Source organism: Streptomyces sp. Ru71 (assembly GCF_002920535.1).
Classification (GTDB): Bacteria; Actinomycetota; Actinomycetes; order Streptomycetales; family Streptomycetaceae; genus Streptomyces.
Map to the genome: position 1 here is coordinate 1 of NZ_PQSS01000060.1, position 45,224 is coordinate 45,224.

The 45,224-nt window shown below is 68.8% G+C and carries 37 protein-coding genes and 1 pseudogene; 24 read left to right on the forward strand and 14 right to left on the reverse strand.

What is annotated here, in order from left to right; genetic code table 11:
• Positions 1-351: 351 nt before the first annotated feature.
• From C3489_RS27710 to C3489_RS27785, 15 genes and pseudogenes are all read left to right on the forward strand, one after another.
• A complete protein-coding gene (locus C3489_RS27710) occupies positions 352-1,464 on the forward strand; it encodes a C40 family peptidase (protein WP_103784812.1) in 1,113 nt (370 codons plus the stop codon).
• Complete coding sequence (locus tag C3489_RS27715) at positions 1,461-2,117, forward strand: hypothetical protein (RefSeq protein ID WP_103784813.1); 657 nt, start codon at positions 1,461-1,463, stop codon at positions 2,115-2,117. Before C3489_RS27710 ends, C3489_RS27715 begins: the two co-directional genes overlap by 4 nt.
• Positions 2,093-4,723 carry an ATP/GTP-binding protein gene (locus C3489_RS27720; protein ID WP_103784814.1) on the forward strand — a complete coding sequence of 877 codons (2,631 nt, stop codon included), beginning with the start codon at positions 2,093-2,095 and terminating at the stop codon, positions 4,721-4,723. The genes C3489_RS27715 and C3489_RS27720 overlap by 25 nt, the downstream gene beginning before the upstream one ends.
• Positions 4,714-5,628 (forward strand): annotated as a pseudogene (locus C3489_RS27725) (replication-relaxation family protein); the annotation flags it as partial. The gene C3489_RS27720 and the pseudogene C3489_RS27725, both read left to right, overlap by 10 nt.
• A 285-nt stretch (positions 5,629-5,913) precedes the next feature.
• Positions 5,914-6,534: a hypothetical protein gene (locus tag C3489_RS38410; RefSeq protein ID WP_146075356.1), complete on the forward strand. Its 621-nt coding sequence runs from the start codon at positions 5,914-5,916 to the stop codon at positions 6,532-6,534.
• Between the two features lie 881 nt (positions 6,535-7,415).
• A complete protein-coding gene (locus C3489_RS27740; RefSeq protein ID WP_103784816.1) occupies positions 7,416-8,132 on the forward strand; it encodes an SAF domain-containing protein in 717 nt (238 codons plus the stop codon).
• Positions 8,132-8,956: a hypothetical protein gene (locus C3489_RS27745; RefSeq protein ID WP_103784817.1), complete on the forward strand. Its 825-nt coding sequence runs from the start codon at positions 8,132-8,134 to the stop codon at positions 8,954-8,956. The genes C3489_RS27740 and C3489_RS27745 overlap by 1 nt, the downstream gene beginning before the upstream one ends.
• Positions 8,943-10,454: a CpaF family protein gene (locus tag C3489_RS27750; protein WP_258054977.1), complete on the forward strand. Its 1,512-nt coding sequence runs from the start codon at positions 8,943-8,945 to the stop codon at positions 10,452-10,454. Before C3489_RS27745 ends, C3489_RS27750 begins: the two co-directional genes overlap by 14 nt.
• Positions 10,451-11,401, forward strand: coding sequence for a type II secretion system F family protein (locus tag C3489_RS27755; RefSeq protein WP_103784818.1), 951 nt, complete (start codon positions 10,451-10,453; stop codon positions 11,399-11,401). The genes C3489_RS27750 and C3489_RS27755 overlap by 4 nt, the downstream gene beginning before the upstream one ends.
• A complete protein-coding gene (locus C3489_RS27760; protein ID WP_103784819.1) occupies positions 11,398-12,282 on the forward strand; it encodes a type II secretion system F family protein in 885 nt (294 codons plus the stop codon). Before C3489_RS27755 ends, C3489_RS27760 begins: the two co-directional genes overlap by 4 nt.
• Positions 12,283-12,326: 44 nt before the next feature.
• Complete coding sequence (locus tag C3489_RS27765; RefSeq protein ID WP_103784820.1) at positions 12,327-12,542, forward strand: hypothetical protein; 216 nt, start codon at positions 12,327-12,329, stop codon at positions 12,540-12,542.
• Entirely contained in the window at positions 12,542-12,967 is a 426-nt protein-coding gene (locus C3489_RS27770; RefSeq protein WP_181139879.1) for a TadE/TadG family type IV pilus assembly protein, read from the forward strand. The genes C3489_RS27765 and C3489_RS27770 overlap by 1 nt, the downstream gene beginning before the upstream one ends.
• Before the next feature lie 35 nt (positions 12,968-13,002).
• Positions 13,003-13,425, forward strand: a complete 423-nt coding sequence (locus C3489_RS27775; RefSeq protein ID WP_103784821.1) for a TadE/TadG family type IV pilus assembly protein — start codon at positions 13,003-13,005, stop codon at positions 13,423-13,425.
• On the forward strand, positions 13,425-13,868 hold the full coding sequence (locus C3489_RS27780) for a pilus assembly protein TadG-related protein (protein ID WP_103784822.1): 444 nt from the start codon (positions 13,425-13,427) through the stop codon (positions 13,866-13,868). Before C3489_RS27775 ends, C3489_RS27780 begins: the two co-directional genes overlap by 1 nt.
• Positions 13,869-13,880: 12 nt before the next feature.
• Positions 13,881-17,321, forward strand: a complete 3,441-nt coding sequence (locus tag C3489_RS27785) for a LysM peptidoglycan-binding domain-containing protein (RefSeq protein WP_103784823.1) — start codon at positions 13,881-13,883, stop codon at positions 17,319-17,321.
• A 30-nt stretch (positions 17,322-17,351) separates the two neighbouring features.
• Here the strand turns inward: C3489_RS27785 and C3489_RS27790 are convergent, their stop codons facing one another.
• From C3489_RS27790 to C3489_RS27850, 13 genes are all read right to left on the reverse strand, one after another.
• Entirely contained in the window at positions 17,352-17,909 is a 558-nt protein-coding gene (locus tag C3489_RS27790; RefSeq protein ID WP_146075357.1) for a hypothetical protein, read from the reverse strand.
• Complete coding sequence (locus C3489_RS39580; RefSeq protein ID WP_258054978.1) at positions 17,906-19,762, reverse strand: DUF2637 domain-containing protein; 1,857 nt, start codon at positions 19,760-19,762, stop codon at positions 17,906-17,908. The genes C3489_RS27790 and C3489_RS39580 overlap by 4 nt, the downstream gene beginning before the upstream one ends.
• Positions 19,763-20,520: 758 nt before the next feature.
• Positions 20,521-22,920, reverse strand: coding sequence for a SpoIIE family protein phosphatase (locus C3489_RS27800; protein WP_103784825.1), 2,400 nt, complete (start codon positions 22,918-22,920; stop codon positions 20,521-20,523).
• Between the two features lie 476 nt (positions 22,921-23,396).
• A complete protein-coding gene (locus tag C3489_RS27805; protein WP_258054979.1) occupies positions 23,397-24,818 on the reverse strand; it encodes a cytosine permease in 1,422 nt (473 codons plus the stop codon).
• A gap of 14 nt (positions 24,819-24,832) precedes the next feature.
• Positions 24,833-25,996 (reverse strand): XdhC family protein, encoded by a 1,164-nt coding sequence (locus C3489_RS27810; protein ID WP_103784826.1) that lies wholly within the window; start codon positions 25,994-25,996, stop codon positions 24,833-24,835.
• Between the two features lie 33 nt (positions 25,997-26,029).
• On the reverse strand, positions 26,030-26,917 hold the full coding sequence (locus tag C3489_RS27815; RefSeq protein ID WP_103784827.1) for a fumarylacetoacetate hydrolase family protein: 888 nt from the start codon (positions 26,915-26,917) through the stop codon (positions 26,030-26,032).
• Between the two features lie 12 nt (positions 26,918-26,929).
• The gene (locus tag C3489_RS27820; RefSeq protein ID WP_103784828.1) at positions 26,930-27,328 is read right to left on the reverse strand and encodes a RidA family protein; all 399 of its coding nucleotides are present in this window, start codon (positions 27,326-27,328) and stop codon (positions 26,930-26,932) included.
• A 10-nt stretch (positions 27,329-27,338) separates the two neighbouring features.
• Positions 27,339-27,878, reverse strand: a complete 540-nt coding sequence (locus C3489_RS27825) for a cupin domain-containing protein (protein WP_107499754.1) — start codon at positions 27,876-27,878, stop codon at positions 27,339-27,341.
• Positions 27,871-28,233: a hypothetical protein gene (locus C3489_RS27830; protein WP_103784829.1), complete on the reverse strand. Its 363-nt coding sequence runs from the start codon at positions 28,231-28,233 to the stop codon at positions 27,871-27,873. Before C3489_RS27830 ends, C3489_RS27825 begins: the two co-directional genes overlap by 8 nt.
• 32 nt (positions 28,234-28,265) lie before the next feature.
• Complete coding sequence (locus C3489_RS27835) at positions 28,266-29,882, reverse strand: FAD-dependent monooxygenase (protein ID WP_103784830.1); 1,617 nt, start codon at positions 29,880-29,882, stop codon at positions 28,266-28,268.
• 7 nt (positions 29,883-29,889) lie between these two features.
• Positions 29,890-30,618 (reverse strand): SDR family NAD(P)-dependent oxidoreductase, encoded by a 729-nt coding sequence (locus C3489_RS27840; protein ID WP_103784831.1) that lies wholly within the window; start codon positions 30,616-30,618, stop codon positions 29,890-29,892.
• Between the two features lie 27 nt (positions 30,619-30,645).
• Positions 30,646-32,247: an NAD(P)/FAD-dependent oxidoreductase gene (locus tag C3489_RS27845; protein ID WP_103784832.1), complete on the reverse strand. Its 1,602-nt coding sequence runs from the start codon at positions 32,245-32,247 to the stop codon at positions 30,646-30,648.
• Between the two features lie 34 nt (positions 32,248-32,281).
• Complete coding sequence (locus tag C3489_RS27850; protein WP_103784833.1) at positions 32,282-33,340, reverse strand: Ldh family oxidoreductase; 1,059 nt, start codon at positions 33,338-33,340, stop codon at positions 32,282-32,284.
• A 292-nt stretch (positions 33,341-33,632) separates the two neighbouring features.
• On the opposite strand from C3489_RS27850, the gene C3489_RS27855 reads away from it, so the two are divergent.
• On the forward strand, positions 33,633-34,070 hold the full coding sequence (locus C3489_RS27855; protein WP_103784834.1) for an ATP-binding protein: 438 nt from the start codon (positions 33,633-33,635) through the stop codon (positions 34,068-34,070).
• Positions 34,071-34,085: 15 nt separating this feature from the next.
• Here C3489_RS27855 and C3489_RS27860 read toward each other — a convergent pair whose 3' ends face one another.
• Positions 34,086-35,069 carry an AraC family transcriptional regulator gene (locus C3489_RS27860; protein WP_103784835.1) on the reverse strand — a complete coding sequence of 328 codons (984 nt, stop codon included), beginning with the start codon at positions 35,067-35,069 and terminating at the stop codon, positions 34,086-34,088.
• Between the two features lie 116 nt (positions 35,070-35,185).
• On the opposite strand from C3489_RS27860, the gene C3489_RS27865 reads away from it, so the two are divergent.
• The 8 genes from C3489_RS27865 (at position 35,186) to C3489_RS27900 (ending at position 44,420) form a co-directional block, all read left to right on the forward strand.
• The gene (locus C3489_RS27865) at positions 35,186-35,974 is read left to right on the forward strand and encodes an SDR family oxidoreductase (protein WP_103784836.1); all 789 of its coding nucleotides are present in this window, start codon (positions 35,186-35,188) and stop codon (positions 35,972-35,974) included.
• A 71-nt stretch (positions 35,975-36,045) separates the two neighbouring features.
• Entirely contained in the window at positions 36,046-37,269 is a 1,224-nt protein-coding gene (locus C3489_RS27870) for a styrene monooxygenase/indole monooxygenase family protein (protein ID WP_103784837.1), read from the forward strand.
• Positions 37,270-37,294: 25 nt separating this feature from the next.
• Positions 37,295-39,016, forward strand: a complete 1,722-nt coding sequence (locus C3489_RS27875) for a styrene monooxygenase/indole monooxygenase family protein (RefSeq protein ID WP_103784838.1) — start codon at positions 37,295-37,297, stop codon at positions 39,014-39,016.
• 39 nt (positions 39,017-39,055) lie between these two features.
• Positions 39,056-39,904, forward strand: a complete 849-nt coding sequence (locus C3489_RS27880) for a xanthine dehydrogenase family protein subunit M (protein WP_181139880.1) — start codon at positions 39,056-39,058, stop codon at positions 39,902-39,904.
• Positions 39,901-40,458, forward strand: coding sequence for a (2Fe-2S)-binding protein (locus tag C3489_RS27885; protein ID WP_181139881.1), 558 nt, complete (start codon positions 39,901-39,903; stop codon positions 40,456-40,458). The genes C3489_RS27880 and C3489_RS27885 overlap by 4 nt, the downstream gene beginning before the upstream one ends.
• Entirely contained in the window at positions 40,455-42,905 is a 2,451-nt protein-coding gene (locus tag C3489_RS27890) for a xanthine dehydrogenase family protein molybdopterin-binding subunit (protein ID WP_258054980.1), read from the forward strand. The genes C3489_RS27885 and C3489_RS27890 overlap by 4 nt, the downstream gene beginning before the upstream one ends.
• Positions 42,905-43,330, forward strand: coding sequence for an SRPBCC domain-containing protein (locus tag C3489_RS27895; protein WP_103784840.1), 426 nt, complete (start codon positions 42,905-42,907; stop codon positions 43,328-43,330). The genes C3489_RS27890 and C3489_RS27895 overlap by 1 nt, the downstream gene beginning before the upstream one ends.
• A gap of 163 nt (positions 43,331-43,493) precedes the next feature.
• Entirely contained in the window at positions 43,494-44,420 is a 927-nt protein-coding gene (locus C3489_RS27900; RefSeq protein ID WP_103784841.1) for an amidohydrolase family protein, read from the forward strand.
• Positions 44,421-45,224 lie beyond the last annotated feature (804 nt).

The window sequence follows — 45,224 nt, forward strand, 5'->3', positions numbered from 1 at the left end:
CCTGCCCCGCCGGCAGGCAGCCCTGCCGGGATTTGCCCCCGCGCGGCCCGCTCCGTCGGCGGGTGGTCCCACGGCAGCTCCACCCCCGGCCCCGCCCCCAACCCCGACTCCGGCCCCGCGCCGGGTCGGCCCGGCGCCACTGCCTGGCCATGATCGCGGCGGCCCGGTGCTTCCCGGAGGCGGGAGCGCGCGAAACAGAGCGCGCGAGGAAGCACAGGCCCGGATGCAGGAGTTGATGCGGCGAACCGCGCCCGATGCGGAGCGTCGGCGCCAGGAGCGGACCCGGCGGCGGGACGAGGACGGTGAGGACGAGTGACGCTGCCGGGACGCCGTGCGAGGCGGTGGGGATGCATGGTCGCGCTGCTGATGTTCGCGGCCGTGTGCTGTGCCGCACCAGTAGGGAATGCGATCAGCGCGTACGTCGCGCTGAAGACTGGCGCACAGGACGACGGCGGAATCGCCGAAGGCGGTAACGCCGCGGACATCCCTGCCCGGATGCTCAGCGCCTACAAGAAGGCCGCTCAGCAAGTCGGGAAGTACGTGCCGAAGTGCCAGGGCATGGGATGGCCGATCCTCGCCGGTATCGCCAAGGTCGAATCCAACCATGCTGTCGGTAGGAACATCGCCGACAACGGTGACATCCGCCCGAAGATCTACGGGGTACTGCTCAACGGCTCCGGCCAGGGCGGCAACACCACCGTCTTCCCCGACACGGATGGCGGCGAGTGGGATGGCACCGCGAGCGGGGAGCGCGCCGTCGGCCCCTTCCAGTTCCTGCCCTCCACCTGGGAGTCAGTCGGCAAGGACGCGGGCGACGATGGTGTCGCCGACCCGCACAACGCCGACGATGCCGCCCTCGGCGCCGCCATCTATCTGTGCGGAGGCGGCCGTGACCTGACGAAACGATCGCAGCTCAAGGCCGCGATCCTGCAGTACAACCACTCCGGCGAGTACCTGGCGAACGTGCTGGGGTGGATCGACCAGTACACGGCGGCTGCCAAGGGCCCCGATCTGCAGAACCTGTCCGGGAAGGTCCGAACCGTCATCGAGGCCGCGCTTTCCCAGCGGGGTGTGCCCTACTCGTGGGGCGGCGGCACCGCCCAGGGACCGTCGTACGGGGTCTGCTGCTCGCCCAGTGGCAAGAGCGGCGCGAGCATCAAGGGCTTCGACTGCTCCGGTCTGACCACCTACGCTTACGCCCAGGCTGGCATCAGCCTGCCGCGCACCGCGGCCGCGCAAGCCGGTCGTGGCAGGCGCATCCCCGCCAGCCTCGGCACCGGCGCCCTCAAGCCGGGCGACCTCGTCTTCTACGCCTACGCGCCCGGACGCGATTCCACGATCTATCACGTCGGCATTTACGCCGGCGGCGGTCAAATGATCAATGCGGCCCGCCCTGGCACCGCCGTCCGGCTGGACTCGGTGAACGCCATGTCCGGCTATGCGGGGGGAGCGCGGCTGCTGTGACCACGACTGCGCGCTCTCCGCGTCTGCTGGTGCTCAGCACCGTCATCCTCGCCCTCATCGGGGGCGTCGCCCTGCTGGGCATGCCGCACGGCCAGCAGCAGCCGGTCCCGGCAACGGCGTCGGCCGGCCCCGCAGCCACGGATCCGTCAACGGCTGCCGTGCCTCCCGCCAGCCAGCCGACCGGCCCCAGGCCGCCTTCCCCGCCATCCACTACATCCGCTGCGTCGACGCCGTCGGCCCCCGAGCCTGCGCTTGCGCCGCATGGCGAGGGACCGGCCGGCGACCGGGCCATCCAGCGCTCCCTTGAGGAGTCCTGGCCCGCCGACCTCCCAGCCGGCGACCAGAGGGAGCTCCTCACCGCGGGCCGCGCGCTGCTGCGCGCGGACGCCACCGGCGTCGGCCGTGGGAAGTGGCCCAACCTGTTCCCCGCTTCGGACCAGGCGGTGGCTCCGGCATTCGCCACCGCCCGCTTTCGGATCCAGGCTGCGATCGCCCGCCGGGACGGCAGCCCGGACAAGGCGGTGGTCCATCTGGTGTGGGCCGGCATGGACCGGGGCGGCACCTTCACCGACCTGCGCATCAGCGACTGGCACTTCACCCGAGGGACTTCGAAGAAGGGAGCAGCGACGTGGACTCCGCAGCCCCGTATCTGACCCAGGGAGCCGATCACATGGCTGCTGGTCAGGTACTCGGCCTGGTCATAGGCCTGGTTGACGCCGCCGACTGGCTCTACGGCCACTGGTACCTGCTCGCGCTGGCCACCGCCGGGTGCTGGGGCCTGAGCGAGTGGATCGTACGCCGGCTCGCAGCCAAGGCTTCCACTCAGCGAATGGCCCTGGAGCTCGTCCCCACCCGGCACTTCGACCCGAGCCTGGAGGAGATCTTCAGGCGCGGTGTCCAGTTGGCCCGCGCGTCCACAGCCATGCCCTGGTGGGCGCCCCGCCGGGCGAAGAGCGTACAGATCCGGCTGCGCGCGGACGGCAGTGCGCCCCTGCGCTACCGGATCGAGGGACCGGCGGGCGGCGAGCGACTGCTGTCCATCACGCCGTTCGGGCCGGACGTGACCGTGAAGCGGGCACGACCGATCACCGACAGGCCGCGAGCGCATACCGTGCGAGCCGAGTTCATGCTGCGGGGCAAGCTCATCTCTCCGCTGCGTGAGGTGCCGCTGAAACCCGATCCACTGCAGCCGCTGGTCGATGCCGTGGCCGACCTGCGTGCCGAGCTCGGCGACCTCGCCGAGATCCGGCTCGATATCCAGCGGGCCCCGAAGTGGGCGCTTCGGGCACGCCGCCTGCAGCTGATGGGTGCCGCGCGCCGGTCGGAGCGCCGGGAGGCCCAGCGGGCGGCGCGCTGGCTGCGGCAGGACGCCTCCGGCTTGGAGGACTCTTTGGGCTGGCAGCTGCAGCAGTTACTCACGGACAAGCCCGCATCCGGTGCCGGGCGGCGGCTGGTGATGCCGCCTGTGCCTCGGCGAGTGGAGCCAGCCGAGGCACTAGGGAAGCTCTCCGAGGACGACCACCTGGTGCGCGTGCAGCTGCTGGTGATGTGCGCATCGAACACCGAGGGCCGTGCCCAGGCCCGGCTCGCCCAACTGCAAGCCGCCCTTGACGTGTTCGGCGGCCGCTCACGGTGGGCGATGTGCGGCTGGCGCCTGGGGCCGTGGCGGATCGGCGCCGACCACTGGCCCACCCGGAAAGGCTTCGAGCGCCGCTGGAACCTGGGGCACTGCCAACCGCCCCGCGCAAACTGGCTCAGGCTTGAGGAACTGACGGGCCTAATCAAACCCCCGACCCAGCACTGCCGCCTGCCGGTCCTCGCCGGTGACCTGCCGACCTTCGCCTTCGGCGATCCCGGGTTGCTGCTGCAGGGCATCTACCGGGCCCCGGACGGCCGCGAGCGGCTGGTCGCCACCTACGCCGAGGAGACCCTGTTCGAAGTGGGAGTCGGCAAGGCCGGCGGCGGCAAGACGGAGCGCGCCCTGGCGCAGGCGATCGGCTGGGCGCATGCGGGCGGCGGGCTGGTCTTCGTCGACCCGCACCGCGACTCGTGGCCGCGGGCCCTGCCGTTCCTGGCCCACGACCACCTGATGCCGAGGATCGCGCTGGTCGACCTCAACGGGCTGGGTTCCAATCCGCGGGTGAGTTCGTGGAATCCGCTCGGCATGCATCACGGGCAGGCGGCGCACGAGGTCGTCGAGGCGATCGCCGACGCCTACGCCTCCGTACTCGCCTGGGAGGATGCGACCGCTCCGCGTGCGCTGACCATCCTCACCGCCGCGCTCACCGTACTGGTCGCCATCAACGAGGCGGCCTGCCAGGCCGGACAGCCCGAGGACCAGGCCACGATCTTCCACGTTCGGGCTCTGCTCACCGACGCAGGCTTCCGCACAGCAGCACTCGCCACGGTGGCGGACCGGCTGGACGAGGAGACCCGCGCGTGGTGGCAGTCGGTGTTCCCCACGCTTCCGCCCGACGCATTCGCCGTCATCCTCAACCCGATCGCCCGCCTGGCCGCCAACCCCATCACCCGTGCCTTCCTCGGCCAACCGGTCGGCGTCTACAACATCCGTGCGGCAATGGACTCCCGAATGATCGTGTGGGTGTGTCCGGGTGGCAACGGACCCACCGACCGCCTGCTGACCGCGCTGCTCGCCCGCGATCTGCTGCGGGCCGCCCGTTCACGGCGCGACACCCCGGAGGAAAAGCGGATGCCGTTCCGCCCGTACTTCGACGAGCTGATCACACTAACCGGTGCAGCCCCGGAGACCATCGCGTCGATGTTCGAGGACCTGCGCAAGTACAAGTGCCACGTCCACGGCATGACCCAGCTGTTGTCCCGGCTTCCCACGCCGGTGCGTTTGTCCCTGGTGCAGAACGCGTCAACCATAGCCACCACCGCCGGGGCGAAATCCGCGGTCGCACCCATCACCGCCGAATGGGGCGACGACCCCAGCCCCCACCGGGTCGCCACCATGGAACGCTTCGAACACTACGTCTCCATGAACGTCCACGGCCGCCGCGTCGGGCCCGTCCATCTGCGCGGACCCCACCTCGACGACGTCTTCGCCGCCCAGTCCCGCCCCCAGCAGGCCGGTGCGCTGGAGCGGGCCGCTCAGGCCAACGCCCAAGCTCTCCCCCTGGAAACACTCACCGACCGCGCCGCCAAGCAGCTCGGCCGGGTCACCGCCTTCCTCACAGCGCACGCCCCCGCCGGCGCCAGCGCTGTCCGCCTGTCAAAGGACAACGAATGGAACTGACCACCGCACCAACCGCCGAGCGTGCCCTGGCCGGCTTCACACCCAGCCCCGTCGAGCCCCTCAAGCATCAACTCCTGGCCGCACTCGCCCAGCACCGCATGGCCTCGACCAACCAACTGCATGTGCTGCTACCTCCCAACCGCTCCCGGCAGTCGGTCTCTGAACGGCTGAACGATCTGCTCGGCGAGCGCCTGGTCGACTTCGTCGTGCTGCCGCAGTCCCATCGCATCCGGGTCTGGTATCTCACACCGAAAGGCGCCCGCCTCACCCGGGACTGGCCCGCGCTGCGGGGCCGGCCACCGTATCCGATCACCTCCGCGACGACCGCCTCACTCAAGACCCCTCACACCCTCACGGTCCTACGCACCCACCTGGCTTTCGTCGCCGACGTCCGCCAGCGCGGTGACGAGCATGGCCACCTGGACTGGACTCCCGAGGTGTTCCCATCGATCGGCGACGGAGAGCGGGTCGTCGCCGACGCGGTTATGCACTACACACTCATCGACGGCCAACAACGACGCAAACTGCGGGCATTCGTCGAGGTTGACCGGGCCACCATGAGCAGCGAGCGCATGGCCGCGAAGCTCATCGAGTACGCAAGGCTGTGGACGTACGAGCCGCAGACCGTCGGTCGGCGCCGGCAGGCAGCCGGGCCCGGCGGGCTGCGCTGGTACCCCGGTTTTTCCTCGGGTCCTGTTCGTACTGACCGGCGCAGCGCGTCAGGCGATGAACAACCGGATCGGCAACCTCAAGGCCATGGCCGCCCATCACCCGCTCGTGGCCGACATCACCCGTGACGAACGGCTGGGAGCGGCCCTCCTAGAAGACCTCGAACGCCATGGTGCTACAGGCGAGGTCTGGGTGCCGCTGGCGGGGGCGAAAAGCGGCGCTCGTGGACAGAGCTGCGACAACCGATAGGTTCAACGGTGAACCACCTCGCCGCACGGCGTTCCATTTCGGCCAGCATGCACGAGTGCACACGACTGGAAATCGACATTCGGCTAGAGAAGTGGTCGGGTGCGTCCAGAGATGCCCAGAGCAAGTGACTTATCCTGCTGGGAAGTTGGCTGCCATATGCGTAATCTGGCGACTACACATAGCGCATCAGTGCACCTCGCCCTGGGTGCCGCCTCGAAGGGGAACGTGTTCGGCAGGCGACCCCACTGCGAAGCGCTGAACGGGGAGGAAACGTGACACGTCAGGTACGCCGGACTGCCCATCGTGCCGTTCGCGTTCGAAATCTCTTCGCCGCCTCCATGCTGCTGGGTGCAGCGGCCGTCACCGCCGCCTGTGATTCCGCAGCTGGCGATGGCCAGGCTTCCGCACAGAAGTCGTCCCCTGTCTCACCTGCGCCGACACCCAGCCCGGCAACGTCTTCCTCAATTCCGGAAAGCGCAGAGAAGGCGGCCGTGTTGGCAGCCTATGCGCACATGTGGGCGGAGCAGACGAAGGCTTACAAGAAGGCGGATGCCACAGGTACTGATCTGGAGAAGTACGCAACGCTCGACGCCCTTGGCCAGTTCCGCAACGATCTGGCGCGGATGAGGCAAGCCGGCACCGTGGCTCGCGGCGAGCTGACACACAGCGGCACCAAAGTGACCAGCATCGACCTCAAGGCGAAGACGCCGAAGGCGTCCCTGTCTGACTGCATGGACATCTCCAAGTGGCAGACCTACAGCGTGAAGAAGAAGCAAGTGCTTCCCCTTCCCAGCAATCAGCCGTTGCGGTACGTCGCCACGGCTGAGGCTGAACGGTGGAACGGACAGTGGCTCGTGACCGTGTTCACCACTCACGGGAATGAGAAATGCTGACGCGAGCCGCGGCAGCCGCCATGCTGCTGCTCACGGCAGCGGCTTCTACAGGGTTCGCGGCGGGCGGCCCTGGCGCGGGCAGTGCGGGCATTTGTGATGGCGCCCCTCTGACGGTCACGGTTTGTGCTGAGCAAGGGGGCAGCCCCAGCGCTGGCGGCTCTCCAAGCGACGGGGCGGGCTCGGCTGGCAGCAGCACACATGCCGACGCCTCGGACGCTCAACAGTGCACCTACACGAAGCTCGATCCTCAGCCACCCGCGGACAACGTCGCCTGGGGCACGCACCAACCCGGTGACGGTCAGGGCGCCCTCTACGGGGTGAACTGCCCCGACACCGGCAGGGTCGGTGTCGTGTGGATGGCGAACGGCAACGCTCCGGCCGCTCCACGCATTGATCCCGCCGTCCTTGCTCAGCGTGCTGTGGACTCGATGACGCTCCTCGGCCCGGACATCGCGAGCCCACGCGCCGCCGGTCGGTACACAGTCGGTGTGCCGATGTGGATGTGGGCCAACCAGAGCGCGACCACGTACGGGCCAAACTCGGCATCAGCGTCAGCGGGGGGCGTAACGGTTACTGCAACAGCGAAGGTTTCAAAGATCGTTTGGCAGATGGGTGACGGCGCCACGGTGACGTGCACGGGCCCCGGCACGCCCTACAAAGGTTCCGTGGGCATGGCCGAGTCACCGACGTGCGGCCACGTCTATTCCAAGAGCTCAGCCCGCGCATCGGGCGGCAAGTATCGGGTTACTGCCACCTCGACCTGGACGGTGAGCTGGGAGGGCGGCGGAGAGGCCGGTCAACTCAGCGAGGTCCGGCAATCCAATGTGCAGGTGGCGGTCGGGGAAGTGCAGGTCGTCGGGTAGCCGCCGGAAGGAAGAAGAGTGAGCAAGACCAAGGAACGCACGGGCGCGGCGACCGCGAACAGCGTGCCCCCACAGGGTGGGGTAGCAGGTCCGGTTGCTCCGCCTCGAGTGTCCGCCCGCAGGCGCCGACCGGGTGTCATTGCCCTGTCACTGGCGCTGATTGCGGCCGGTGGGGCGGGTGTCGCGGTTCTCCTCCTGCAGGTGAGCAACCGCACGCAGGTGGTGACCGTGGTGCGCGACGTTCAGGTCGGACAGGTCCTCACCGAGCAGGACCTGGGCAAGGCGTCCATGGCTTTGGATCCGGCTGTGCGGGTCGTGCGAGCCGATGATCTGGAGTCGGTAGTGGGCAAGCGGGCCGCAGTGGAGCTGAAGCCCGGCTCTCTGTTGTCGCCATCGCAAGTGACCAAGGATGCGCTGGTCAAGTCAGGGGAACAGCTGGTGCCGATCGGGCTGAAGCCCGAGCAGGTGCCCGCGACCGCCCTGATTCCGGGCCAGAAGGTCCAGCTGGTGCACGTGCCCGGGCAGGGGACGGGCGACACGGGCCAGGCAGGTAAGCCGTCTGGCAGCCCGCAGGAGACCATCGCCGGGCGTGTGGTGAAGGCCTCCCCGGCGGCGCCAGGCACCGGTGTCGTGGTCGTCGACGTGGCCACCGCAGCGACCGACGGCCCGACGGCGGCGGCGTGGATGTCGGCCGGCACCCTGCGTCTGGTCCTCGACGCTCCGGACGGCAGCTGATGGGTGTGATCGCGCTGGCCGGGTGCCGCGGAGCGCCCGGTGTGACCACCAGTGCTCTGGCTCTGCTGCTGGCCTGGCCGCTGGAGTCGGGGCGCAAGATGATCCTGGCCGAATGCGATCCGGACGGCGGTGCCGTGCTGCACGGTCTGTTGCAGGGATCGCTCGGTGACCGGTACGGGCTGCGCAACCTTTCCATCGCGGCGCGGAAGAACGAGTTCAGCGACGCGTTCTGGCGGCAGTTGATCGACTTGAGCAGCGAGGACGGCACGAAGGAATCGCCACGCGACCGGCTGCTGCTGCCCGGAATTGCCGATCCCGCCGAGGCGGCGGGGCTGGGGTCGGTGTGGAAGGCGCTGGCGTTGATGTTCCGAGGCATTGAGGCGGACTACGGCCACGATGTCCTGATCGACCTCGGCCGTAGCGGAGGCGTGGGCCCGTCGGCTGTGCTTGCCGAGCAGGCGGATGCGGTGTTTGTCGTGGTCCGGAACACGCTGCGTTGTCTGCACGCTGCGCAGGCCCGCGTCCGGGTTCTGCAGGAGCATGTCGGTGAGGTTGGCCTGGTGATGATCGAGGAAGGCCCCTACGCCGCTGGCGAAGTGCAGCGGGTCCTTCAAGTCCCTGTGGTGGCCACCTTGCCGTGCGTGCCCAAGGACGCCGCGGTGCTGTCCGACGGCATGGAGCAGCCGCGGCACTTCACCAGGTCGGCCCTGATGAAGGCGGCGCGTACGGCCAGCTCTTCTCTCGTGCAGAGAGCAGCCCTGCGCCGCTCCAGCCTGGCACCGCTCCCGTCGGCTTCAGGGGAGGTGACGCATGCTGCGCGGTAGGCCCTTGCACGCAGATCCGACGGTGGCGCCGCCGCCTGGACCGCCGCGGCGTACACGACCTCAGGGACCCAGCACCGCTGCGGGTTCGGCTTCCAGCGCGCAGCCCCTCGGCGCGTCCGTGCCTCGGGTAGTGGTGGACTACAAGGTGGCCCGCCATATCGCCACGCAAGTCGCCCGGCAGCGCGAGGAACTGCTGAAGGCCACGCCGGAGGTCGACCGCGCCACCGAGGAGCAGCACTGCCTGCACTGGATCAACGAGGCCGTCGCGCTGTGGGCCCATGCCCAGGGTGCGGAGCGCGGGGTGAGCACCACGCCGCAGGAAGAGAACGCTCTGCGCCGGGCGGTGTACGACCTGCTCTACCGAGCCGGCCGTCTGCAGCCGTACCTGGATGACGAGCGCGTCGAGGACATCTTCATCCAGGGTCCGGAGGAGGTGTGGCTCGACTACGGCGATGGCGAGCGGACGATGGTCGGCCCTATCGCGGACTCCGAGGACGAGCTGCTGGAGCTTTTACGTGAGTTGGCGCGGGACTCGGGCCTGAGTGAGCGCACCATCTCCACCGCGAACCCGACCCTGGCGTTGTCGCTGAAGGACGGCTCGCGTCTGCAGGCCATCACGGGGCTTGGCCCGACGACGTATGCCGTCATCCGCCGCCACCGGGTGTCCCAGGCTGACCTTGACGACCTGGTGGGGCTGGGCACCATCGACCCGATCCTCAGGGACTTTTTGGGTGCGTGCGTGCGGGCCGAGAAGAACGTGATGATCGCGGGCAAGCAGAAGGCCGGCAAGACGACGCTGCTGCGGGCGATGCTCAAGGAGTTCGATCCCGAGTGCCGCTTCGCCACGATCCAGACTGAGGACGAGTTGTTCGCCCATACCAACGGCTACCACCGCCAGGTGGTATCGCTGGTGGCGCGCGAGTCGAACGGGGAGAAGGACGCCGCTGGCCGCGGCGCAGGTGAGGTCACGCTGCTGGACCTGATGCATCCGGCGTTGCGGATGTCGCTGGAGCGGATCGTCGTCGGTGAGGTCCGCGGACCCGAGGTTGTGGCGATGATGCAGGCCCTGACGAACGGCGCCGGCGGCAACCTGTGCACCATTCACGCCCGGCGCCCGGACATCGTCTTTGACCGGATCGCCGAGTTGTATGCGCTGGCACAGGAGAATTTGTCCGAGCAGCTCGCCTACCGGCAGATCGCCAACGGGTTGGACTTCATCGTCTACGTCTCTATGACCGACGAGACCCAGATCGGCGGCCGGCGCCACCGCTACGTCTCGCACGTCCTGGAGGTCACCGGCATCGGCGAGTCCGGCCGGCCGGCCACCAACGCCGTCTTCGCCCCAGGCCTGGACTTCGGGGAGGTGCGGGCGGTGCCGCAGATGGACCCGGCCTGTATCGACGACCTGCGCCGTGTCGGCTTCGACTCCTGCCTGCTGCAGCACCGCCAGGGGCTGTGGAAGGAGCCACTGCCGCTGCTCGTGGGGGTGAGCCGATGACCCTGTTGCTGGCCCTGCTGAGCGGCATGACCGTCACGGCCGGCCTGATCGGCATGGTGATCGGAGTCGTCGGGACAACAGCGCCGCGCCGTGCCCGGCTGCGCCGGCGATGGCAAGCCCGTGGAGGCCAGGCGCCCAGCCAGGAGGTACGGCTACGCCGAGAGGCGCTGACGGCAGCGGCGGTCGTGGTGTTCCTGGGGGTGTGGCTGGCATCGGGGAACTTCGTGGGCGGCGCCCTGCTGGGGGCGGCCGTCGTCGGCGTGCCCTGGCTGATCACTCCCGCGCAGATCGCCGCCGAGCGCATCAATCAGCTGGAGGCGCTCAGCGAGTGGACGCAGCGGCTGGCCGGGCTTCTTAGGCTGGGCATGGGGCTGGAACAGGCGATGATCACCAGCCGTAAGAGTGCCCCGGACGCGCTCGCGGAGCAGATCGCCGCTCTGTCCGAGAGGCTCCGTCTGGGTTGGCGGCCCGAGGAGGCACTGCGCGTCTTCGCTGATGAACTGGACGACGTCACCGCCGACAAGGTCACCGCCGCGCTGATCCTTTCCGTCAACGACCGCGGGCCGGGCCTGGCGCAGGCGCTGGAGGACCTGGCGGGCACTGTGCGTGAGGAGTTGGCCAAGAAGCGCGGTATCGAGGCAGACCGTGCCAAGCCGCGTACCACGGTGCGGTGGATGACCATCATCACCCTTGGCGTGGTCGTGGCCGGGTTCTTCGTGCCGTCCTACACCAGGCCGTACTCCACCCTTCTCGGGCAGCTCGTGCTGGGCTTTTTGACCGCCGGGTTCGTCGCCACGCTCGCTCTGATGCGCCAGCTGGGCGTCTTTCGCCGCATCCCACGCTTCTTGATCGCCGACGCGCGCAGCACCGTCCGCCTGCCCGCTCCGGCGACCACCACGTCGGGCGAGGCGCCCCTCGAATACGAGGTGGAAGGAGCCGTGTCGTGAACCTTCTTCCCGTTGTGCTCTCAGGGGGCACGGTCGGTGCCGGTGTCGCCCTGCTCGTGCGGGAGATGCTGCACGCGCAGCCTGCCCTGGCACCGGCGTTGCAGCGCACGGCGCCCGGCGGCTTGACCATGCCGGAGCCGGAGCTGAATCGCGAGGAGGTGTGGGGCCGGTGGCTGCTGGCCCGTCTGGAGCGCCTACCCGGGGTGCGCATGCCCACGACGAACCTCGCCCTGCTCGGCCAGGGGCCGGGCCAGTTCATGCTGAAGAAGGTCACGCTCGCCGCGCTCGGCCTGCTGTGCCCGGTGCTGGTGACCATCCCGTGGATCATCGCGGGGATCTCCCTGCCCTTCTACGTGCCCGCCGTGGTCGGGTTCGTGGTGGCGGGGCTGCTGTTCATCACCCCGGACCTCGCGGTGCGTGACCAAGCAAAGCGGGCCCGGGAGGAGTTCGCCCACGCCCTGGTCGCCTACCTCGACCTGGTCGCCCTCAAGCGGGCTGCGGACGCCGGCCCCACCGAGGCCCTGGAGAAGGCAGCCGCGGTCGGCCGGGGCTGGCCGTTTCTGTACGTGCAGGGCGCCCTGCGCCGGGCCCGGCTGGAGAAGATCCCGCCCTATCAGGCCTTAAGCGAACTTGCCGCCCAGTACGAGCTTCCCGCGCTGGACGACGTCGCGGACATCATGCGCGGCTCAGCCACCGACGGCGCCGCCGTCTACAAGGCACTGCGGGCCCGCACCGCCGCCTTGAGCGCCGAACTGCTCGCCGACCAAGCGGCCGAGGCCAACTCCGCCAGCGAGAAGATGACCGCGCCCGGCGCCCTGCTTGCCGTGCTGGTCATGCTGCTGATGGCCTTCCCCGCAGTGATCCGCATGCTCACCGTCTAGAAGACCGAACGACGCTCATCACCACATTCGGAAGGGGACCACTCGTGAAGCACACCGCTCTTCGCTCCTACCGGGCCGTGCGCTGGCTGACCTCGCGGCTTGAGGCAGCTGAGGCAAGCATGCGGCGCCGCCCGGACGGCGGCGACATCAGCATCACCACCGTCATCATCTGGGTCGCCGCAGTCACCGGCGCGCTGGTCATCGCCGGCACCATCGCCGCCGTAATCGCCAAGTACAACGGGAACCTGAGCGGCATCTGATGTTCGAGCACGCCCGACTTCAAGCCTGGTGGCGCGGGCGAAGATGGGCGGACGATCGCGGGGACGCATCCATCCAGATGGCGATCGTCTACCCGTTCGTGCTGCTCGCGACGATCGCCGTCATCCAGGCCTCCCTGTGGTACTACGCCCGTCAGATCGCCCTGACCGCGGCCCGGGAGGGTGTCAGTGCAGCGCGCGCCTACCAGGCGAGCCCAGCCGACGGCGCGGCCCGGGCCCGTGAGGTCCTGGGCCGCACAGCGGGTGACAGCCTGCGCTTCGCGAGCGTCAGTACCGGCAGTGACGGTGAGCGGGTGCGCATCCAGGTGTCCGGCACCGCACAGTCGATGATCCCCGGCGTCCCGGGTTTGTCGATCACGCAGTCGGCGTCTGCGCCCGTTGAGCGGTGGACGGTGCCAGGAGAGTGAGCACCCTGTCGACAAACGCGTCACGGCACAGGCGGATGAGGGGCGATACGGGCAGTGTCGCCATCGAGGCCGCCATCATCCTGCCGCCGTTGATCATGTTCGTGTGTCTGGCCATCGCCGGCGGCCGCATCGTCACCTCCGGCGCGAAGATCGACACCGCAGCACAAGACGCGGCCCGCGAGGCATCCATCCACCGCACCGCGGCGTCCGCACAGGCTGCCGCACAGTCCGCGGCCGCAGAATCCCTGGACGATCAGGGCATCACCTGCGCGTCAACCACGGTCAATATCAACACTGGCGGCCTGAGCGTGCCGGTCGGCCAGGTCGGCACCGTCACAGTAACCGTCTCATGCACCGTCAACCTGTCCGACCTCCTGCTACCCGGTGTGCCCGGCACCCGCACACTCACGTCGACCGCAACGTCCGTCGTGGACGCCTACCGTCAGCGGGGAGCGTGATGAGAGTCCAACACGACACAGAACGCCCCCGTTTCGACGACCGAGGCGGTGTCACCGTGTTCGTCGCGGTGTGCGTGGTTGCGTTGATCGGCATCATCGGCGTGGCCGTCGACGGCGGCGGAAAGATGCGCGCTACCGAACGGGCCGATTACATCGCTGGTGAAGCGGCCCGGGCGGGCGGGCAGGCCATCGACCCGGTCAAAGCCATCTCTGGTGAAGCTGTCGTCGTCAACCCGCAAGACGCCGTCGCGGCTGCGCAGGCCTACCTGCGCACCGCCGGCGCCAGGGGCACGGTAAGCGTGGCCGGCGACGGAAAGACCCTCACGGTCAACGTGTCCGGCGCCTACGACACGAAGTTCCTGTCCGTGGTCGGGATCGGCTCCATGCCGGTCACGGGACACGGCACCGCAACGCTCCTGACCGGCGTCACCAACCCCGACTAAGGAAACCCCCGCATGCGCACCCCGCACGCCTCCGCCCCGGCAAGCCGCACCTTGGGCAGGATGTTCAAGGCCGTCGTGAGCCTGCTCGTCTTGGCCGGCGCACTTGCCGGGCTGCCGCTGCTGCTCGGGTGGGTGACCCCGGTCATCTGGGCGGCCAGCCACGACGATCTGGCGCACCTCCTCGACCGGCAGGACACCGGAGCGGCGTTCCTGATGCTGCTGGTCGTCGTCGGCTGGGCCGGATGGGCCCAGTTCGCCTTCTGCGCCGTGCGTGAACTCCTCGCCCAGCTACGCGGCCGCACCTGGCTCGCGCCCCGCGGCTTCGGCGCTCCGCAGCGTGCGGCGGCCGCGCTGGTCGGCAGCATCCTGGTACTACTTCCCGCCAGTTCCGCTCTGGCCTCGGAGGCGCAGGCCGCTCCATCCGCCACAGCCGCCCGCATGCCCGGTCAGACCCATGCCTCAAGAGCCGAGCACTCATCGGTGTCCGCAGCGGGCGTATCAGCGGCCCGCACCTACACCGTGAGCCAGGCACGGCCGGCGGAGAGTCTGTGGAGCATCGCTGAGGCCGAGTTGGGGGACGGTGAGCGGTGGCGGGAGATCGCCGATCTGAACGAGGGCCGAACCATGATCGACGGCACGGTTTTCCGCGCGAACAGCTTTCTGCAGCCCGGCTGGAAGCTGCAGATGCCCGACAGGGCCGCAGCCGTCGCAGGCATCCGTACGCAGCTGAGTGACAGCGCACCCGCTGCCCACGAGAAGACAGGGCAGGTCGTCACGGTCAGCGCGGGTGACTACCTGTCGAAGATCGCTGAGAAGGAACTGGGCGACGGCGACGACTGGCCACAGTTGTTCGAAGCCAGCAAAGGCAAGCCGCAGCCGCACGGCCTGCCCGAGATCACCGACCCCGACGTCATCTATGCGGGACAGCAGATCACGGTGCCCGAGCCCCGGCCCCATCAACCGGACCACGGCCCCGGGCAGGGAGAGGAGTCGGGCGCTCACGAGGCCACTCCTCCAACCACCCAGAATCCCGACAGCACGCAAAAACCGGACGACGGCGACGACGCGCCAGCACCCGCCCCCAGCCAGACCACAACGCCGGCATCCGAATCACCGCCACCCAGCGCACCGGCCAGTTACCCTGCCGAGCAGCCGGGGCAGGAGGAGTCGTCTCCGCCCGCCTCAGCGTCGCCGGAGCCTGAGCCCAGCGCCAGCGCCTCGGCTCCTGCCGCCTCTCCGTCAGCGTCAGCGTCGTCATCGGAAGCATCCGGCTCTCCTGCCGGCCCGGTGACGGCTCCGGTCAGCAGCAGTCCGCTGAACCTGCGCATCGTGCTTGGCGCCGGCGCGCTGCTGGCGGCCGCCGTCACTGGCGCTCTCGCCCTGCGCAGGACGCTGCAGCGCCGCCGCCGCAAGCCCGGCGAGACGATTGCCATCGCGTCGGAAATCTCTGCAGCAGAGGCCCAGCTGGCGGCGGCTGCCGAACCGGCAGGCGCTGCCCGCCTGGACGTGGCCCTGCGGACGCTGGCCCACCACTTGGCCCAGCAGCAGGAGGACCCCGTTCTGCCGCCCCTGCGGGCCGCCCGGATCGGCGCCCGAGCAGTACACGTGCTGCCCGAGGAACTCGCCCAGGAACCGGTGGCACCCTTCACTACCGGACAGGGCGGCTGGTGGATCCTGCCCGCCGACGCCGTCCTTCTGGACGACGAGGCCGCCCGCGAGGTGCCGCCGCCGTATCCGGGACTGGCCACGATCGGCAGCACCACGGCCGGCGACCTGCTGCTGCTCAACCTCACAGCCCTCCCCGCCCTGCTGCTGGACGGCAACCCGGTCCACATCACCGAGGTATGCACCTCGCTGGCGCTCGAACTCGCAATGAGTCCATGGGCCGCCGACGTCCAGATCGTCACCGTGGGATTCGGCGAGGACCTTCCCCAGCTGCTGCCCACCGCGCGCATCGCCCACATGCGGCAGCCCGCGCACGCGCTGCGTGATCTGAGCGAACGCCTGCTGGAAGCCCACCAGATGCCCGAAACCCAGCATCAGCCGTATCTGCTGCTGTGCGCGTCCTCGCTGGACGAGAACACCGCCTGGCAGTTCGCCGACGTCATCGACCGGGCAGGGGCGATGCCCGTCACGCTGATCGCCCCGGCCAGTACGGCGGCCGCCCGCTTCCCCGAGGCGGAGATCCTCAACGCCTCACTCAGCGAGCCGCAGACCCTCGACTACGTGGGCACCGACATCACCGTGCAGCGTCTTGCACACTCCGCCTACCTGCAGATCACCACCGCCCTGAAGGTGTCCGGGCAGCCGCCCCACCCGGCCGAGGGGCCCTGGCAGGACGTTCCGCAGGAGCTTGAGGGCGTGCAGCAGCATCAGCAGGCATCGCCTGAGGAATCCGTCTTCCCCGACCGCGCGATGCCGGCGCCAGCCGCGGCAGCGGATGTGAGCGGCGAGATTTTCCCAGCCCTGCTCGCCGCCACCACCGATCCGTCCGCACTCCGTCTTCTCTCCCCCGCCACGTCGTCAGTGGAGGCCGACCATGAAGCCGGCCCGGACACCGAGCCAGCGGTGCCTTCGGCCCCAAATCCCCGGGCCTGCGCGGATTGTGCCGACACGGCACACTCCGCGCAGGCCGACGTCCCAGCAACCACCGCCGAGGAGCCGACGGCGCCAGAGACGGAAGGGTGCGAGGCACACGACCTGCATGCCCCGGAGATCCGGGTCCTGGGACCAGTCGAGGTGACCGGCGTGGAAAACACCGGACACGGCCCGCGGATGGCGCAGCTGGCCGCCTTGCTGTATTTCCGTCCAGGACGCAGCGCGGACGTGCTATGTGCCGACATGGACCCGGTCAGCCCGTGGTCGACGAGCACCCTCAACGCGCGCATGCAGGGCCTGCGCAGCTCCCTGGGCAGCGACGCGTCCGGCAACCCGTACGTGCCACGCCGCAAGACGGGCGATGATCCATACCGGCTCGCACCCGGCGTGCGATGTGACTGGACCCGCTTCCTCCAACTCGTCGAACACGCACTGCCCCTTGGGCCGGCGGGCCTGCCCGACCTGGAGAAGGCACTGAGTCTGGTACGGGGCAAGCCGTTCGGCGGCCGGCCGCTGCCATGGGCCGAGCCCAAAGCGCAGGAAATGATCACACGGATCATCGACGTCGCACACACCGTTGCCACCTACCGCATCCCCGCCGGCACCCACCACGACCTGAACGCCGCCCGGCAGGCCGTCTCGACCGGCCTCGACGTCGATGAGACCGCAGAGCTCTTGTATCGGGACTGGTTGAAGATCGAACATACAGCCGGGAACCGCTCGGGCCTGCACACCGCGATCGCCCGCGTGCAGCAGGTCAACCGGTCGCTGGACTGCTCACTGGAGATGGAGACCACTCAGCTCATCAACGAGCTCCTCAACGGCTCGGGCACGGCGGTGCGCAAGGCCCTGTAGGCGTGGATGCACGGGACGACGCGGTGCGCACTACTGGCTGGGGACGACATCCCGAGCCGCGTAGGCGAGCAGTTCGCTCAGGGCTGCCTCGTTGGAAGCGGGCGGCCGGAGGCGCCATTCCGCGAGAGTTTCGCGTACGGTCTGCGCAACCGCGTGCGCCTGCTGGGCCAGGTCGTCGTCCAGGGCAGCCACTCCCCCGTCTTCGGCACGTCCGGTGACGACGACCGGCCCGTGCATCGGGTACAGGACGATGCCTCGCCAGGCACTCGCCAGGGCCCACGCGGCGATGTTCTGCGCGAGCCCGATCGCGTGTCCATCGCCGTGCATGTGCAGCAGCGCCTGCCGATGGTAAACGCCTAGATCAACAGCGCCGCTGGATCCGATGTGTTCCCGGATCGCGGAAGGCGCACCGGGCTCCGGCAAGTCGAGTTCGCTGATAGCGGTGTCCGGGGCGATACATAGGGCACGCATGAGACCTCCTGTCTCGCGGTTCGGAAGCGCAGTGCGCACATCGCGGTGCGGCTGGCTGCGCAATGAACAGCCCGGCTGCCCAACGCTGATGCGGTCGAGCCGGGCGCGGCTTCTCACTCCTGCGGCTGTGCGTGGTGGCGGGTCAGTCCCTGCCAGCGCCGCTCGAAGTCGAGGACTTGCTCGGCAATGTAGTCGGTGGTAACAGGCTTGTTGTGCTGCGCAGTGATGCCCTGGGCTGCGCACTGCTGCACAATGGCGTCGAACGACGGGCTCTCATTGCGCACCCGCTGTTCCGCCCACACGTTGTAGACCCGGAACGGCAGGAGATAGCGGCGCAGGGTGGACGGACTGACCGGCTTTCCACCTCGGCCAGTCATGCCCTTCATCTCTGCCAGGTAGGCGGAGAGCTGCTCGGCCTTGGGCTCCTCGCCGTACTCGGTCTGATACTCCATCCAAGCGAGGTAATAGCGGTCGACGGTGGTCAGCGCGGCAACGGCAGGCATCCCAGCCGCGCTGTCCTCGGCCAGCGGGTCATCGATAGCAGCGCTCACCCGGGGCCTGCGCTGCTTTGTGGCGGGGTGCGAGCCCACGCCGGCCGGCGACTCTTCAGACTCCTCGCTCGCGAGCGGATCGCCAGAAGGCACCTGCGCGACGGGCACCGCGGCTTCCTCGCCCGCGGGCGGCTCCGTCTCGTCGAACTCGCGCTGCCGGAAGGCCGCGACGAAACCCTCCAGGTCTGCGCCCGTGATGGGCTGGCCGTTGCCGCCGGTGATCTGGTCCCGCTCATAGACGTACGTGGCGAGAGCGGCGGCATCGGGGTAAACCCCGAGCTCCTGCGCGTACGTCAGCCAGGCGCTGTAGAAATAGTCAGCCCATCCGTCATCCGCGTCAGGCGGGGCTTGGAGCTCGGTGCCGCTCTCAGCTGGCGGCGTCTGGCGCTGCTTGAGGAACCGCAGCAGGGGCTCGACTTGCTCGCTGGACACCGGTCCGCCCGCCGCCGTGGCCATGCCGTACTGGTCTCGGAGCCACAGAGCGAACTGCGAGCTCGTGGGCTCGAAACCGAAGGCGCTCATCCAGTCCTGATAGGCCTCGGCGAGTTGGGCCCTCTGGTCGCCTTCGAGGCCATGCGACTGCTCGGGACGCGCGGCAGACATGTCCGCCTGCGGCTGAGGGGCCGCACCGTCCACCTGCGCCGATTCCTTCTCCCCATGGAGGACGGCCTCGAGTTCAGGGCTCTGCCGCTGGGTCAGGACAGGGTTCCGTTCGATGGTGAACTGAATCGGCGGCTCGTCGATGCCTGCGGCGGCCAGCCCGGCCGCGGCCGTCTCGGCCAGAGGGACACCGTAGCGGGCCAGACGGAGCGGCATCAGCGACTCTACCGGAGCCTTGCGACGCCAGGCCCGGCCGAAACGAGAGCGCAGGCTCGCCCGGTAGACAACACGCTCCTGCTCGAGCTTGATGACCTGGTCGTAGGAGCGGAGCTCCCACAGCTTCATGCGGCGCCAGAGCAGGAACGTGGGGATCGGAGCCAGCAGCCAGCGGGTGACGCGGACACCCTCCATGTGCTTGTCGGCAGTGATGTCGGCGATCCGGCCGATCGCGTGCCGGGCAGCCTCGACCGCGACGACGAACAAGACCGGAATGACCGCGTGCATTCCCACACCCAGCGGGTCAGGCCAGGCCGCCGCCCCATTGAAGGCGATGGTGGCGGCCGTCAGGAGCCAGGCCGCCTGGCGCAGCAAGGGAAACGGGATGCGGATCCATGTCAGCAGCAGGTCAAGAGCCAGGAGGACACAAATACCGGCGTCGATGCCGATCGGAAAGACATAGGCGAAGGTGCCAAAGCCCTTTGTGACCGCAAGTTCACGGACCGCCGCGTACGAGCCAGCGAATCCGATCCCAGCGATAATCACGGCACCCGCCACGACCACACCGATGAGGACCCGATGCGCTCGGGTCAGCTGGGGCATCACACCGTTCCCGCCAGCCACAGACCCCTCCCCCATTACTCTCGATGGTGTGCAGTCCAGAATCCCACGACTTGATCACCATCGGGTCGAGTCCCCTACCGCTGGCTGAATCTCCTACTGGAAACACCACCCGACCACCTCACCGAGGCCCTTGGTTACGCAAGAGCAACCAAAGCGACCGACGTTGAATAGGCATCGTGATGGCCGATGCGTGCGCCGGAGTTGGCCTTCAGTATCCCCATCTCCCGCAGGGGGCGGGAACTGATGCTGGCAGAAGCTCGGCGCAGCCTGCCTGCACCAGCCGATCTTCGTGGCGCTCACGGTCAGGGCAACCTTGCTCCACGTAAGCTGGGCACCAAGCGCGGGGAGAGGCTGGAGCCGGGGGCGACCAGCGACTGTGGCAGCTACTCGTCGACAACGCCGGGATCCTACATCGCGACAAAGAAGGTCACCGCGCACTCTCTGTGGGCGGGGCCGAACACGGGCATGAAGGCCCACCTGTCCCTGGCGGAGCGAAACCGTCGGGACCTGGGTGGCCGACTCGTGGACTGCGGACATGCGTACGACCGGCCGAAGGTAGACCCGCTGTCTGGCTAGAGCGTCCACTTTCGGCCCCTGCGAGGGCGACTCCAGCTGGCCCCACTTTGTGGATGACTGGCGAAGATCAGGCGTCGTGATGCGGCTCCTGTAGGCGGTTTGATTGGGGAGGCCCACCGGCTGCTGTCCCTGCCAGATCACGCCTTCGGAGCGCAGCCGACTTAAACAGCCTCTAGGTGCTGTTCGGCCCAGATGGTCTTGCCTCGCGTCGTATGGCGTGTGCCCCAGCTCTGAGCGAGTTGGGCTACGAGCATCAGGCCGCGTCCGCCCTCGTCAAAGACGCGGGCTCGGCGAAGATGTGGCGCGGTGCTGCTGGCGTCGGACACCTCACAGATAAGGGTGCGGTCGTGGATCAGGCGCAGCTGAATGGGGGGTTGGCCGTAGCGAATGGCGTTGGTGACCAGCTCGCTGACGACCAGCTCGGTGGTGAAGAGGTTGTCCTCCAGCCCCCACGCCGTTACCTGGTCGCACGCGTTCTGCCGAGCCTGGGCGACCGCCGCGGGATCGGACGGGACATCCCAGGCGGCGACCTGATTGGCCCCCAGGGCACAGGTGCGGGTGACGAGGAGGGCCACGTCGTCGTCCGGGCCGGCCGGAAGCAAGTTCTTGAGGACGTTGTCGCAGATGTCCTCCAAAGAGCGGGCGGGCTGCGTAAGGGCGTGCCGCAGCCCGGCGAGTCCATCGTCAACGTCCCGGCCCCGGGCTGCGATGAGGCCATCGGTGTACAGGGCCAGCAGGCTGCCTTCGAGCAAGTCGATCTCGGTGGCTTCGAAGGGCAGACCGCCCAGCCCGAGTGGTGGACCGATGGGCATGTCGAGGAGTTCAGCAGTGCCGGACGGGGCGACCACGGCGGGTTGCGGATGGCCAGCGCTGGCCAGAGTGCAGCGGCGGGAGACCGGGTCATAGACGGCGTACACGCAGCTGGCGCTAATACCCTCGGCGGCATCCGGTTCGGCCTCGGAATTCAGCCGGATGACCAGGTCATCGAGGTGAGTGAGCAGCTCGTCCGGTGGCAGGTCGATGTCGGCCAGAGTGCGTACCGCCATGCGCAACCTGCCCATGGTGGCGGACGCCTGGATGCCGTGGCCGACGACATCCCCGACGACCAGCCCGACTCGGGCGCCGGACAGCGGAATCACGTCGAACCAGTCGCCGCCCACCCCGGCAGGAGCCCCGGCAGACAGGTAGCGCGAGGCAACGTCGACCGCGACCTGATCGGGAAGTCTGTGGGGCAGAAGGCTGCGCTGGAGCGTCACGGCAGTGGTGCGCTCACGGGTGTAACGGTGAGCGTTGTCGACGCACACCGCTGCCCTGGTGGTGATCTCTTCGGCCACCAGCAGATCGTCCTTATCGAAGGCATCCGGGTGACGGTGGCGGAGGAAGACCGCCACGCCCAGGGTGTTCCCTCGCGCCCGGATCGGCACGGTCATCATCGAGTGGATTCCGTAGGCGCGGCTCCGCCCCGATCGGACCGGATCGTTAGCCACCCAGCGGGTGACGGCCGGGTCAGTCATCTCGTACCTGGCAGACCGGCCTGCGGCCAAGCACTGCGCCGGCGGGGAGGAGGCCGGGTACGCGGCCACCTGGTCCAGTTCGATCGCGGCTTCCGGGCACCCTCGGAGAACAGACTGGTGAGCGACACGTCGCAATGCGACGGAGCGCGTGAGCACACCGAAGGGTGGCTCTGCGCCGTCTTCGAGGGAGGCCAGCAGATCCACGCTGGCAAAGTCGGCAAGACGGGGCACCGCCACATCGACCAGGTCCTGCGCCGTGCGCGCTACGTCCAGAGTGCTGCCGATCTGCGTGCTGGCCTCGTTGACCAGGAGCAACCGTTGCCGAGCCCAGTACTGCTCGGTAGTGTCGCGCGCTGCGAAGCACACACCGCGCATCCCACCTTGTTCCGTCACGGGGGCGATACAGATCTCCCAGGCGTGCCGACGGCTTTCCCCCGGGACTTGCAGGAAGTTCTTGAGATACTGTCGCTCTCCGGTCTTAAGGACCCGGCGCATGGCTCGCTCGTTCTTGCGTGCATCCGGGTGCGCCACGATTTCCGACAAGCGCAGCCCGCGCATCTCAGCGTCCGTCATGGCGACCGCGCGCTCCATGTCGGCGTTGGCCCGGACCAACCGCAGCTCCGTGTCAAAGATCGCAAGCACGTACGGCGCATGTGTGAATCCCCATTCCACTATCGCGTGGTGCTCGTCCAGGGGCGACTGCCGCACTGCGGAACACACGAGGAGCCATTCGGTGCCGCCGTCGTTCGCCACACCACGGTGCGCGAGCAACTCCGCTTGCAACGGGCCGCCACTTCTGCGGCGCAGCCTGACTGTCCGGCTCCATAGCGAGCGATCGACTGCGGGCCACGAAATGCGGCGGCTGGCGTCCTCGGCGAGCAGGTCAACCGCCGGCCGCCCCACTACCTCCTCGGCGCGGTAACCGAGCAGCCGGTGGGCACCGTCGCTCCACGCCGTCACGATGCCATGTTCGTCGATGGTGACTGTGCACGCGGCGATCAGCGTGTCCCCCAGTACGTCACCGCTGACGGTGCCGGATCGCGTCATGACAGGTCTCCTCGCCATGCGCCCTGAGCAAGCACTGCTTCATTCTAATTTTCCCATCGAAATTATGTTGCAACGGGTCGTGGAAAATCATCCTCATTGGTGCGAGGCTGACCGCCACGTCCACCACGAACTGGTGTCCATTGCGATTGCGGCCGCCTCCAGTGAGCTCGTCATTTTCTGGCAATCCCCCCCACCGAGTGGCGGCGCCCGGGTCGGGTGCGTGTGGCCACTCACGCAGCCGCCCCCTCGGTTCCCGACCCTGGTCGCCCTTCCGAGGCCTGCGAGAACGACGCTACGCATCGGAACCGGTGCGTCACGTACTGTGGCCCACGACCGCGGGTGGGCACGGATGCCTATCCGGGCATGTTGCGCGATGTGTGCAGTGAGGAGCGGGCCCGCGAGCACGCCGCTGCCTTCCGTGCCGTACGGAGACCTGGAGCCGTTGAACCGCGCACTGCCCGGCGTGACACACCTTCCTAGGCTCGTGCTCTCAGCACGGTGCTGCGCAGCGTCGGGTACGCGATGAGGACCACGACGAGGGCGACCAGGAATCCCAGCGATGTCACGCCGGCTTCCTGGAGAACTGTGCCCGTCATCGTCGCTGCGAGCACCGAGACGACGCCGGCCCAGTTCACCGTCTCGAGCCGGTCGGCGTCGGCGACACGGCCCCGCCGCACGATAAAGAAGTCGGCGATGATCACTGCAGCGAGTGCCGTCGTGGTCACCCCCAGGATCCCGAGATAGCTGGTGACCAGCCCCAGGATGTTCCCAGCGGCCATGAGCAGGCCGATCGCGTTGCCGACCACGACCATCGCGGCCCGCCCCGGATTGCGTCCGGACAGGCTGTCGGAGAGGTTGGACAGTGCCAGCGAGCCGCCGTAGGTGTTCAAAACCTGGGCTTTGGCCTGAGCCACGTACATCAGGAGGAAGCCGGTCAGCCCCGCCAGGACCACGAAGAAGGCCCCGGAGTTATTGCTGATCATCCAGGTGACCTTGTCGGCGATGCTGCTCCCCACCTGGGTTGCGGCTACCTGCGGGTGGGCCCCGAGATAATCACCGACGGCCTTTGAGCCGGCGTGGATGATCACGGTGCCCAGCACCACGACGATGACGTCGATCATGATGGCGCCACCCACGGCGAGGATGCCGACGTCGCGGCTGGACCGTGCGTAACGGGCGAAGTCGGCGTCGGTCAGGGCGAGCGCCCCCGCGGAACCCGCGAGGATCGACAGCACTGCCATAAACCGATCTCCCTGTCCGCCATACCCGGGCGCCACCGGACCCGCCGACATGAGCTCGGACAGGGACGCACCCGAACGGGTCAGGGCCATCGCCGCGATGCCAACGGTGAGAATGAGGAAGCCGATCAGAAGAACCATGGATGTGCGCTGCACAACCTTTAGCCCGAAGACGGTCAGAGCGATCCACGCCAGCGTCAACAGACCATAAATCAGCAAGGCGTTGCCGAGCCCCGGGTGCCAGCCGAACATAAAAAGCGTGCCGTAATAGAGCAGCGCGTTCTCCAGGGCGAGAAAGCCCAGGATCATGAACGCAAAGATGAGCGAGGCGAGTGCCGATCCACGTAGTCCAAGGCCGTAGAAACGTGCGGTCACGGTGGACGAGGTGCCGGACTTGTAGGCGACGTGGCCGACCAGCCAGCCGAGCCCGCCGCCGAACACGGCGACGACCACGCCGGCGAGGATGCCGTACCAGACTCCTGCTATAAGCGTCACTCCGCCGCCGATGGCCAGCTGGATCAGGGTGGAGGCGATGCCCGCAGTGTTGGTCATCAGGCCCCAGCCCGAGCGGCGCTCGGATGCTGGGACGGCGGTCAACGCATGATCTTCCATGCGCGCCCGGACGTCCGTCCTGGACAGCGCGGCAGTCTTTGCAGCCATCGGGCCGGGTCCCTTCAGTCGTGGCTGTTTGGTAGTTCAGCAGGCGGGCCCGGATTGAGCGGCGCTGCCGGACGGTGGATGGGGCCGTCGGTGGTACGCAACGGACGAGACCCGGCGCCAGTGCGGGCGGCGATGATCTCCGCTGCGATGGAGACCGCGGTCTCCTCCGGCGTGTTCGCGCCAATGTCCAGTCCGATGGGCGAGTGAAGCCGGGCCAGTTGGTGTTCCGTCAGGCCCGTCGCACGCAGGGCCTCAAGCCGCTGGGCGTGGGTGCGGCGGGAGCCCATGGCGCCGACGTAGCCCAGGGGCAAGCGGAGCGCCAGATCCAGCAGCGGGAGGTCGAACTTGGCGTCGTGGGTGAGGACGCAGACGACGGTGCGCTCGTCCAGGGCGCCGTTGTCGGCAAGTGAACGCAGATGCCGGTGCGGCCAGTCGACGACCACCTCGTCGGCGTCGGGGAAGCGCTCTGGAGTGGTGAACACCTCCCGCGCGTCGCAGACCGTGACGTGGTAACCGAGGAATCGCCCTACGCGGGCCGCTGCGCCGGCGAAGTCGATCGCGCCGTAGACGAGCATGCGGGGCGGGGACGAATAGACGGAGGTGAGGACGGTCAGCTCGCCTGCGGTGGGGTCGCAGCCGCCGTCCGCCGCGTAGCGGTGCGTGCCGCCGCTTCCGCGGGCGAGCAGGGCTCTGCTCGTGCGGTCGGCGTCCGGGTGGGCGGGCGGGTCGCCCGCTGCGACGCTGGGGGTGAGGGCCCGGAGCGAGCCCAGGCCCTCCGCCGGACTCTCCACGACGGTGGCCAGCGCGACCGGCCGGCCCTCAGCCAGTGCGTCGAGGACGACACGGAGGGCTTGCCTCGCGGGCTCGTCCCCGACTCGTCGAACCACGATGTCGATGACTCCGCCGCAGGACAACCCGACCGCGAACGCGTCGGAGTCGCTGTAGCCGAAGGAGACCCGCTGTGGAACTCCCGTCTCCAGCACGTCCAGGGCGAGGTTGTACACCGCGCCCTCGACGCATCCGCCGGAGAGGCTGCCCAGGACGCGCCCGGTGGCATCGACTGCGACGCAGGTGCCCGGCGGCCGGGGCGCGCTGCCGGTGACCTCGACGACCGTGGCGAGAGCGAAGGGACGGCCGTCCGCGCACCACTCCTCCAGTTCCGCGGCGATGTCGATCATCGAGGTCTCCTCAGGGATTTCAGTGGGCTCAGATCACGTCAGACGCGTCAGCGTGACCTTGTTGCGCAGTTCTCCCAGCCCCGACACCCGCGTGACGATCACGTCGCCGTCGCCCAGGAAGATCTGCGGCTCGCGGGCGTTGCCGATGCCGCTGGGCGTGCCGGTGAGGATCACGTCACCGGCGCGCAGGGTCATGCCGTGGCTCAGCTCGGCGATGATCGTCGCGATGGAGAAGGCCATCTGGCCGCTGGAGGCGTTCTGCAGCAGCCGGCCGTTGAGCTCGCACTGCACCTGCAGGCCGGCAAGGTCGTCGATCTCGTCCGCGGTGGTGATCCACGGGCCGAGCGGCATCGTGGCGTCGATGCTCTTGCCCTTGAGCCACTGCCCGCCGTGCGCCCGCTGTAGATCCCGCTGGGAGACGTCGTTGGCGACCAGGTAGCCGAAGACGTGCTCCAGGGCCTTCTCCTCGGGGATCGACCGGCCGTCGCGTCCGATGACGAGTGCGATCTCGGCTTCGTAGTCCCACTTGGCGGAGACCTCGGGGTCGTAGGCGATGTCGTCACCCGGTCCGATGACGGTGTCGGGGCCCTTGGTGAAGAACGTCGGGTGTACGGGGCGTGAGGCGGGGTCCTGGCCCTCGCGCTTGCCCCTGGACTCCTCGAAGTGGTCCCAGTAGTTCCAGCCGGTACACAGGATGTCGCGGTTGAAGCGGTGCAGTGGTGACTCCAAACGGACCTCTGTCAGAGGCAGCACGTCCGGGCCAGGGAGTGCGGCGCGGGCCGCGTCGAGGGCCTGCGGGCCCCCGCGGACGATGTCGTCGACCGTGCCCAGGGAGGCGGGCAGTACGGACACGGTCCGGTCGGCCTCGTGCACGGCGCCCGCACGGCGTACGGCGTCGACGGTGAGGGAAGCGAGTTTCACTAGTGCCGTCCCTCAGTCCTGGATCGCGGCGATCGCGTTGATCTCGATCAGGTAGTCCTTGTTCACGAACTTGGAGACCTCGACCATCGTGGATGCCGGTGCGACGCCGGTGAAGTACTGGCGGCGTACGGCATGGATAGCGTCGAAGTCCTCCATGTTGCGGACGTAGACGTCCACGCGGGCGATGTCATCCAGGGAGCCGCCGGCGGCCTCGACCGCGGCCTTGAGGTTCTGGCAGACCTGGTGAGTCTGGGCGGTGATGTCGCCGACACCGGTGACGGTGCCGTCCTTGGCGCGTGCGGTCATGCCGGAGATGAACAGCAGCCGGCCGCCTGTCTCGATGACGGTGGCCTGGGCGAAGTGTCCGTTGGGCTCGGCGAGTTCGGGGGAGATGACTTCGTTCTTGGGCACGGGAGGGTCCTTATCGGGCGTCGTCGGGGCTGCTGTACCAGTCGGGCTGGGTGGGGTAGTGGGGGCCGTCGTAGACCTCCAGGAGGATCGACTCCTCCTCGGCGAAGGTGGGACCGTGCAGGCTGCCCTTGGGGTTCCAGTAGAAGGACCCCTCGGTGAGGGTCAGGCCGGTGGGCACGTAGGTGTAGCGGCCCTTGAGACAGAACATGAACTGGTTCGAGGCGTGGGAGTGCCGCGAGGGGATGCCGGAGCCCTTCTCAAACCGCACGAGAGAGATGGAGGCGCCGGTCTCCTCGTTGCGCCACAGCGCCTTGTGGGACAGTCCGGCGAGGGTCTTGTCGGCCCACTGAAGGTCCTGCGTGTTGAGCAGGATCTCGCGGAAGCGGAACAGGGCCTCTCCGTTCGGGCCGGGGGCGGAAGCCTCACGGGACCTGTCGGGTCCCTCGCCGCCGTACGCCGCCGGCTCCGAAAGGTTCTCCGCCCATTCCTCGGCGGTGATGGCCTCGGGACGCGCGGGCGCCTGGACAAGGCTGGGTGCGGTGTCAGTCATGGGTGTGCTCCTGGATGGCGTTCTCGCCGAGGTACTTCAGCTCCACCAGGCGGCTGCGGTAGCGCGTGGTGCCACGGTTGGTGAGCATGTGGACTTCGCCCGGCTCGCGGTAGACGACCCCGCCGGCCGGCTCGTGGACCAGCCTGGGCTCGCCGCCGGTCAGGGCATCGATGCGGTTGTCGGCGGCTTCGAGCGCGATGACGAGGTAGGGGTTGAGGTGCTGGTGCCAGGGCTGGTTGGCGCCCGGTTCCAGGCTGATCTCCCAGACGCGGACGTGCTCGTTCTCGAAGACGACTTCCTGGCCGACGGCGGCCAGTTCGACGGTGGTGCCGTCGGGGGCGATGGCGGTGGTCATGGTGGAAGTGCTCCTTCTTTGCTGGACGTTCGTCACGCGCGCGGCACCGGGCGGCCGGTGATGCGCTCGTACAGCTGCGCGGCGCGGTCGAGGCTGGCGTCGTTCGGGTCGTACGGCACGATGGCGGCCACGTGGCCGTCGGGCCGGAGGAGGACGAGCGTGTCGTCGGCGACGCCGAACCGTTTGCGGACGCGCTCCCCGGGGTCGAACAGCGCGCGGTCGCGCAGTCCGGAGTCGTGGGGCGCGTCCCAGCGGCTGACCGCGAAGTGCCGCAGAGCCGGGGAGTTTTGGGCGGGGATCGCGGGGCGGCGGCGGGTGTCGGTGAAGTAGAGGGCGACGAAGGAGTCGGCGGCCAGGTCGTGCAGGTAGAGAGGGCCCTGCGGTCCGAACAGCGGCAGGTCGGGAGCACGGTCGCCGGCGGCCACCGGGACGGGCCGGTCCCCGCTCTTCACCATCGACCAGTCCCCGGAGCCCTCCACGTCCAGTCGGACACCGAGCAGGGCGCGAGTGAAGGCGTTGCCCCAGTTACCGTCGGTCATGGCTTCGAGGGCGCCCCCTCGGCGGTCCATGTAGGCGCGGGCCGCCTCGGCCATCTCGCCGCTGCCTTGCACGGCTACGGGCGCTTGTTCCGTCTCGTACGCCTCGAGCAGGGACTCGTCGGCCCAGCCGCGGCGCACCCAGGCCAGGCGCCAGGGCAGGTTGGAGGCGTCCAGCACACCGGTGTTCAGGCCGAGCGCCCACATGGGAGTGATCAGGTGGGCGGCGTCTCCCATGAGGAAGATGCGGCCGTCGTGCCACTTGTCGGCGACGCGGTGGTGCACGTTGTAGATGTTCGTGCCCAGGATTTCGAGCTGCGCAACGTCACCGATGAACCGGCGTGCCTTGGCGGCGAGTTCTTCTCGGTCGGGCTCTGGCCGGCCGGGGGCCAGCGGGTAGAGGAAGCGCCAGCAGTGAGGCTGGCGCACCAGGATCATCCATTCCTCGGGGTCGCCGAAGTAGGCGAGGTAGGGGTAGTCCCGGGGGTCGTCGACGTCCAGGTCCACCTTGAGGTCGACCAGCATGTACCGCTCTTCGAGCGTGCGGCCTTCGACGGTGATGCCGAGATCGTCGCGCACCTGGGAGCGGCCGCCGTCACAGGCGAGCAGGTGCCGGGCCTTGACCGTGCGTTCACCGCCGGGAGTCTCCAGCCGCAGCTCGACGTAGTCGTCCGCCTGCTCGAATCCGAGCAGGCGGTGTCCCATGTGCAGGACGCCGGGTGCCTTCTTCTCCAGCGCGGTTCGCAGGACGGGTTCGAGATGATGCTGAGGGATGTTGATGACGAAGGGGAAGCGGGTGTCCTCCGTCAGATCGCCGGTGCGCACGCTGAGCGTGGGGGTGTTGGTCGCACGGTCGAGCTCGCCGATCTCGTCGATGCGCAGAGAAGCGTCGAGGACCTCGCTGAGCGCTCCGTAGCGGTGCAGCACTTCCAGGGTGCGGGTCAGGACGGTGCCGGCTTTGGTGTCCAAGGACAGCCGGTCGTCCTCCTCGAACACGACGACGGGGACGCCGTACTGGACCAGGCCCAGTGCCGTGATGAGGCCGATGGGTCCGGCGCCGATCACGGCGACGGGCAGCTCGTCGCCGTGATCCGGAGTGAGCTGTTCGGTCATGAGGTTTTCACTCCTTGGGGAAGACGCGGTCGCGGGTGAGCGTCGAACCGGTCATCGTGGCGGCGTCGGACAGCAGGAAGAGCAGCGGGCCCACGACGTCCTCGGGTGTGCCGATCCCAGTAGTCCTCGCCCAGTGCTCGCGCTCTCCGCCTGAGGGGTTGGCGGCCCGGAACTGCGGCGTGTCGATCACGCCAGGGAAAACGGTGTTGACGCGGATGCGGTACTCGGCGACCTCGGCCGCCAGGGACTTGGCGAACGGGATCAGCGCGCCCTTGCTCGCCGCGTACGCGGACGCTTCGGCGCGGCCCATGTGGGCCAGACCGGAAGCGAAGACGAGGATGGCCCCGGACCGCCGCTCGATCAGGTGCGGAAGCACCGCCTGACAGCTCCACACCACGCCGTCGAGGTTGACGGCGAGCGTGCGCCGCCACTCCCGCGGGTCGGTGTCGACGACGGGGGTACGCGGCTGTATGGCGGCTCCGGCAACCAGGGCGTCGATCTGCCCATGTTCGTCGAGGATCCTCTGGACGGTGGCAAGGACGGCCTCCCGGTCGGAGACGTCGGTGCGGTATTGGACGACGTTGGCGACGCCGTCGAGTTCCTCGGAGGCGGACACGTCCAGGACGACGCTGGTGCCGCCGGCTGCGGCGTAGCCGCGGGCGAGGGCGGCGCCGATACCGTGGGCGCCGCCGGTGACGACCAGCACCTCGCCCGAGGCGTCGAAGAGGGTTTTCATGGAATGGGTGCTCCTACGGTTCGGTGATCAGCGGCGGGTGCGGGTACGTCGATGGCTGCGGATGAGCTGCTGGGCCACAAGGTGTCCGGAGCCGCCGCCGAGGCCGGGGCCGGGATGGGTGGCGGCGCCGATGTGCCACAGCCCGGGCACGGATGTGGCGTGGCGGGACGCGCTGGGCAGAGGCCGCCACAGCAAGTTCTGGTCGACTTCGGCGGAGCCGCCGTACGGGTCGCCGGCCACCGCGTTGGGGTTGTACGAGGAAAGGTCGGCCGGAGTGATCGCATCCCAGCTGAGCACCTTGGCGGGCAGGTCGGGCGCGTGGTGAGCCACGCGGTTCAGCACACGGCGTACGTAGCCGTCAGTGAGTTCCTTGGTCCAGCCGCCGGTGACGTCCAGTTCGCCGGCGGCGTCGCCGAGCGGCTCAAACGGCAGCTCCTGCAGCTGAATCCACAGCGACGCCGCACCCTCGGGGACTCGTGTCGGGTCGAGGACGTACTGCTGCCCCACCACGACCGTCGGCCAACGCGGAAGCAGACCGGCCTCCGCTTCCGCGCAAGCGATCGCGGTACTTGCCGAGCCATCGCTAACGTGCAGCAGCGGTACCGCGCTCAAGCGGTCGTCGTTCCAGGTCGGCGGGGCGGAGAGGGCGACGTGGAGCTGCATCGCGGCACGCCCGGACCGGTAACGGCGGGCCTGGTCGCGGACGGTCTGCTGGACCGGGGCGCCGGCGGGCAGAAGCTCTTCGTACAGCGCGGTCGGAGTCACCGATGTCAGCACCGCACGGCGGGCATGAATCGCCTCGCCGCCGCAGACGACGCCGGTGACCTTGCCGGACGTGACGATCAGCTGCTCCACCGGCTGACCGGTACGGATGTCGACCCGGAGTTCGTTCAGCAGAGTCTCGAAGGCGCCGACGAAGTTGGCCGCGCCGCCCGCCACCACCGGCAGGCCGAATCCGTGCATGGTGGCGGCCAGGATCGGCAGCATCAAGCCGCCCGAGGCGTGATCCGGGGACAGTCCGGCGTGCAGCAGCCAGGGTGTCCACAGCAGGTCGACGTCCTCGCCGGTGAAATAGCTGCGACAGTACGAGCGAGCGCTGGTGAGGAAGTCGCGGAGCCACTTCTCGGTGCCCGCCAGGCGTTCCCGGCGCAGCATCCGCAGCGCGGGCCCGACGATCGCACGAGAGCGCAGCTCACTGCTCATGAAGCCACCGATGTCCTCCGCGTTGTGCAGGAAGCGCTGCAGCATGCCGAGATAGGCGGAGCGGTCCTCGGCGTGCTCGAACCCCTGCGCCGTCGTCTCGGCGTCGCGGTGGGCGAGGGCCACTCGGCCGTCGCACGCGATGGTGCCGGTGACGAAGTCGTCGGTGTTGCGGTACTGAAGTCCGTGGCGGTGCAGGTCCTCGCCGAGGGCGGCGTAGGCGGCGCCGGAAACGAACAGCGGATGCCACGAGGAATACGTGTCGTGCAGGTAGCCGGGCAGAGTGCGCTGCTCGGTGGCGATGAATCCGCCCAGCCGTGCGTTTTTTTCGACCAGGGCCACCGACCAGCCGGCCTTGGCCAGCTCGGCGGCCGCTACCAGGCCGTTCACACCGGAACCGACGACGACGGCGTCGACCGTACGTGACATGGGTCCTCCTCGGGCTCGTGGTTCGGGGTGCCGCTCAACGGGGGGTGCTGAGGGTGATCCCGACCGCCCCGGCCGTCTCGCGCAGGGCACGCAGGACGCTGTCGTCGATCTCGACCCCGGTGCGGCGTGCGGCGTCCTCCCGCTCCGCCTCCAGCTGCCCCGGCAGCAGCAGTCGATCGGTGCCCGGCGCCTTCGGTGATCCGGTGATCTGCTGGGCGAGCGCGTCGACGCGGTTCTGGAAGGCGTCCTTGTCCCCGAACGCAGAGATGTCCAGCGCGAGGAAGAAGTGCGCGCAGTCGTTGGGGACCGACGTGTCGGCGTACAGTCCGCGGACGCCGTTGCCGAAAGCGCCGCCGGACAGCACGCCGGTCAGAACGTCGACGACCAGGGCGAGACCGTAGCCCTTGTGTCCGGCCGCGGGCAGGAGCAGGCCGGCCAAGGCGTCGGCGGCATTCGTCGTCGGTGTGCCGCGGTTGTCGGTGGCCCAGGTGGGCGGTATCGGGCGGCTTTCCTGGGCCGCGAGCCGGATCTTGCCTAGGGCTGCCTCCGACAGGGCCATGTCCAGCAGGATCGGTTCGCCGTTTCCGGTGGGGATGCCGACGGCGAGGGGGTTGTTGCCGACCACCGCGGCCGCACCGCCCGGGGCCGGCATGAGCGGCCGGGTGTTGGCAGCGGCAATGCCGAGGCAACCCGCCGCCGCGGCCGTGCGGGCGTAGCGGTACGCGCCGCCGAAGTGGAAGGCGTGGCGGACTGTCACGGCGCCGATCCCGTAGGTGCGTGCCTTGTCGATGGCCAGGTCCATCGCCTGGTCGCCGGTGAGCTGGCCGAGCGCGTCCCGGGCGTCCAGCACCGCGATCGCGCCCGCGTCGAGAACGACCTCGGCCCGCTCGTGGGTGCTCACCGAGTTCTTGCGGAGGCGCTCGACGTACATCGGCACCAGCAGCACACCGTGCGACGGCGTACCGCGCAGATCCGCCTCCACGAGGCTGTCGGCGACGGTCGCGGCGGCCATCGGCGACAGACCCGCGGCGGCGAAAACCGAGCTGACGGCTTCGACCAGCCACTCGGGCGATACGGAAATACGGTCGCTCATTCGAGAACTCCACACGGTGGCTGAGTATGGGATTTCCTCGGCCGCGATTTCTTCGTGGGCGACCAGGAAGCTGCCAAGAAATTAAGCGCGTGTGAATTCGGCCGCTATCCGCGAAACGCGGCCGACTGTCCACTTTCCGCGCCCTGGCCTTGGCCCGTGGCCCATGGAGCGCATTTCGGACAGTGCACAGCGTTCGGCGGCTGGTGCAAGAACACGGCGTTTCTAGTGTGGGCACATACGGAGCCGCAAAGGGGCGCCTGGAACCGGCTCCGGTCCGCGGAGGTGCATCGAGATGACCGCAGAGCTTGTCCTCACCGCCGGCACGGCCCACAAGGACGCTGAGCGTCTCGGTTACGACTGGCCGATCCCGCACATCCCGGAGGCCGTGGCACTGGTCCGGCGCCGGGTGGGCTCGCTCCTGAAGGAGTGGGACGTCGGAGCCGACTCCGTCGACGAGGTCCTCCTCGTCGTCTCGGAGCTGGTCACCAATGCCGTGCTGCACGCGCTGCCGCCGGCCACGCTGACCCTGTCCTGCACTGTGTCCGCCTGCGGTCGTCGGGTCCGCGTCGAGGTCCGTGACCACGGGGCTGCCGAAGTGATCGGCGAGCCGGCGGACGACGAGCACGGCCGGGGATGCGGCATCGTGATCGCTCTCGCGGCAGCGTGCGGTGCCTACACGGATGCCTCCGGCTGCGTGCGGTGGGCGGAACTGGACTGTCCCCCGCAGTGAGGGGGAGCCGGCCGCTCAGCCCCGCAGGGTCTGCGACGGATGCTCCCCGAACCGGTTCTTGTAGGCGATGGCGAAGCGTCCCGGGTGGAAGAACCCCCAGCGGTAGGCGACATCGGTGACTGTCGTCGTTCCGGGTGCGGCCGCGGTCAGCTCGGCCCGGACCCTGTCGAGGCGCACCTCGCGCAGGTAGGACACCGGCGTCGTCTGCAGGTGCCGGCGGAAGCCTTCTTGCAGCGCCCGCACGCTGACACCCACCGCCTCGGCCACGTCTTCCACGGTCAGCGGCTCAGCCGCGTGACACTCCATGAGCTCCATGGCCCGGCGGACCGTCGGTGGGGCCACGCGCGGCTGCTCGCCGCTCAGGGCGGCGCTGTAGTTGTGCGGCTGGGTGAGCAGGAGCTGGGTCGTCAGCAGGGACTCGAGCTGTTTGACAGCCACGGGCTGGTCCAGCATGCCTCCGGAATTATCCGCGTCGCCCCGCAGCAGATCGATGATGCCGAGCCAGGAACGGGCCCCAGGCGTGGTGAGATCCATGCCAAGATCGAATCGAACAGGCGTTTTGGGCTGGCGGCCCAGCAGCTTGCCGAGGTGAGCCTCCAGCGCGGTCCGCCGGATCCAGACGATGAGCTGGGCGTTTCCCTCGTGCCATCGCATGGCCAGCGCTTCCGTGGGTGAGGGCACGGACGCCATCCGGGGCGTGGAGACGATGTGCTCGCCACCGCAGGTGATCTCGGCACTCCCGCCCAGCGGCATCTGGACCAGGTAGAACTCCTGCAGCGCGCCCGGCGTGATCATCACTTCTGCGCCGTAGGCCAGGTAGTACAAGCCGGTGTCGCCGAACGTGACTCCGTGCAGCCGCGCGTCCAGCCGGGCGGACCGGCCCAGCACCCGCAGGTCGTGGGCGCAGAAAGTGCGTCCGACCTGCGCACGCGCCACCTCCACCTCGGAGGTGTGGAAGCGCTCGTGCGTGCCGAGCGGGATCGGCTCGTTGGTGCTCATGAAGTGCCTCCGCTGCAGAAAGCGCGATCTGGATAGGAAGCGGCGTGATGCGGATAGCGATGCCCCGGCGCTCAGCCTAATTTTTCGACAACTCCCAACGAAGACCAGGAGACAGCATGAGCGGATTGGCAGTCAAGGCCGCGATTGTTACCGGCGGGTCAACCATTATCGGTAAAGCGGTCGCCCGCGCATTGCATGCGGCCGGCGCCAGCATCGTCGTCGCCGATATCGACAAGGACGGCGGCCTCGAATTGGCGAGCGAGCTGGGAGATCGTGTCCTTTTTGTTCAGACGGACATCACGGACGACGCTCAGGTAGCCGATTGCGTCGCCTGTGCCGTCGACGCGTTCGGGCGGGTGGACATCCTGGTGAATCTGGCCTGCAGTTATGTGGACGAGGGCTTCTCTTCGAGTCGTGAGCAGTGGATACAGGCCCTCGACGTGAATGTGGCCAGCGCCGCGCTCATGGCGAGGGCCGTGCACCCGCATCTGCTCGCGCAGGGTGGTGGGGCGATCGTCAACTTCACCTCCATCTCCAGCAAGGTCGCACAGCCCGGGCGCTGGCTGTACCCGGTGAGCAAGGCGGCCATGGTCCAGCTGACCCGCAACATGGCGGCGGACCTGGCGGCAGACAACATCCGGGTCAACTCCGTGAGCCCCGGCTGGACCTGGTCGAAGGTGATGGACCAGCTCACGGGTGGCGACCGGGCGAAGACCGACCGCGTCGCCGCTCCCTTCCACCCCCTGGGCCGGGTCGGTGACCCCGAGGAGGTCGCCAACGTCGTCGCCTTCCTGTGCTCCGACGAGGCGTCGTTCGTCACCGGTGCCGACTGGGCCGTGGACGGCGGCTACTCGGCGATCGGCCCCGAAGGTCTCATCCCCGCGATCCCCCAGCTCGCCGAATAGCCGGCCGTCTCACCAAGCAGCCCCAGCCCCCTCTTTTTCCACGCTGTGCACACGGACCGGAGGTCCACCCCATGCGTAAGATCACCATCATCGGTGCCGGCCAGGCCGGCCTCCAGCTCGGCATCGGGCTCCTGGGTCACGGATACGACGTGACCGTCGTGTCCAACCGGACCGGACAGCAGATCCGCGACGGCCGGGTCATGTCCAGCCAGTGCATGTTCGGCACCGCCCTCGGGCACGAGCGCAACCTCGGCCTGAACCTGTGGGAGGCGGAGTGTCCCCCCGTCGAGGGCATCTCCTTCTGTGTGCCGGACGGCGCCGGCGGCAAGGCCGTCGACTGGTCCTCCCGGCTCGACGCCTCCGCCCGCTCGGTCGACCAGCGCGTGAAGATGCCGGCGTGGCTGGAGGAGTTCGAACGCCGCGGCGGCAAGGTGGAGCTGCACGACGCCGGCGTGGACGACCTGGAGCTCTACGCCCGTGAGTCCGACCTGGTGATCGTCGCGGCGGGCAAGGGCGAGATCGCCCGCCTGTTCGAGCGTGACGCCGAGAGGTCGACCTTCGACGCCCCGCAGCGCGCCCTGGCGCTGACCTACGTGAGGGGGATGAAGCCCCGGGACGAGCACTCCGCCGTCAGCTTCAACCTGCTGCCCGGCATCGGCGAGTACTTCACGTTCCCGGCGCTGACCACCACTGGAGCCTGCGACATCATGGTCTTCGAGGGCGTCCCCGGCGGCCCCCTCGACTGCTGGCAGGACGTCTCCTCGCCCGAACAGCACCTGGAGCGCTCCCTGGAGATCGTGCGCCGCTATCTCCCCTGGGAGGCCGAGCGCTGCACCGACCTGGAGCTGACCGACGCCAACGGTGTCCTCGCCGGCCGCTTCCCGCCCACCGTGCGCAAGCCCGTCGGCCGGCTCCCCTCCGGGGCAACCGTCCTGGGCGTGGCCGACGTCGTGCTGCTCAACGACCCGATCACCGGGCAGGGCTCGAACAACGCCAGCAAGTGCGCGGCCTCCTATCTGTCGAGCATTCTCGAGCACGGTGACCGCCCGTTCGACACCGCCTTCATGCAGGAGACCTTCGAGCGGTACTGGGACTACGCGCAGTACGTCGCCACCTGGACCAACGCGCTGCTGGGCGCACCGCCCGAGCACGTTTTGAAGCTGCTGAGCGCCGCCTCCGACAGCCCTCGCATCGCCCGGCGTTTCGCGAACGGCTTCGACGACCCGCGGGACTTCTTCCACTGGTTCATGAACCCCACGGCAGCCGAGTCCTACCTCGCCGCCGTCCAGGCCTAGCGCGCACAGAGCGAGGAGTTCGGTCATGCGAAGCATCGCCGTCATCGGAGCCGGCCAGTCCGGCACCCAGCTGGCCCTCGGACTACTGGAAAAGGGGTACGACGTCACCCTCGTCACCGACCGGGAGCCGGACCAAGTCCGCACCGGACCCGTGATGTCCAGCCAGTGCATGTTCGACACAGCCCTGCGCACAGAGCGCGCACTCGGCCTGGACGACTGGCAGGGCATCTGCCCACAGATCTCCGGGATCTCCCTGTCCATCGGAGCCGAGGAGAGCAACACCGGCGTGCAGTGGAGCGCACCTCTGGACGCACCCGCCCAGTCGGTGGACCAGCGCGTCAAGTGCGCGGCCTGGCTCGAACGTTACGAGCAGGCGGGCGGCAAACTCGTCGTGCGGGCGGCCACATTGGCCGATCTGGAGGAGTACGCCCGTACCCACGAACTGGTCGTCGTGGCGACCGGTAAGGGCGAACTGGGGCGCATCTTCCCCCGCGACTCCGAGCGGTCCCCTTACGACCGCCCGCGCCGTGTCCTCGCCCTGACCTACGTCACCGGCGCTCAGCAGCGTCCCGGCGACCCCGTCGTCGACCTGCGGGTCCTGCCCGGCGTCGGTGAGTACTTCACGTTCCCCGCGCTGACCGTCTCCGGCCCGTGCGAGATCATGGTCTTCGAGGGAGTACCCGGCGGCCCCATGGACTGCTGGGACGGCGTCCGTACCCCAGAGGAGCATCTGACCCGCTCGCTGGAGATCCTCAAGCACTTCTTCCCTGACGAGTACGAGCGCTGCCGCGACGCGCGGCTGACCGATGACAACGCGGTGCTGCGCGGTCGCCTCACGCCCACCGTGCGCCGGCCCGTCGCCCAGCTCCCCTCCGGGCGGCACGTACTGGGTCTCGCCGACGCTGTGGTGCTGTGCGACCCGGTTACCGGGCAGGGCTCCAACAATGCGGCGCAGGCGGCCGAGCACTACCTGGACAGCATTCTTCGCCACGGCGCCGAGAACTTCACGCCCACATGGATGCAACGCACCTTCGACGGCTACTGGCGCGGCTGGGCCCAGTGGTCGGTCGCCTGGACCAACGGGCTGCTGGAAGGTTTCCGTCCGCACCAGCGGTCGCTGCTCACCGAGGCGGCCGAGGTGCCTGGTGCGGCCCGTGCGCTGGTCAACGGCTTCGACGACCCGCGCACGCTGTACCCGTGGTGGTCCGAGCCCGCGGAGGCAGAGCGGATGCTGGCCGAGAAGCGCGCGGTGGGGGACGCGTCCTTCGACGTACGCGACCTGCGGCGGGCCTTCGGGCAGTACGCGACCGGTGTCACCGTGGTCACGGCTCGCGGGGCCGACGGTCGCAAGGTCGGGATGACGGCGAACTCGTTCACGTCCGTGTCGCTGGACCCGCCGCTGGTTCTGTGGTGTCCCGGAAAGAACGCGCCCAGTACCCCCGATTTCACATCCGCCTCGCACTTCGCGATCAACATTCTGGCGGCCGACCAGCACCACCTCTCCCGGCAGTTCGCCACTCCCGCCGAGGACAAGTTCGCCGGCGCTCCGGTCGACGATGGCATAGCAGGCACTCCTGTGCTGGAGGGGGCTGTTGCCCGGTTCCAGTGCCGCACCGTGCAATGCCTCGACGTGGGCGACCACATCGTCATGATCGGCGAGGTCGAACAGTACGACGCACCTGGCGGCGAACCACTCGTCTTCCACTCCGGCCTCTACCACCTGGCCGCCAAACACCCTGACCTGTGACCGAGTGAGGCCCGGATGATCCTTCCTCCCCTGCGCTACGTGCGACCCAGCACCGTGGCCGAGGCGGCCCACATGCTCGCTTCGATCGATGGAGCGGCCGTGCTCGCCGGCGGCCAGAGCATGATCAACGCCTTGAAGCTGGACCTGGTCCAGCCGACCGCGCTGGTCGACGTGCACCGCCTGGACGAACTGCGCGGCATCGACGTCACCGCCGACGGCACGCTGGTCATCGGCGCGGCCACGACGTATGTCGAGATCGCGAGCTCTCCCGTGGTCCGGGAGGTGCAGCCGTCGGTGGCCGAGATGGCCGCCGGCCTGGTGGACCGGCAGGTCCGCAACCGGGGCACAATCGGCGGCAACTGCTGCCTGAACGACCCCACCAACAACTTCCCGCCCCTGCTGACCGCGCTCGGCGCTTGGTTCCACACCAAGTCGACGACGGGCTGGCGCAGCATCACCGCCGACACCCTCTTCGCCGGCGGCCTGGCAACCACGCTGCGCCCGGGTGAGCTGCTGACGTCCATTCACATCCGACCCCTCCCGCAGGGTACTCGCGTGGTGCACCGCCACCAGCAGCTCGCCGCCGACTCCTGGGCCTTGGCCCGCGCCGTCGTCCGGTTGGACGTGATCGACACAGAGGTGGAAGACGCCCGTGTCGTCCTCGGGGCGGTCCCCGGATCGCCCCTGCGGGTGACCAAGGTCGAGCAGGCGCTGCTCGGACGCCCGGTCGACAGCTCCCTGACCGGCATCGCCCTGGCGGCATTCGACGAGGCCGGCGTGGAAACCATGGGCGACGCCCACGGCTCCGCGGCATACCGCCTGGAGATGGCCAGGGTCCAGCTGCGCCGCGCGCTCAATGACGCGGTCGAAAGGAGTGTCACGGCATGAGCATCGCCGACCACACGTCTCCCACAAGCACGACGCCCGAGGGACCCGACGTGCACGCGATCGAGGTCACCGTCGACGGCCGCCCGGAGCAGGGAACCGTCTCCTCCCGCACACTGCTCGTCCACTGGCTGCGCGACACCCTCGACAAACGCGGCCCCAAGATCGGCTGCGACACGGGCAACTGCGGGGCATGCACGGTCCGCTGGGACGGCCGCATCGCCAAGTCCTGCATGATCCTCGCCGCCCAGGCCGATGGCACGACAGTGGACACCGCGGCCTCCCTGGCAGCCGAGGACGGCACCCTCAACAACCTGCAGCAGTGCTTCAAGAACCACCACGCCCTGCAATGCGGCTACTGCACCTCCGGGATGCTCATGACCGCCACCGATCTGCTCGCATCGGGCGAGGGCGTCACCGACCAGTCGGTGCGCCGCGCCCTGAAGGGCAACATCTGCCGCTGCACCGGCTACGAGAACATCGTCCGCGCCATCCGCGCCGCAGCCGGCCAGGACGTACCCAAGCCCCACGGTCACGAGGAGGGCGAGGAGCAGTGACCACCACCACACAGGCATCCCGGGACACCCGGAAATGGACCGGCCGTGCCATGCCCCGCAAGGAGGACGACCGGCTCCTGCGGGCCGAGGGCGAGTTCGGCGACGACACACCCGTCCACCGCCTCGGTTACGTCTTCTTCGTCCGCTCCCCCTACGCTCACGCGCGGATCATCGGCATCGACGTCTCCGCCGCGACCCGCGTGCCCGGCTATCTCGGATGCCTGCTGCCGGACGAAGTCGAAACCCTCACCGAGCCCTTCATGGAGATCCAGGGCCCGCCGGAGGACGGAGAGCCCGAGGTGGACCGCTGCCTGGCCAGCGGCGGCGTGGTCCGCTTCGTCGGTGAGCCGGTCGTGGCGGTCGCCGCCGACTCCCGGGAAGCCGCCCGGGACGCGGCAGCCGCCGTGACAGTCGACTACGAGCCGCTGCCGCACGTCGTCGACGCCCGCGACGCGGTCGCCGAGGGCGCCCCACTCGTCCATACCCAGACGAACACCAACGTAGCCTGGGAAGGCGACTACGACTGGGGCGACATCGAGTTCGCCCTGACCCACGCCGACCACGTCATCAGCGTCGACGAGATGCACTTCCACCGCTTCAGCTCCACCCCGCTGGAGTGCATGGTCATCACCGTCGAGTACGACGCCGGCACGAACAGCTTCCACATCACCGGCGGCTGCGCGATGCCGCAGATCACCACCCTGATGATGGCGTCGGCGATGCGCCACCCCGCCGAGCGTATCCGCATCGTCAGCAAGGACATCGGCGGCTCATTCGGCATCAAGATCGGCATGTACGTCCCCGCCACAGCGGTGGCCCTGCTGGCGCGAAAACTGCGCCGTCCCCTCCGCTGGACCGAGACCCGGACCGAGCACCACTACATGGGGGGTCACGGCAACGAACGCTGGTTCCACAACATCAAGATGGCCGTGCAGGACGACGGCACAGTCCTCGGCCTCAGCTATGACGCGCTCGACGACGTCGGCGCCTACACCCGGTACGAGCCGCTCGGCGGGGCCATCTGGACCCAGGTCGCCAACGCCTGTTACCAGCTCAAGCACCTCAAGGTCCGCTACCGCAGCGTCTACACCAACAAAGGCCCCGTACATCCCAACCGCGGCTACTCCCGGTTGCAGCACATGTGGGTCGTCGAGCGGATGATGGACATCGCAGCCCACAAACTCGGTCTCGATCCCGTCGAGTTCCGACTGCAGAACTACGTCCAGCCGGACCAGTACCCGTACACCACGGTCAACGGCTGCGTGTACGACTCCGGTGACCTGCCACTGTCCCTGCGCAAGGCCCTGGACCTCATCGATTACGACGAGGCCCGCCGGCTCCAGGGCCAAGCACGCGGCACCGGCAAGCGCATCGGCATCGGAATCGGATCCACTCTCGACTCCGGGACCAACAACTTCGCGCAGGCCCGCCTGATCAACGAGCACCTTCCCTTTGCCGGAAACACCGAGGGCGGTTTGGTCCGGCTCGGCGCGGACGGCTCCGTCTACGCCGTCACCGGCGGCGTCGCCTTCGGACAGGGACACGAGACCACCGTCGCCCAGGTCGTCGCCGACCTGCTCGGCGTGGGCTACGACGACGTCATCGTGCACCGAGGCGGCGACTCCGCCCTGTCCGCTCAGACTGGCTTCTCCGGCTCATATGCCTCGCAGTTCGCGGTCACCGGCATCGGCGCCATTCTCAACGCGACGAAGAAGCTCGTCCGCGAGATCCAGCTCGTCGCAGGTGCCGTCCTCGGAGCGCCCGCGGACGACATCGTCCTGGAGGGCGGCCTGGCCAAGGTCCGGCACGACAACGAGCGAGCCCTGCCCTTCGACGCGATCGCCGGCATCGTCCACTTCTCGCCCGGCTCACTGCCAGCAGAGGTCGCCGAAGAGGTCGGACTCGTGGGCCGAGCCGTCTACCGAGCTCCGTTCGAACTGCCCAACCTCGAACGCAAGTACGGAAACCTGACGCTCACCTACGCCACACAGATCCACGCCTGCGTCCTCGAAATCGACGAGGAAACGGGGCAGATCACCATCCTGCGCTACGCGATGGTCGACGACTGCGGCACACCGATCAACCCCATGGTGATCGAAGGCCAGGTGCACGGCGCGACCGTGCACGGCATCTCCGCCGCCCTCTTCGAGGACTTCGCCTACAACGCGGACGGCCAGCTCATCACCGCCAACTTCTACGACTACCACGCGGCAACTCCGTACGACATGCCCAGTCTGCGCTACGACAGTGTGGTCAGTCCCTCCCCGTTCACCCCGGTCGGTGCCAAGGGCATGGGAGAAGGCGGAGGAGCCCCGCTGCACACCATCTGTTCCGCGATCCAGGACGCCATCGGCGACACAGGCATGATCCTCGACTCCCACAACCCCCCGGAAAGCGTACTCCGGGCCCTGCGCGGCGCCGACGCCGAGAAGGTCAAGGTGGACTGATGCACATCAGCGGAGAGTTCACCACGCCCGGGTCCGGCACGGCACTCGCGGCGCTGGCCGACCGCACCGACGACCTGAAGGCCGTTGCCACCCTGAACGACGTGTCAACCGGCCCGGACGGCTCGGTACACGCCCTGTTCAGCCCCGTTACTCCCTTCGGCCGGCTGGAGCTGCGGACCCGTATTCGCGCCGAAAGAGCCGATGCGGCTGGAGCAGTACTCACTGTGCACGCCGTGCGGGCGCAGCACGCAATCGACGTGCGGATCGAGCTCGGCTTCGTCCCCGTCGAAGGGGGCAGCCGGGTCACCTGGTCCGCCGATCTCACCCTCCGTGGCCCCGCCGCCAGCGTCGGCCAGCGGGTCGCCCGCGAGGTCGCAGGTCGCGCCATCGCCGAGGTCCTTCAAGGCGCGGCGGCCCTGGCCTGATCCCCTTCTCGGGTCAGGTCCTGAAACGGCCTCGGCCAGCCGAGGGCTCCTGCACCGGCCATCGGCCCACCGAGGTCCTTGAGCGCGGTACGGCACTGGGACGGCGATGCCGTACCGCGCTCCTTCCTTGTCTCCCGCTGCCCCTCATGATCGGAGTTTTGCCGTGCCCGGCATCGACCTGCACACCCATCTCGCTCCTCGCCTGGACCACCACCCTCACAACACGGACGGTCTGCTGCTGATCGATGGGCGCCCCGTCGGCCCGCCCGACCTTTATCGTCCGGACAGGCTGGTGTCCTACCTCGACACCGCCGGCCTTGACGAAGCGGTCGTGACGATCCCCCCGCCCTTTTTCCGCCAAGACCTGGACGCCGAGGCGGCACGTGAGTGGGCCGAGTCCGTCAACACAGGTCTGCTGAACGCGCTGGACGACAGGGACCGGCTCACCCCGCTCGCCTATCTCCCACTGGAACACCCCGACGTGGCCGTCGACGAGTACGCACGCCTGCGCGACGACGACCGGTGGGCCGGGCTGACCGCCGCGGCGGGCGGCGCTTCCTGCTCCCTCGCCGACGCCGCGCTCGCCCCCCTGTGGAAGGCTTTGGACGAGGACGGTCGCACCCTGCTCCTTCACCCCGGCACCACCCCCGACACTCGGCTCACGCCGTTCTACCTGGCCAACCTTCTGGGAAACCCCGGCGAGACCGCGCTCGCCGCAGCCCAGCTCGTCTTCGGTGACGTCCTCGCCACGCATCCGCGCTTGCGCTTTGTGCTGGTGCACTGCGGTGGCTTGCTCCCGACGGTCATCGGCCGCTGGCAACGGGGGGTGGATACACACCGGCCCGGCGTGCCCGACCTTTCGGAGTCCCCCCGCGAAGCCGTGCGCCGCTTCTACGTGGACTGTCTCGCTCATGACGCCGCCGTCGTGGACCTCGCCGTGACGACCTTCGGGGAGGACCGCATGGTGTTGGGCAGCGACTGGCCCTTCCCCATGGGCACAGACGACCCACGCTCTCTGGTGGCCCACCGGGGGGAAGACTTCGTTCGGACCGTGGAACTTCGCACCTCGCGGGAGGCGTTGGGGCGTTAATTCCACCCTGCGCGGCCTGCCCCGAGGTGCGCACGTCGCCAGCGTCTGGGCACTGCGGGCCTCAGCAAGTCGTAGAGAGCAACTGTAGGCCTGCCCCCTCCCGGACAGCGGTGTGGCGGACGACGGCGTAGCGGGCGGCCGCTCGCAATGGGGCACGACACGGATCGTGCTGCTTCAGCAGGGCATCGACCGCAGACAGCACGACGGCAGTGGGGCACCGGTTGGGGCATCCGACCCAACCGGTGCCGGCGGCTCTTGGGGCACAAGGAGCTTCCCCCTTCTCCCACCAAGGGCGATGGCGCTGCGTCTGGTGCGCGAGTAATTGCAAGCACCACCGGCCGGCGCCGGGACCATCCCCGCGGGTGCGCGGAGCACGACTGTCTAACTGTCCGAGCTGGTACTTCGTGGGGACCATCCCCGCGGGTGCGGGGAGCACACCGGGGCGGTTCACCCTGCTGACGGCGGAGAGGGACCATCCCCGCGGGTGCGGGGAGCACGGTGTAGAAGGGTCCTGTGAGCCCGAAGTCGCGGGACCATCCCCGCGGGTGCGGGGAGCACTCGCGGGCGAACGCACGCGCGGACTGGGCGAGGGGGACCATCCCCGCGGGTGCAGGGAGCACTCGCCGGGCTGGCGGAAGTGCTTCTCCAGCGCGGGACCATCCCCGCGGGTGCGGGGAGCACGCGGCGGCCTCGCGCGCCCTTGCGAGCGGCTCGGGACCATCCCCGCGGGTGCGGGGAGCACAACGCGTTCCTCCCCGAGCCGGAGGTCGCCCTGGGACCATCCCCGCGGGTGCGGGGAGCACC

Bases quoted from the DNA above. Each gene is read 5' to 3' on its own strand.
- C3489_RS27895 (WP_103784840.1), top strand. From the start codon at position 42,905: ATGCACATCAGCGGAGAGTTCACCACGCCCGGGTCCGGCACGGCACTC.
- C3489_RS27755 (WP_103784818.1), top strand. From the start codon at position 10,451: ATGACCCTGTTGCTGGCCCTGCTGAGCGGCATGACCGTCACGGCCGGC.
- C3489_RS27860 (WP_103784835.1), bottom strand. From the start codon at position 35,069: ATGAGCACCAACGAGCCGATCCCGCTCGGCACGCACGAGCGCTTCCAC.
- C3489_RS27825 (WP_107499754.1), bottom strand. From the start codon at position 27,878: ATGACTGACACCGCACCCAGCCTTGTCCAGGCGCCCGCGCGTCCCGAG.
- C3489_RS27810 (WP_103784826.1), bottom strand. From the start codon at position 25,996: ATGATCGACATCGCCGCGGAACTGGAGGAGTGGTGCGCGGACGGCCGT.
- C3489_RS27710 (WP_103784812.1), top strand. From the start codon at position 352: ATGGTCGCGCTGCTGATGTTCGCGGCCGTGTGCTGTGCCGCACCAGTA.
- C3489_RS27855 (WP_103784834.1), top strand. From the start codon at position 33,633: ATGACCGCAGAGCTTGTCCTCACCGCCGGCACGGCCCACAAGGACGCT.
- C3489_RS27800 (WP_103784825.1), bottom strand. From the start codon at position 22,920: ATGACGCGATCCGGCACCGTCAGCGGTGACGTACTGGGGGACACGCTG.
- C3489_RS27775 (WP_103784821.1), top strand. From the start codon at position 13,003: ATGAGGGGCGATACGGGCAGTGTCGCCATCGAGGCCGCCATCATCCTG.
- C3489_RS27785 (WP_103784823.1), top strand. From the start codon at position 13,881: ATGCGCACCCCGCACGCCTCCGCCCCGGCAAGCCGCACCTTGGGCAGG.
- C3489_RS27875 (WP_103784838.1), top strand. From the start codon at position 37,295: ATGCGAAGCATCGCCGTCATCGGAGCCGGCCAGTCCGGCACCCAGCTG.
- C3489_RS27870 (WP_103784837.1), top strand. From the start codon at position 36,046: ATGCGTAAGATCACCATCATCGGTGCCGGCCAGGCCGGCCTCCAGCTC.
- C3489_RS27845 (WP_103784832.1), bottom strand. From the start codon at position 32,247: ATGTCACGTACGGTCGACGCCGTCGTCGTCGGTTCCGGTGTGAACGGC.
- C3489_RS27840 (WP_103784831.1), bottom strand. From the start codon at position 30,618: ATGAAAACCCTCTTCGACGCCTCGGGCGAGGTGCTGGTCGTCACCGGC.
- C3489_RS27850 (WP_103784833.1), bottom strand. From the start codon at position 33,340: ATGAGCGACCGTATTTCCGTATCGCCCGAGTGGCTGGTCGAAGCCGTC.
- C3489_RS27885 (WP_181139881.1), top strand. From the start codon at position 39,901: ATGAGCATCGCCGACCACACGTCTCCCACAAGCACGACGCCCGAGGGA.
- C3489_RS27865 (WP_103784836.1), top strand. From the start codon at position 35,186: ATGAGCGGATTGGCAGTCAAGGCCGCGATTGTTACCGGCGGGTCAACC.
- C3489_RS27830 (WP_103784829.1), bottom strand. From the start codon at position 28,233: ATGACCACCGCCATCGCCCCCGACGGCACCACCGTCGAACTGGCCGCC.
- C3489_RS27770 (WP_181139879.1), top strand. From the start codon at position 12,542: ATGTTCGAGCACGCCCGACTTCAAGCCTGGTGGCGCGGGCGAAGATGG.
- C3489_RS27745 (WP_103784817.1), top strand. From the start codon at position 8,132: ATGGGTGTGATCGCGCTGGCCGGGTGCCGCGGAGCGCCCGGTGTGACC.
- C3489_RS27750 (WP_258054977.1), top strand. From the start codon at position 8,943: ATGCTGCGCGGTAGGCCCTTGCACGCAGATCCGACGGTGGCGCCGCCG.
- C3489_RS39580 (WP_258054978.1), bottom strand. From the start codon at position 19,762: ATGCCCCAGCTGACCCGAGCGCATCGGGTCCTCATCGGTGTGGTCGTG.
- C3489_RS27835 (WP_103784830.1), bottom strand. From the start codon at position 29,882: ATGACCGAACAGCTCACTCCGGATCACGGCGACGAGCTGCCCGTCGCC.
- C3489_RS27780 (WP_103784822.1), top strand. From the start codon at position 13,425: ATGAGAGTCCAACACGACACAGAACGCCCCCGTTTCGACGACCGAGGC.
- C3489_RS27805 (WP_258054979.1), bottom strand. From the start codon at position 24,818: ATGGCTGCAAAGACTGCCGCGCTGTCCAGGACGGACGTCCGGGCGCGC.